Below are 57671 nucleotides of genomic sequence, written 5' to 3' on the forward strand. Positions count from 1 at the left end.
TTGGGTCTCGAAGGCGTGCTTCGTCGACTGAGTCAAGTAGTAGCCAGCCTTGCTCTCCCGTTTGCGCCCATGCTGAGAACTCCTCATGCGTGCCCACTTCAAAAGCGTCTTCGAAATTGTGCTGTACGTGTTCAATTCTGAGAAAGAACGCAGGCTTGCCTTCCCGGTGGAGCGTACGGGCGATGTTGCGAATTTCTGTCGTCTTACCGGAGCCCGCTTCGGAGAGAATGATCACGCGATGTTCGTGTAGAAGATCTGACCAGCGAAGCGCTGCGTCGCGGCGAAACAACTGCCTAAACTCAGCATCGTCATCTGCGCCGGGTTCGAGCTCAACCTCGCGGAAGGTTCTGCCTAGCGGGATATATTCATCAACGAACTCAGTCATAAAACTCCATTTCGATGCTGCAGTCGTTAAATTCCACCGGTAAGCTCCACTCCCACGAAGACCATAGGGGGAATGAAGTCGGCTTCGTAGTGAACTTAAGCATACCTTCGGCGCTATTTCGGTCTTTACATTTTTCACCAGAGGATTAGGTCGCGGTTTGCCGAATCCTCACCCCGGATTACCTTCGCTCGTACGACATCGCTGCGTCAGGCAACTGTGCCCGAAAGCGCTCAGGCAATGCTGAATTGAAAACTAGCCGGGTGATCTACGTTGACGTTCAAATAGGGCGCATGCTCGCCTCGAAATTTTCCAGCGTTCAACGATCACTCAACCCCCCTAGTTAATCTATGAAATCTGAGAGGGGCCGCTACTGTTGGCTAAGCTCCATACGCATGCCCGTAACACCGATAGCTGGTCTCGGGCGGGTGAGACTTCGAACTTTTCCAAATAAGTCAAATAGTCCTTGCAGTGCGCTAGGTCGAAGGCTTCGCCGTGTACAAGTGAGTTTCTAATGCTCAGTAGCAGCCGCGCTCGTTCTTCTGGGTCTCCAATACCAATCGCATGCGTCTTGATGCCCTCACGGATACTTTTTCCTACGCTACCTTGTTTACCAAACAGCCCGTCAATCGCAGAGCTGAGCTGCATGAAGCGGTCGCGTTCTGGCAGTGTCCATGCAGCGCCGCAACATTCCAGCATGACGGCGAGTCTGGAATCGGAAACCGCCGCTCTTGTGACTGTACGTACGAATTCTGTAGTAGAGGAGGTGACATTAACTGGTTGGAATAAGTAGGGAAGGGAAAAAGCTTTAGATTTCTGGGTGCAGTGACCGTCACTGAGATAGAAAAGACCCACAGGCTGCTTTGCAGCTGCAATAGCCAATGCCTTATTGGGATCTAAAGCCAAAAAAAGCGCGCCCGCAATCCGTCTTAGCGCCGACTCACCAGCGGCTTCGTTTTTGGCGTAGCAGCCTAGCCAAGAGTCATTAGCGCCCAACAGAACCCTTCCCGGAGCGTCTCTCAGCGGGGGAAATTGACCAGGTACTAACTCACTCCGAAGAAACCTGTACTGATCGGCTAGATAATCAAGGTTTTGCGTGGCAGGCCACCACACGCATGACGGATCGCTGATCACTTCAATGCATCGTAGTCCCTGCATCGGGATCATGAAGAAACGATCTTCAGATTGCGTCCGCAAAAACTCGGGGAGCTTTAGGGCGAGCAACTGAACCACCCCGTCGCCTACAAACTCCAAAACTGTCGTAAACCTAGGACGAACCGCCGCAAATAACAGGTCTCCTCCACCGGCCAATTCAATATGTTCGACGAAGAATTTTTGAAGGAGGCTGATAGATTGCTCCAAACTCCCGTCCAGCATGGATGCTTGGTCACTGCGAATTAACTGCAGAGCAGAGACTCGTTGCTTGTCGAAGTCTACATAGAATTGCAGCCCAAACCCGCCGATGCGGCCGGCTTTCTTGCCCGTACTAAATTGCCAAGAACCACCGGGCGGCATAAAGCGCAGGCTCTCCAAAAAAGTCTTGATCACTCTGGTTAGAGAGGGTTTTGGCTCTTCCATCGCGTAGTTGTACCTATCATTCGTGTCACTGGACAAGGCTGTCTAGGACGTTTGATTTTTACTACCCCCGTCCTAGGTTGTCACGGGTTAGCTGACCCATTGAGGTTATTTTTTATCGGGTAGTCTTATACGGGATGTTCCGATAACGAATCTTGCAAAAACGCCGTTTACACCCTTTTTTCAGCACTGACCACGCTGCAGCTACAACCCGGATGGTGATAGAGGTAACGACTGACTTACGGAAAGTAGTCGCCGTCAGTATTCCTTTTGATCATGCTGGCAATGCAACCGTCTGGTTCGGCTGGGAGTTCATATAAGCGGACTTGCTCAAGTCATTAATGACTCTGACTAAACCAAGCAATGTAAAAATACTGTTTTCACCGGCGTCTTGCCAATGTAGCAAGACGTCTGAACGCTGGTGTCGTTGATATTTCGGGTGATGCTGCTTGAACATGATCCAGCGCTTGCACTAAATCCATGGGAATCAGAGCACCTTCTGTGCTGGCGATTGTTGCATCGAGCAATCTGATCAAAGCCGCAGCGTCTTTTCGAGATTTCCCAAATGGAAAATCGAGAGTAACCTCCCCTCGCTCATAAAATCCGTAGTCATGCATCGACCAGCAGTTGAACGGGACAAGAAACCTTTCTACTGCCTCTACAGCTTCGGCAAAGGCATCGCCAACGAATGCGGGCAACCTCGCAAACGCCGCGCTGCTGCCTGGCGTGACCAATGATTGTTCTTGAGGCCACACGGTGCCGAGGAATGGCAGTACCGCTGCGCGAAAAAGCATTTCAACCGTAAACGGTGATTTTCCAGGCTCAGGATCGATAGAAAGATCCGTTACAAACTGCTCTAAAACCCTCGCGGCTTCAGCTCGAATCTCATCTTCAACTGATCGTATCGCCTGTTGAATCGAGGAGTATGGAACAGACGGTTCTCGCTTCTCCAGAAAAGCATACAGCGCTTCTACCACCAGGCTGGACAACAGCGATTTCCGGCTTTCACGTCCCAGTCGTAGATCTGTAACCCGACCGACAAGCTGTAAGCCAATAATTGCAAGCGTGTCTTTGAATTGAACGCGTCGAGCGATGGCCCGCCATAACGCAATAGCGGCAGAGTCGTTTTCTGCCAAAGGTGCAATTAGGTACTGTTCAGTCCAAACGTGATCAGCTTGTAAAAAGTAGGTAAGCCACTCGATGAGCCTGTGTTTGGCAATCAAGCCTGATCGACCGTTGGATTCGACTAGATTTCGGCGCATTTTTCTCAGGGCCGGGCTGCCGGAGAACGACTTTCCTTGCGGGGAATTCAGGTGGGGGCATGCCGCGAGAAAAACGTCAACGAGTCGCCCAGCAGGCGTGTTCAAGGTATCCAGGTCAGAGGGCTCTTCCTCATTGGAGGTTGCGATGAGATTTAGGTCAATCTCTTCTCTGTCATCGATCGTAGCATTGGTCGCCTCTACTGCGAGTGGCCAAAAAAGAGCCCAGATCTTTGAAAGCTTTTTGGACTTCACAACAATTTTTCGCCACTCCGAAAGCCAATTGGAAATGCCTTCAATGGCCTGCAGTGCCGATTCCCTTTCCAAGCTCAGCAACAGTGAAATTACACGCCGACCTTGTTTCAGTTTTTTATAGCTGATTGTGGTAGCCGTTCCTCGCATGCCTGACCCATGTCGCCATCCGAAGGCATCCCAAACACGCGGGAATTTACTAATTTCGCCTGGAATGGATTCGAAGTCGCTGATCAACTTTTCAACGTTTCCGTCCAATCGAATCCATTCGTTTGCACGCTCTGCTGGATCATCATCCCATCCACCACGAGTAGAGCTCAACGAAGCTTCTAAGGTACTAAGTCGTGCTTCTCCCGAGAGATGATCGAACTGGGCATCGGGTTCTGCCTGATGCCAGTAAGCCTCAGCGGACTTCCGGAAGTGATGGTCAACGCTATCCATTGCGATAAGATCTGGAAACTGATTTATGGTTGAGGCCATCCAGTTCTGAACGGCCTTTGATAGCTGACCCTTGGCCACCTCAATGCGTCTGAATTCCAGCAAGCTCCTATGTAAGCGGAACGCCGCGACCTTATCTGCCGGGATATTCTTTGACATAAGACGTTTCGGGAGGCCTTTACGAATTCGCACCGCCATTTCGGCCTGAGTTTCCTCTGAAAGGTCGCAAAACCGTATCGCCCGCAACTCGGCTATTTCTGGATATTCGGCAGCGTTCCAAAACTGCTCGTCAGCCAAAGCCAATAATCTTTCACCCACCTCGGCAGGCGTGGAAATCGAACCTACCTTTGACAGTGCCGCCCAGAGCCTCAGGTGGATTGGATCTGGCATCGATTTCCACGGTTGAACGACTCGTTTGGCTACGCTGGGATCAAGTTCTGCCAAGCGCTTGACCACTACATGAAGTAACTTAACGACTGGCCCAATACCGACGTGATATTGATCTTCGTCTCCGCCAATTCCATTTATGGACTTTTTTTCGGTGTACTCAACGCGGTAGAGCGATCCCAAGCGCCATAATTTGGATTGGCCATCCCAGCCGATTCTCTTAGCAATATCCATACCTTTTTGCACGCTTCCATCCAGCGCATTGATCAGTTGGGTTAGAAATCCAACCTCTTTCACTCTGTCGATGCGGAGCACCTTGAGGTCGATAAGACCGGGACTTGTAAGGCTTGCATGCAATAGCTCATCAACACGTCGTACGCTTTTTCTCTTACTTAAAAACGCTCCAGTTGACACCCGGCCTTCAACTTTTAATCGTGGTGCTACAAGACGATTTATCATCTCGATCACCCCGCCCGATCTGTCACCCGACTTTAGTCTTTCTTGCACGCGATAGATGTCAATTGGAAATCCAGATTGCTCCAGACCGGCCCAACTTTCTTCAATCAAACGCCATGTACTCAAGAAAGGCTCCTTCAAACGGGTACCTTCCTGAGCTGCAAGTAGATCTAGAATTGCTACACGCTTGACTGTGTCTTGAGGTAGAAATGTAAGCGCCCACTCGACCGTATCTGGACTACTCAATCTACCTTTAAGGAATTCAAACGCAGTTCGTGCTGCAAATTTTCCTGGTTCGTCAAGGTTCGTTAGGGGCTGTCTCAATGAAGGATCCTTCAGAGTTTCTCTGTGCCAATGGCAATGATGGCATCCAACCAACCTAGATCGGCACCCGCCTTACTGGCAAGGCGGGTTAGCCTTATTCGAGTCGTGTTGTCACTGCGGCGGATTAAATGATCGAAAAGGTCGCGGTCAGCATCGATCGCTTCATTCCTCTTGAGTTTCGTGATCCGCTTCACCTCTGAATCAACAACCTTAGGGTCACCGTTGACTGCAGACAGGGAGGCCCACCGATCTAGTGTTTTTCGTAGCGCGGCATGTTTATCCTTGCTGTCATAGCTAACGGGTGTAATACCGCGTCCTTTCCAATCCTCATCTGCTATAGGGTCTGGGACTGCTTGTCCGACGAAGGTGAAGCGTTCCTTCAGATCGTCAAATCGAGCTCCGTCAGCAGCCACCGCATTTAACAAATAACGCATGGGCGGGTCGTTTGCGCTGTACCCAATGAGTACCAAGTGGAAAAGCCTGGCAGCGTCGTAAATGAAGTCCGGCACCGTCCTTCGTCTGAGGTAGAACTCCCCGAAATCGTGATCAGTGACTACAAAATCTGAAAACTTCGTAGGGTCTCGATCAAGTGCGCCGTGTATGTGCAACACGCCGTTGAATTCAGCGTTTCGCCCTGGTCGGGGCATGCCTCCCAACGAGTAGGTCGGTAGCTTTGATCTTACTTTTTTCGGCGCTGCTGCCTGCAATAACAGATCGAAATTGGTCGTCACGATCGTTACCGCACCTCCACGATCGGCGAGCCGCATCAACGCGAGGTGCACATCAGCGGGTTTCGCTCCCGCTTTTCGAATTAACTCAGCAACGGTCTTACGTACCTGACTGGTACTACCCGGATGCCGATCCATTCGGCGCTCAAGCATGCCTAAGACCACATCGTAGTCACGTTCGATAAAGCGCTTTACCTCAGCTGCTTGCTGATAGCTGAGCGAGTGAATTGTGGAAGGCTCAGGATCACCATGTTTATAGGTGGAAATTAGGGCGTGGACAGCTCGATCTAGTACTTCATAAACGCCGATGACGAGCGTCCGAAAATCAGGAAGATTGGCAGGCATGGAAGCACCGGCGCCAGCGATAAATAGAACTTCACCTCTCGCATGAGCTAACAGCAGTCGCTCTGGGATTGCTGGTAACCCTTCACCAAGGGAAATGACTCTATCTATAGGGCTGTCTGTGCGTGGAGGCATTCGAGAGAGGGCCATGGTCTTCCTGAGGCATTAACATCCTAGAGGGGAATTAACCCTGAAAATCGATGAGTCCGTCAAGGTCGCAATGACGGGGTTGTTGTGGCTATTACGACTGAAACTCCGGCACTTATGGGGGAGACAAGCTTCCGAAGTCGCAGAGCCTTAATGTGAAGTTTATTCCACGCTCACCGACCTACCATAGCTCACAACGATGCCGAGTCTCGCGCTTTGAGAACCGCGCAGGATCATCAGTTGGCTAAATGCGCGAGCGATTGACTGGCAATGAGCCACCGCCGTAGGCTAAGGCTTAGGTTTCAATAACCAGGGAAGGCCATGATTGAGTTTGCATGCAAACACTGCCAACAAAGCATTCGCTTGAGCAACAACAAGGCCGGTATCTCTGGAAGGTGCCCCCATTGTACGGAGCCTGTGACGGTTCCCCCTGCGAGTGACCTGCCGCTGCATGACGATGTTTTCGTCGAGCATGAGCCTATGCAGACCATTGTTTTACGACCCGACGAGGATATCGGAAGTGCAGATTTAGGGGGACGATCAGTCACCCTCGCCAGAAGCGCCATTGCGTGGTTTTTTGGACTGCTTTTCCTGGGGTTGTTCCTCATAAGCGTCTGGCGGTATCCATTGGTGTCGCTGCCGGCTTTGGTGGGTGCGATATTGCTCATTCCGCCTTTTTACCAGCGTATTCGATCTGTTCTTGGGGTCGATGTGGGTGTCCAGTTGAAGGTCATCGGTTCTGGAGTGCTACTCATCTGCTACATGACGATGTTCGCCTCTGCCACGTCCAATGAATCTGCCGAGCGCAGCAAGCTTGCGCAACAACAAGCCGAGCAACAGCGTCAAACCGAGCGAGAGCAGACTGCTCAATATCTCAAGTCAAACAAAGCTGCGATTCAGGCCGAGGCGAACGCTTTTATTGAACAGGGCAAGGTTGCCGAGGCGCTGAACGTTGTTCGCAAGTACAAAGGTTTTGGAGACGCCGACATCGATGCAATCGCAGTGAAGGTGGAACTCAAGAATAAGACCATGGCTGCTGAGGCCAAAAAGACCAAACTCGTCGATAGCCTCGGCACTATCAAAGATGACGATCTCTCTGAGCGAACCAGGATTTACGAGCAACTGGTCGCTTTGGCTCCCGACAATGCCGGGTACAAAAAACAGCTGACGGAGCTCAATACCAAGATCACACAGGCAGCCGCCAAGAAAAAAGCAGGGGAAGAGGCGGCCGCACTCAAAGCCCAACAACGGCAGATGGGACTGGTGTGGCGCTACGGTACCCACAAGGATGAAATGACCCAGAAAGAGGTGCTTACAGCGGAGGTCGACTCGACCAATAAGCTGTCCTTCGGTTTTCCTTACGCTGGAGCACAACGGGCTACGCTTGAACTACGAAAGCATCCTCGGTGGGGATCGGACGTTATCCTTCAGGTTGAGCGCGGGCAGTTTCTATGCAACAACTACGATGGTTGCAGCGTGAGCGTTCGATTCGGAGATGGGAAGCCTCAACGGTTTTCTGCCAGTGAGCCGAGTGATAACAGCACGACGTACATCTTCATTTCCGACTACAATAAATTCGTAAGTCAGCTGCGTAAGGTCGACGAAGTGGTCATTGAGGCAAGCTTCTATCAGTCGGGTAACCAGGCGTTGAAATTTTCCACGGCAGACTTGGACTGGAAGTAAACCAGGTCTGACTAAGACTCCGCAATCCCGCCTAACCTCGCAATCCCTTGCTTGATGTGCCCGGCGTTCTCGCCAATCCTTTCAAGCGCGACGCGCGCATTCTCACAAGCCTCGGATGATCCGCGCTGCTCCTCCAGCAGGATGAGCTCCATCAATGCGGCTTCGATCGCCAGTTGGTTTTCGTACATTTTTGCCAGTACGTCGGGAAGGGAATATTGCTCAACCATAAGTCGACTCCGTTCGGATGGATTGCAAAGGATAGCAGTGGTTCGATGATGACCTGGATTGGTCGGTGGGTGAGGGCGCAAGCAAGAAAGTGTAAAAAGCTTAGTTCGAACGATGCCAATGACGCTGAACCGTGGTCTTTGCCATTCCCAGCGCTCTCGCGATTTCAGCCTGCGAAAGGCCTTGTTCTTTGAGCGCTTGAACTTCCTCTCGCATTTTTGCCGCAGCGGTAACGCGAGGGTGAGGAGTCTCTTCAATTTCCAGTGGAATCGAAGCCTGTAGTAGCGCCATATCCTGAAGGTCTTTTTCAGCGATCTTCAGTACATCGACGGCGCTCAGTTCGTCTTTCGCGCCACACACGAGCGCCATGAGGGCAACAGGGCTTAGCTCCAAAACTCTGGCGAGCTCAATGATGGCTTCGAGGCTGGGGGAGGTCTTTTCATTTTCGATGCGGCTTACATGCGATTGATCAACCTTTTCGCTCAGCTCATCCTGCGTGAGGCCACGCTTTGCTCGCAAAAGCTTCAGTGCTACGGCAAATGCAGTACGCACAGACATTTTTCCGTTCCGTCAAAACAGACCTGTATGCCGTGATTGTAATGATCCACTCAAATGTATATATTCATACGAGTGGATCATTCGGTTAGTTTGCGGCTTCAGACTCTGCGAGAGCTCAGTCCCGCCCCTGTGTTCGCTCTTTCAATTTAGCTGTAAATCGAGATCAGGCCATTGATCAAGCTTCATGTGCTCTCAGATCTGCATAACGAGTTTTCGTCCTATCAACCCATATCCAATGCCTTTGACGTGGTGATTTTGGGTGGGGACATCCATTCCTGCAGAGGTCGCTCTGGCGATGGAAAAGGATTTCGGTATGCCCATTACCGCGTTTTTGATCGCAGCCGTCGACAGTCCACCCGTATTGATGGGAACGATCTATGGCGACAGCACGGGGCTGTTTCGGGAGGGCGCGAGTATGCGGACGTCCTGGGTAACGAACGTCACCTTCGTTGACGGTTATTCATTGTTTCAAACCATGGCAGGCAGTTGCTACGTAGTGGTCAGTTGGGCGCCTGGCGGCGGCAACATCTACATGAACCGCATTTATCACTGAGCGATCTACGGATAAGGATACGCGGCGCGAAAAAGGCTTTCGGGGTATCCAGGTATCGACGGGGATCGGGAAAATGATTCCTGTTCTGGTACTCGCGGGAATAACAGGTTAAAGCGAGATTATGAATACAAGCGTTATGGATACAGACCTGTTAGGCGATCTGCTGTTTGGGCCAGCACAACCCCTAGGGGGGTCAACGCTTGGCGACAATGAGTTGGTCGAGCTGGCCGCTGATACATTCGGAGACAAGCCTTTTTGCATCGTCCGAGGTTGGATGTTGATGGATGTCATGCTCTCAGACTCTCAAGATCGTGAAATTAAAGCACAGGGCCTTGAGGCAACGCTCTTATATGCCCAAGCAGCGATATTCGACAGCCAGAGTAGACACGAGCTTGGCGACAGCATCCTCAGCGACTTTCAACGTGTTTTTGATGGCTGCATTTTTGAAAGCAAACATACGATCTTCATCTTGGCCGGCCGAGGCGCGCGCAAGCATGTGAGCTTGCCCGCTGTTGAGGCAATAGCCGCTGCCATAAAGCGAGTAGAGAAAACCTATGGTTGAAAATCTGTTGCCGATCTTGCGCGATCGCTATCCGGAGTTTTTTTCAAGCGCGCCTCTTCGCGAAATCGCGTGTTTGCCTGGCTGGTTGAATCTGATCGATGAGCTGTGTGGCTCGCTGAAAACTCACATGGATGCTCACCCTGAGCTGCCGCCGATTCAGGTACGTCAGGTCAAGGAAAAGTTCGGGGGGTTGCGGTTTTACTATTCTGGTGGTGATACGGCGTGCCGTGAGTTTGTCACTTGCTCAGAAGAGAGATCGATGTCGATCTGCGAGGTTTGCGGGCAAGCTGGGACTTTGGGAGGCGAGCGTTGGCTCAGTGTACGATGCGTCGATCATCTCAATTGGTCTCCCTCAGGAGGCTGAAAAAGCTAAATGGATGCAAGCTGATATGTATTTGCTGGGATTCATCGTCGGCAGTCGGATCGGAAGCCCCTGCTAGCGGTTAGCTCCTTTGTGCAGGTGTGCTCAAGCTATGTGCTTCGCAAGTAAGAGAGTGAGATTGTGAAAAAACGACGGCGCCGACTTGATCGTGCTTGTTTCACCGCTATGCTTCCATGTGCAGTCAGTTTTTTAAAGTGAATATTCTAGAGCGCATGCTTAATCGCAAAGGCTATGGATGTCTGATCAGGAGGCATTGAGACCTGATGTAGTCGATACCCATACATTTAATTTCCAGTAGTTTCAACTGGAGTGGGTATGAGACGAATTATTTTAATGGCGACGTGCTTGTGCGTTATTAGCAACGTAAGTGCTGCGATAGAGTGGAAGGTCGCACATCCGTTTCGCCTAATTGATTACAGAAGCGGAGGGCCAGAATTCAGTATAAAAAAAGGTAAAACTGCATTTGAGTTCGTGGTAGAACGATTCGGCCAGCGCGGTCGCGCAGTCCATCCGCCTATTTACAATCTAAGAGTAAAAAGAAACCTAGACTCAAGTTTTAATTTTTCCGCTGAATACATGTTTCCGCGCGAGGAAAATGTAATTGCTCGGTTGTCTAACCCTCCCGATGGTGATTGTAAGTGGGTATATCAGGGTGGCAGTGCAATAACTGATTGCAGTGAAGAATTCGGCTTCACTGCGATAACACAGTTTGGCACGGGTGATGCCCTTCTTTCCGTTAGTTCGCTGTCTACCGGTTACAAGGACGAGGCCTTGGTTGTTGTTCGTGATCGCTTGGTTCTAGGGCTTGGGGACTCGTTCGCATCAGGGGAGGGTAATCCGGATATTCCAACTGTTGTTAATCGGAGTGGCCTTGAATCGCTCTACGAAAACAATAAGCATGCATTTAGCTCCGGTCGTTGGATGCTATTCACGCACTATTGGGTTGCTGAAAAGGCGGAATGGTTTGATCGGCAGTGCCATAGGTCGATGCTCAGTCAACAAGTATTAGCGGCGCTTCGGCTTGCAGGGGATGATGAGCATGCTAGTGTGACTTTGATGCCATTGGCTTGCTCAGGGGCGGAAGTATTAGATGGTGTACTTACTCCTCAATTGAATCCGCCGGGAGGAGGAGAAAAAGTTATTGATTCTCAAATTAATATGGCTGTCGCTGGGCTATGTAGGGGTGGCGTATTAAAATCTGAAAGTATGACGTTTTATCGCGGACACACTGGTTCAGAAAAAATGTTTAAAACCGTTGCGCCGATAAAAAAGTGTGTGGGTCAGGTTCGAGTGCCAGATGCAATACTACTAAGTGTTGGTGGAAATGACGTAGCGTTCGCTCCGTCCATCGCATGGGCAACTATTCCGGGAGGGAGTAGAAATTTTGCTGGCGCAAGAGCAGTTAATATTACGAACAACAGTATAGATCCAGTATGTCCTAAGGAAACTGACCAATTAATCTGCGAGAAAAATAAACCTGTTGGAAGGGATAGGATTAAATATTGGTTGCCAACTTACTATAATTATCTGCAGCGGCAGCTTGTTTCATCTGGGCTGGTAGTGGAAGGGGAGCGAAACGTTTATCTAACCGCGTATCCAAATCCTACCTACCTTGAAGACGGTAAGACGCTTTGCGGCATAGACAGGAGCGCCGATGTCGTTGAGCAAGCGAGGTACAGTATTCCAGTATTCTTCAATCCTAAAGTATGGCAATTGCGTATTACCAAAGATGAGATGAAGGTTGTGAATGACGGGTTGATAGATCCGCTTTATTTAAAAATGAAGGACAGTTCGCAGAAGTATGGATGGGCATTTATCGATGGATACCTTGACACTATAAAATTTCACGGGATTTGTGCGGGGTTTGAGCGCAAAGATTTCTACAATAGCGACATTAAATCTCAACAAGTCCCGTTGTACCCCCATGTGGTTAATGGTAAGTGGTACCCGCTGGCTCCATGGGATGATTGGGCATATGACAGTTCAAAGACGCGCTGGTTTAGAAATACGAATGACTCGGTGCTGTACCAAAATGATGATACGGCTTCCATAATGAATGGTGCGTTCCACCCCGACTTTAGAGTGCATGCCACTATGGCCGATTCTATATATGAATCTGTGAGTGCAGCGTGGCGTTTGCGAGAGATAAAGTAGGAAGGTAAAAAGCTAAGTTTAGTGTTAGGTCGAAGGTTGTTTGGAATGTTCGAAAATTATTTTTTCGTTTAGAAGTACACTGGAGGCGACATGAAAAAGCTATTATTTGGTATCGCATTATTAACATCGGGTTGCGCTACTTCTGACGCGTACCTTGATATTCAAGGCGCCGCGTGGCGTAAAACTGAAGCGTTCTCTGCTACCCAGTTTGCAATAGGGGTTATTGAGACGTCCGGCCGCAATCGATTCGATCCAAAGGGGACGATAAAAGTTGTGGATTTCCCGGTTGTAGCACAAACAACTTATTACTCGGATGAAACTGCTAGGGCGGCAATTCAGGCGGAGGGCAAATTCAAACCTGGAGTTGTAGATGTTGGTGCCAATATAGAGTCAGAAGTTGAAAGACGTCAGAAATCGAGATATGTAATATTTAGGACGCTTGATCCGTTTAAATTGGTGGCTAAGATGAATGCGCCTGAAAATTTGGAGTCTTTGACATTGCTCAAGGGTCAAAAAAATCCTGTTATAGTTACGGGTACAGCTGTCTCATTCGACAATGAGCTGTACAAGAAGGTCGATTCTGGGGTGAAAGCCAACGCTTCGATAAGTTCGGGTGCTGCTTCCCCTCAGTTTAAATTAGGCGGGGACTACAGCACTGAGGTCAAAGCAAGCTTTAGTGATGGTACCGTTTTTGCATATGAGTATTCTGCTATTGAATGGGATAACAGTTCCTCAGTAGCAAAAGTCAAGAGCTTGTCAATTGATAGGCCTATGAATCCTTGGTACTGAGGATCTTAAATGTTGAGGCAAGGATGCTTCTAGCGCTGACATAGAGTTAGACGCGCAATGGGCTCGGGGTAGCGTAGTGCACCTAGCCACCAAGGGGACAGGGGACGCGATGAGCTGCCAAGTGCTGCATGTCACGATTCCAGCCCCTCAGAAAACGACGCCAGTCGTGGGCATAGCTTCCCTGCGGGAAACGCTCTGAGAGCGCATTCGCCGCTTCGAATCTCATGCGCCAGAGCTTCGGGATGTGCTGATCCTGGACGATTAGGAAATGGTGGCCATCGGAGCTAACGTAGGGCGTTTCCGGCACGGTATCCCTTAGCTCTTCAATCGTCATAGGCTGTGCGTCCCCAATAGGTTGCTCGATATCTTGCTGATCAAGCGCTTTAAGGATGCCTAGCTGAAGTTTGGCCCGTTCATCACCCGGTCTCAAGTCCTCCAATGCCCACAAAGCCATCCGCCTCGCGCGCTCACGTTGCCACAAAGTCTTCAATTCATCGGTCATCAATGTTCCTCTCGCGATCCCTTAGGTGGCAACTTCGGGGTAGTGGGGAAGAATTCACATGATCTATCGATCGCTTCCCTGTACGGCCGTTGTGTTTCAACCGGCGGATCAATTCTACGCGGGAAAGCGTTAAATTCTGAATGGCCTCGACTGCTTGTTCAGCATCAGCAACGAGCCTGGCGAAATTGATTGACCGGCGTGTCAACAAAAAATATTTTTTCAATCGACCCCTTGAAAAAAAATTTGTGCGACGGATCTTTATATTTGAGGACAACAAAAAAGCAGCGATCTTGGCGCCACACTTTCCGCCGATCCCGCTGAGAAAACGGTGTTGGTTTTTGCTTTTTGCAGTGCTTCTGCTTCTGGCCTTTTCTTGCGATTTATCCTGCTGGCGCTGATGTGTGACTGCTCTAATGGGCATAGCAAAATCGCCACTGCGCGGCGTAAGCCGCTGCTTTCCAGTTTGATTTCATATAACGATCCGATTTTTTAAAAAATACTCATGTCGGACAACTTCTTCGCGGGGGGTAGGTCGGGCGCTGGCGATGTTGGAGTCTTGATGGAGAGTGAGCATGAATCGAATGTGTGGAAAATGGTGCAGCAGACATGCGACGCCGCTACGTTCCTGAGACTGATTGAAGAGGCACTCGATTGCTTCAAGAGGTCGCCGGGGCTTGATCACGTGGTGCGGCTGCAAGCGTCCGACATCGGATCGTCGACTGTTCAGGTGTTGCGGGATGTGTTGCGGCGGCGTGGATTGAACGCTGGTGCCTCTGTTGACGCTTCAGACTACGTCGAGTTGAGGTCTCGTCTAAAAGCGCATCTGGGTTACCAGTTGCAGTGGCATCTCGTGAAAATGGGCATTGCATCGGACGAGATGAAAGAGGATCACCTCGGCAGAGATTTGGGGCTGTAGTCTGTGGGTATGGGGCAACCATCCGGGGACGAGGATTGATTGTCCTGCAGAATGATTTTTCCAGGGAAGAGGTGGTTTGATGGGATTCTTCGATTGGCTTTTCAACAAGCAGAAAACCGCTCGACCACAAGTGACCTCTCCTAAGGGGAATACGGTTGATGTGGATGATTTCTTACTTTTGGTCAGCTCGATTGGTTACTACGGTCGGTATTCACTCTCGAAATCAAAAAAGTGGGCAATCTCCTGGAGGGATTCTGCACCCGGAGCTAACGGAGGCGGGAGTCGGGAAAATGGGTTAGGGGAGTTTCTTCTGACAGACCTCGAACGCGACGTGGTCGCCTTTCAAGGACGGAGGCCACGGCCGAACAATGGCGCAGTTGCCGACAATGGATCGTTCAGTCTTGAGGACTGGCATTTTGGAAATACTCTGTCAGGTACGTTCAACGTATTCCACGCAGATGGACGCTCTATCATCACCAAGGAGTTGACGGCCAACATTCTGGAGAGTGGTATCTCCAAGAATGGACGGCTTGCGTTCTGCATCACGGCGAACAGCAGCACCGAAGACGGTCACAAACTCTTCCTGTTCGACCTCAGTGTAGGTCTGGAGCTTTTTTCGGTTACGCCCCAGCGTTTTCGCGTTGACGGATACACGTTTGATGAGAAGAAGATCGAGCTGATCGCAAAAATCTCGGGAGGCGGAGAATACCGTTACGGAGCTGCTGGAGGAATCATTGACGCGGAGAAAGTCGACGATGCATACCTGCATTCGTCCGACTATAGCGCGATCATTCTGACCGCTCAGAAGCTGCTTGCTGAGCAGACTTTGTCGTCGGGAAAAGCCTGTGAAGTGTTGGTAGCCGTCATCCGCGCTCGGGCGCTCGGGGCTGACACCAACCCCGCCTGGAGGCCCGCAGCGTTGAAGGTACAAGGATTGGCCCACGAGTTACAGGGCGAATACCGTGAGGCCATCGCCCTGTACGAAGAGGCGCTTTCTTTGAACCCAAAAATCGGAGTGAAACGTAAGCTCGACTCTCTGAGAAAGAAGCTCGATTAATCAAGAGATCTCGTTTTGAGGACAAAAGGGCCCTTCAGGGGCCCATTTTGTTGTGTCTGTAAATCGTATTCGCAACGCAACCAGCCCAAGGATGGGGGCTTGTCAACATGAAGGTACTCTTTGCTATTCCAATTAGCGTGAAGCTTTTCGCCGCGCCATGAACTCTATGAGTTCCTTAACAACTTTATCTGCCTCCTGATCACTCCCCAAATCTGCCGCTCGGATTCGTCGAACCTCCACGCCTTCATACGTTAATGGTATTAGACGTTTATCGGCTTCCGCTGGAAGCTCGCGGTGATAGGTGTCACCGTCGACTTCGACTACGAAGGTCAGACCTTTGTAGATAACGACAAAATCAGGTTCAATTCGATTGTAGGTCTTACCAATGCGAACAAAGACGGGGAGTGGTGCAACAGCAAGCTGTGCTCGTGTTAGTGCTGTGAATAGCGTAATTTCAGCTTTCGACCTGAACAGAAGCCCTAGGTGTTGCTGTGATGCAATATTGTCACTTCTTACCCGTCCTTGGTTTGTTACGCCTTCACCTTTGACGAAGCGAATCGCTTCCTCTCGCCATCCCTCAGCAGCTGGTGAAACCTGTGGCGAGATCCTTACAGCGGCCAACGTGTCACCGGGCTTCGAAGAGAAGAAGGGCGAAACTACAGCGCCAATAATCGCCTGAGTTGCTTTTCGTTCTTCATCCGACATTGCGTAGAAGAGTTGAATCGGCAGGGCAATATTCAAATGCCAATAATCCACTCCAAAGTCTGAGTTTGCCATGTCAAGCTTGCATTCTCCAGCGGCTGCTACGGTGATGGCGCGTGCTTCGCCGCGCGATTTCAATGCTTCGACCGCAGAAGCTACAAGATCTTCCACGTCAAATGGTGCACAACTCTGTTCCATGTTGGCCCTCGTGAGCCTCAGCGGCTCAGATGAATATTAGCTAGTCCAGCAAATAATAGGTCTGATTGAAATGTATGCTTAGGCAGGTAGCCGATTTGTACACTGGCGCTACAGAGCTTGATAGGTGACCTGCTGCTACCCCGCATGCAGATCTTCGGGTAACAGCAACTGTTTTGCCAGGATCTTGATATCGTGATAATGGCTCGCCACGAGCTGCAGAGATAGCTGTAGGCTATTAGGTCTTGTAATGTCGGCTTTACGTGCTGAATACCCTGCCTCCATTTTATAACGACGAGAAATCCTAAATGATCACAGAACTGAGTGAGGAGGAAATGCGCCAAGCACTATTCGGCTCCTCAAATCAACCCATATCAGAGGTACCACCAAAACAACTTGAGCCAGAGGCTCTCGCCAAGCAGCCTAGTCCAAAGCCCCGCTCGGTTGCTAAGCCGTTCTCGCCGAAGCTTAGGGTAGTGCTACACGTTACAAAGGAGTTCGAAGGCGACGTAGAAGTGTTCATTTATGAGGCAAACACGTTGAGCACACTTGTCGCGGAACAAGAGGCGAAGAATGAGGCTAAGAAGAAAAAATTCAGGTACTTCGACGTGGTGTCAATCAGACCTATTCTTTAGCCAAATTTTCATGGGCGCTCAACAGCCGTCCAGCAGCTATCTAGCACTAATCTGACGTCGGTTTGGCTGCTTGAGGCGGCAGTGTAGCTGGTTTTCGTAGGTATCCATTCAGAATGTGGGCGGATTCACTCTCCCTTGAAGTCCGGTAAACCCTGAGTCTTGCGCCATTGCCTCACTATCTGTGTAACACCCTCAGGGGAGTTATCTGCGTCATCTTCCGGGTAGTAGATCAAGTCTGATCCGGCAGGGTGTTGGCTGATTTTTTTGAAGTGCAATAGAAGCAAATCAGCACGTTTATCTGTTTCCGAATCTTCGTCTTCTTTGGCGAGTTCTTTTAGCAGCTCGATGAACTCGGCTTCGGTGTACTCCGAAAAGCTATTTTTCAGGGGGCTGTCTGTCATCGCAGTCATCTCCGGTGAGCTTTGGATTATCACGTTGACCACCACGGCTTGATAAATCGTGCCTAGCGTAGTCACGCTGAGATGGCCTGATGAGTTGTAGCGCGGTTCACTCTGTTGTCATAAGTACCGCAAGCGTCATCTTGATGAACTCCTCGTTCTTGCTGATTGTGCCCAAAGCGCCACGGACGTTGCCGGCAATCTCCGCTGATCCGCGCTGCTCAATGCCACAGCGTCAGCTCCATAATAGCGGCTTCGAGGGCAAGCTGGTTTTGATTGATTTTGAGCAGTAGGGAAGGGAGTAGATCTGAATTTGATATTGCGATTCCTCGGTGGATGAGGACGGCGTAGCAGCATGAGATTAGATAAATTGGACAGACGCTGGATGGTGTTTTCAAGGGCAGTCTCTTGCTCGCCGTTCCTGTAAGTAACGGGATGGACAAGATCAACGCGTTTTTTAATCGGTTCTGCGATAGCGCCGGGGTTCAATGGTACTACGCGAACATCTATCAAAATCTGGATGATGATGACGAGACGCTTTTGGATTATTGGCTCGAAGACTGAAGCAACTGAACCATCAATCGAATTGGCATCCACGGGCTGCTGTGAACGAAGTTGATTTGGTTTTTCCGGATGCGATGCAAAAGATCATCTATGAAAAGTATGAGATGACTGTGCTTCCCCCTGAGGAAATAGTCGCCATTACGGTACAGACGCTTGGTCAAGCTCCAATCTACGGCAGCAGAGTCGAGCTGTCGGAAGGGGAAAATGTCAGCTGGTTCATTCACTGCGGCAAGCATTCAGCAACGATTGATTTTTACCAGCCGGTTTGCGTTCATCATTTGAGTGAAATGCTACCGACAGTCATGAATTATCTATGCCTGCCAACAGGCTCGAAATTCATCATCGATACCTATGGATACGAAGACGTTTGGATGGCTGAGTAACATTGAAAAAGGGGGGACTCTTGGTTTTCAGGTGCTCGCCCAACTTCAGATCGGTGCGGCCAACCAGCTCTCTACTTAACGGAGTGACAACATGAAAGACGCAATTCGCTTGGGCGACTCCACCACGCATGGCGGCAAGGTACTCGAAGCTTTCTCCCAAACCAACCTCAACGGCAAACCGATTGCAGGTGTCGGTCACAAGGTAAGCTGCCCATTGTGCAAAGGGGTTTTCCCGATTGCCGAGGGCAGCAGCATCTACACCGTTGATGGAACCCCCATCGCTTTGGACGGGATGAAAACCGCCTGCGGGGCAGCACTGATTGCCAGCGGCCCTAAAGGCGCCGTTATCAGCTGAATCTCTGACTTATATTTGGCTTTCTTGCTCCCGAGCGCAGCTTTCAGTCGTGCCCTTGGTGGGGAGCATGTGCCTTCGTCTATTGCAGACGGGGAAAACATTGCCGGTGAAGATGCCTGTCTGCAGCACACTCATATTACGCCGTCTCGTCTATTTGGACTGGATCGACGAGTCGGCCCAGGTGATTGGCGCGGTCAACACCATCAGCAACGTCGACGGCGTTAGGTCTGTGTTCGGCTCATGCATGAATCGATTCCATCTATGGCCATCTGAAGTTTTTGTCTGAGTAGAGGCAGTTCAGAAGTGGTCAATGCATTAGGCCTTTCTGCCATGCCAAGGAAGGCAGCAAGAGCAAAATCGGAGTGCTTAATCAAAGCCACCAAGTGCTCACCTCGTGGGCCGTTGCTCCCTGCCATCCAGTTTTTCACTGTCCTTTCGTCTGCATTTGTCCAGCGCATCAATGTCTTGGTCGCCTGATGCGTTTCTCCAAGCTCCCTATGCAGGGCATTGGCGATCTCAGCGGCGTACTGTTTTTGTGCCAGAAAAGAATTGCCCGTTTTAGTGAACATTTTTCGCTCCCCGGTCTTCTACCTTCTTAAGGGCTATTTCGAAGAAACGCAGTGACTGTTCGCGGCCTGTGACGTGTTACGTCGACCGTGGATCAGGACGAGGGTAATGCCAGTGCGGACGCTTATTGGTGAGGGTGTGGATCACATTGAATCGACTGTAGCCTTGGCTGCCGCATACGTCCGTATGTCTACGGAGCATCAGCAGTACTCGACTGAAAATCAGCTGGACACCATTCGGCTGTACGCGGTCACGCACAGCTTGGAGATTATCAAGGTTTATACGGACGCCGGAAAAAGCGGCCTGCGTCTGGAAGGACGTGATGCACTCAAACAGCTTTTTTCCGATGTCGAGACTGGTTTTGCGCAGTACTCCACGGTGCTGGTCTATGACGTGAGCCGTTGGGGGCGGTTCCAGGATCCTGATGTCAGCGCAAGCTATGAGGTTCGATGTCGCCAAGCGGGCGTTTCCGTCCAATATTGCGCAGAACAATTCACCAACGATGGCTCCCCCGTCTCGAATATCGTCAAAAGCGTTAAGCGCATGATGGCTGGTGAATACAGTCGAGAGTTGTCGGTGAAGGTCTTTGCTGGGCAATCTCGATTGATCGAGATGGGCTATCGCCAGGGAGGGCCGGCGGGTTTTGGGCTTAGACGTCAATTGGTGGATGCAACCGGACAACCCAAAAATGAATTGAGTCTGGGCGAGCATAAAAGTATTCAGACAGACAGGGTCATCCTGATACCTGGCCCTGCAAGTGAAATCGCGACAGTGCAGCACATTTACCAGTTGTTCGTGGAAGAGGGCAGGAGCGAACGCGAAATAGCTGATTGGCTCAACACTCAGGGCGTACTTAATGACCGATCCGCATTGTGGTCGCGAGGTGCGGTTCACCAGGTACTGATCAATGAAAAATACATTGGCAACAACGTCTGGAACCACAGTTCCTTTAAGTTGAAGCAGACGCGCAAGCGCAACCGTCCAGAGGAGTGGGTGAGGGCCGACGGAGTCTTTCAGCCAATAGTCAGCGTGATCCTTTTTCAAGCCGCTCAGGCAATCATCCAGACGCGTTCCTACCGCATGCCTGACGACGAGATGCTTAACGTGCTGAAGGTGATCTACAAAAACAGAGGCTATCTGTCGGGGCTGGTGATTGATGAGTCCGAAGGATGTCCTTCCAGCAGCGCCTACCAACACCGCTTTGGAAGCCTCCTTCGCTGTTACTCGTTGATTGGGTACACCCCTGAACGGGACTACCAGTACATCGAGGCCAACAGACGTCTTCGGCAGATGCACCCGACGTTGCTCGGTCAGACGACTGACAAAATTGCCGAGGTCGGCGGTCACGTACTGATCGACCCCACAACAGACCTGATGCTGGTGAATCAGGAATTGACCGTTTCACTCGTGCTGTGTCGCTGCCAGGTATCGTTGGTCGGCTATAGGCGTTGGAAAATTCGATTCGACTTGGGCCTGAACCCAGACATAACCGTCGCTGTGCGTATGAAAGAGCAGGAAGAAGCCGCGCTGGACTATTACATTTTGCCAACGGTAGAAATGGAAACACCCCAACTGCGCCTAGCGGAGAGCAACCAGTCCAATCTCGAAATTTACAGGTTCGACTCTTTGGATATTCTTGCAGAGCTGTCACGGCGCTCTACTTATCGGAGGGTGGCATGACGGCGATTCAAACTCATCGCAAGGCCCTGATGCACGTGGCTGAGGAATCGCTCATCCGGCTGATTCCGCTAGACAACATTCGAGTACTCAACCCCCGAATGCGAAATCGGCAGGTGTTCGCGAAGCTGGTCGAAAACATTTCGGCTTTGGGGTTGAAGCGTCCCATTACGGTCACTCCTACAGCCACAGGTACTGAGACCTTTGAAATCGTCTGCGGACAGGGCCGTTTTGAGGCATACCAGGCATTAGGCGAGAAGAAGATCCCCTGCATCGTTGTGAGTGCCAGCGAAGCTGATCGTTACCTCATCAGCCTGGTCGAGAATCTGGCACGCCGGAAACACTCGAATCGGGAGCTCTTGCTATCAATCCAGATCCTGTCCGAGCGAGGTTACACCCCTCGCCAGATCGCCAGTAAAACTTGCCTCGATGTGACCTACATAAACGGAATTCTCCTGCTTTTACGACAGGGTGAGGAACGGCTGATCGCCGCTGTAGAAAAGGGTTGGGTCTCCATTTCGTTAGCAACCGAGATCGCGCGTTCCGATGACGGTGAAGTCCAGCATGCGATGATGGAAGCGTATGAAACCGGTGTGCTCAAGGGCGAGCAACTGATGAAGGTTCGACGCTTGGTCGACAGGCGAAAAACGCTCGGTAAGCGCTACGGTCAGCAACCCCATACCGACAAACTGACGACCCCGCAAAAGCTTTTGAATGTGTATCAAGCGGAAGTCCGTCGTCAGAAAGTGATGATCAAAAAAGCGGACATAAACGAACAACGCCTACTTATTATCATCACGGCCATGCGCAAATTGCTGGCAGATGAGTACTTCGTTACGTTGCTGCGTACCGAGGAAATCTCCGACATGCCCAAACCGCTGGCAGACAGGATATTTGGGGAGGCGCCGTGATGGCCGAGGTCAAGCAGGCTTTCGAGCAACGGATCATCGCTGTCCCACTTGAGCGAATTCTCCCAACCCGCAAGGTCGAGAAGGTCATCCGGGGCAGTAAGAAATACGCTAGCATCCTGAGCTCTATCAAAGAGCTCGGCATCATCGAACCGTTGGCTGTTCACCCCAAGGCCGTTGTAACAGGCGGGGTGTCGATGTACATGCTTTTGGACGGGCACCTTCGCCTTGAAGCGCTGAAAGCGTTAGGGGGCACCGAGGCTCTTTGCCTGATCTCGACTGATGACGAAGGATTTACCTACAACCGGCAGATCAATCGGCTGACACCCATCCAAGAACATAAAATGATTATTGCGGCCTTGAAGAAAGGGATCGAGGCCACGCGCATTGCCCAGGTGCTCGGCATCAACGTCGATCGAATTCATGAGCGGGAGAACCTGCTAAACGGTATCGCACCGGAAGTGGTGGAGATGCTCAAGGTTCGAATGGTCGCGCAGGATGTGTTCCGTGCACTCAGGCAGATGAAACCCATTCGGCAAATAGAGACCGTCGAAATGATGATCTCGGCAAATTGTTTTACGCAAAATTATGCACGGATGGTGTTGGCCGCGACCCGCCCAGAGATGCTGATTGAGAAGAAGAAAAAACAAGGCACAGATGTCAGCTCGGTCGACATCGCTCGTATGGAGCGTGAGATGGAAAACCTGCAGCATGATTACAAGCAGGTCGAAGACACGCTGGGTGAAACCATGCTGGTTTTAGTCGTCGCAAAAGGGTATCTCTCACGCCTGCTCCGGGATGAAGCCATTTCGGCTTATCTGAAGCGTCACTACGCGGAGCTGCTTGAGGAATTGCAATCCATTATGGATGCGGTCACCTCAGATGCCCGTCATCTTGAGCGGGAGTGACGTAAGGAATACCAATCAGCATCCGCATGTTGATATTCAATTGGAGCGACGCGTTTTAGAAATACGAAAGACGACGTCTTTTCGACTTATCGACCACTCCTGAGCCTTTACTTGCATTCTCTGTTTGGAGCTCTCGTTTTTGGATGAAATTGAGGCGGCAGTTTGGTCGCTGGTCCAGGAGCATTGCGAGCCTGACGACCTCCGTATTTTGGTGAGTAGTGCGCTGGATAACTTCAGGTGTAAACCCGGATTGGATCCCCGGTACGCTGCACGCATCGAGCATCGGCACGCAGGCGACGCAGATGCTGTGGGCGCTACTGCACAGCAGAACGTGGGTACTCAGTTCCCAAGAGGATGCGTCACGATTTGTTAGTTTGCGCCAGGGACTGAGAGTTCATCTGCTGCGCGCAATACAATCCAGACTGCTGCAGGATGGGTTCGCGGATGGCGCCGTCAAAGAGGACTTTCTGGGCTGGGAGCTTGGGTTGTGAGGGACAGACTTGATGCCACCTTCTTCCCCCTGACAGACCTCACGCAGCCTGAGAAATGAATGCAGTGGCGCCTGTCCGAGAGTGCCACGAAGCCCTGTTAGCCAACATATCCCTGATCGATTCTATCGAGCGCGTCCCTAACCTGCGCATAGCCGGCCGCACTTAGAGCTAGCTCGAACGCTGAGCTGCCACCGAAAGCTGTCTTGGGTTCATTCAACCAAGCTTCAGCCTTTGCTTTGTTGCCAAATACCGCCTCTGCCTGGTGTTGAACCAACTCGATGTAATTCATTTTCTGCTCTCGGGAGACTTCACCGACTTTCGTTCGGTATCAGTTGGCGGTCGACGTTGATGCTGGGGCCTTGGCACAATATTCGCGAAACACCTTGATGCCCCGCGTGATGATCAATATTGGCTTAATCATGTAGCGGTAGCTGACGAACAAATTGAGCGCGAGCCAGCCCAACTGATAGGTCGATCCGTGAAAGCTTCGGTGGTTGGGGCTGGCTTCCCAGAATCCGTAGGCGACGAAGATGGTAAAGATCGCGACCATCAGAGGAAAGATGCCAAGTCGACCCAGGGAAACAGCAATGAAAGGGATGGTGACAACTGAACGAACAGGTTCTCCTGCAACTTGAATGGCCCAGATTCTGTTGACCTTGTCTTTGCCCAGTTGCGCCGTCACTCGAACCCGATCCCCCGCCTTCACATGGGCGTCCAGCACATCCGGGATTTCGATCGGTTCGAGTTTCTTACCGTCAATTTTCCAAAAGTGGTAGCTCACCATGTCGCCGCCGAACCCTCGCGATTTTTCGTCGAGCCGGCCGTCTACGATCTGCATTTCCTTCATCTTGAGTCCCTGTCCGTGCGGTTGAAGTGATGGCAAAAGGATATTTCTGCGGAATACTAAGGAATACTTAGTATGTCGTCAAAGCGAATCTAAGACTCTCTTGTCTTTTGCGGCAAGAGAAATGACAACGATAAGCAAGCGCCTCAAAGAGGCACGCAAAGCGAGAGGTTTTTCTCAGGAGCGACTTGGTATAGAAGCCGGAATTGAACCAGCCTCAGCCTCCGCGAGATTAAATCAGTATGAGAAGGGGGTTCATCAACCAGGGGAGAGCATCGTGCAGCAGATTGCTGCCGTCCTGAATTACCCAGCGGCGTACTTTTATTGTGAGGACGACGATGAGGCGCACCTGCTGCAGTGCTTTCATTGCCTGAAAAAAGATGATCGAAAGCTGGTGGTCGATTTGGCTGAGAGTCTTGCTTTCAACCACTGAGGTTGGGTCGGAGATAAGTTCTGAATTGGCGTTACCTCCAGACGCGGACGCAAGCAAATTGCCTTACTTTTTGTCTGACATTCCCCGCTAGAGAAGACCTATTTGAGGTCGTGGTGCTCTCAATCGAGGCAGCGTTTCCTTCAACGCTTAAGAAGATCTGGCGCTGCTTTGTGCCAACTGCCACCGTATCGCTCACTCGAATGAGTTGTTGCACGGCATCGTTGCACTGAAAGAATACGTTCAAGAAATGAGCGCTGCAGGTCGATGATCCTTTGATTTTCAAAACGCTTCACGAGTGTCCGTGAGGACAGGAGCTTTTATCGTCTCGGGTCATACTGTGTCTGCGCGGATGAATCTGAAGTGCTTTGGGCCCGCTGCGATTGCAGGCCCATGAAATTCACTGCAAACGGCTCCTTACCTCCTGCTCGGGTAACCATTGGCGTGAGATAGAGGGCAAGGCCCAATCACGCCAGACCATGAGGCTTGCCCTAAACAAGCGGATGGTGAACGCGCCTCAATCGGCTCCCTTGGAGATGGGAGAGGGAGGTAGCGCAGCAGTATCTGTGGGGATACTAAACCCTGCTTTGCTTTTCCTGGCAGCTGCGGCGTTAAGTTCTATAGGACTAAGGTGAGCCAGGCTTATTTTAAGACCGAATTTCTTGAATACAGCGTCCAAGGTCGCAAGAGTTGGATTGCCACTATCGACCTCAAGCTGCGACAGAGTCCGCTTTGAAATTTTGCAGGCGATTGCGAACCTTTCTTGGTTTACGCCCAGAAGATTTTCACGCAGTTGCTTGGTGGCGCCTCCGAGCGACAATTTTCCCTGGGCTACCTCCTCGGCCACTGCTTGAATGTAGGCCTTACGCTCTTCTAGAGTCATCTCTTTCACGTCAACCCTCATTTGTTCAGCGTATCCAGGCTGAGCGGAATGCTTTCGCTTGGCGCATTATAATGCACTGAAACATCCTGAGTACCTGGTTGTGGCGCATTAAAATGCGCTGAACGAATGCACGTGATCTTCTCAGTGCTTATAAAAATGAACGGCTTACCAGTAGGCACCTATCCACGCTCTAGGTTGCTGATGACGTTGGAGTAGGCTGTCCCGGAGCTTGAGATCATGTTGGATCTGGTGTCTGGTGTCCTTAGAGGTCGTAAATGTTTCGGACGATTACTTGGTTCGTCGCCAGCCTGGAGGCGACAGGTTGGCTGCTTTTCTGAAGATACCAATGAAGAGGGCCTTCAAAAAATATCTGGGCGGGTAGCAGTACCTCAGCGAGTAGCTAACGGCTGCGTGAGGACACAACAGTTGAAAGGCAACGTATCTATACCAGCGCCTAGACCACGTAGTTTGAATCAAATCGTTAAAATCTCGCTCAGTCCTCAAGTCTTTTGAGAGAGAGCTGGGACAAGGTCAGGACGCCATTGAAGCCTATGAGGAGGAAGCCGCTCTGAACCCTAAGATAGGAATCAAGCGATGCCTGGATGCTCTAAAGAAGAGGATTTTATGAGAGTGGTCTTCAGTGGGAGGATAGCAATTCTAAAAGCGCCTGAATGGAAACGGGCGGCTACTAGCGCCGCCCTACGGCGTATTGCTACCAAATTAGTGAGGAATCATCCTGCGAAAGGTTTCTAGTTCTCACCTTGAAAGCTGATGGAAGCCACGAGCAGCATCTCAGTCGTGCGATGGTGGGCCATAAATGTGCACCAGAGCGCCGAGCGCCACAGTACTTGCCAAAATGGCCATGAATAAAGGCAGTTGAGCCGCCTGCGGCCCTTCAACCAAGGCATAGACCAAAAAGGCTATCAATACTGTCAACGCTACCGCAATTTTACCCATGTCCAATGTCCTGAGGGGTTACTACCAAGGTTGAGGTGCTACTACGCGTCCGAGTCTAATTGAACAATGTGACCATTTTGTACTTCGAGAATAATAAAATCCTTACAGACCTGACTTTCCTTATGCATTAGCACGAACGAAGCTTCGGGCAGGGCAATATGGATCCAATGCTATCATATTGCCTTCATAGGGCCGTTAGGTCTGCTGGCGCTTGCGCGAAGGCTACTTTTTTGGCAGAGTTGTCACTTGACAACTTATGGGCACCTTTCCATACTGGAGATAAGCTGATGGGGCGTACTAAGCACCCGAAGAAGGACATCGAAGAGGCCTTGAAGCACGCAGAATCTCAGGGTTGGGTTGTGAAGGAAGGTGGTGCTCATGCTTGGGGTAAGATCTACTGCCCCTTCAACGACAACGAATGCCGTTGCGGTGAGTTCTGCATCGCATCAGTGTGGAGCACGCCTCGAAGCTCGACCAACCATGCTTCTCAGCTCTGCCGAGTCGTTGATAACTGCGCCCGGCAACGAGAAAAGCTAGAGGCTGAAAAAGAGCAAGCCCAGCAAGCCCAGTAAGTCGTAAGCGTCACGTAAGTCACGTAAGTCACGTAAGCCCAGAGATCTTGCATCATAAGTCGCGAGATCCCGTAAGAGACGGAGTAATAGAGATGGAATTTACCTTCACTCTCAAGTACCAGTTGCCAACCAACGATACCGATACTGATGCTCTAATTGAGAGATTGGCAGAGGAGGGTTGTGACGATGCATTGGTGGGCGTAGGCCAGCCTGGGCGCCTCGGTCTCGAATTTATCCGCGTAGCTTCCACTGCAAGAGAAGCAATGGAGACGGCTCTGGCAGATGTCCGTCGTGCGGTGCCAGGAGCAAAGTTAATAGAAGCGACTCCCGATCTTGTAGGCCTTACGGATGTGGCTGAAGTCATGGGAGTTACTCGACAAAACATGCGTAAATTGATGACTAACTATCCGAGCTTCCCTTTGCCAGTGCATGAAGGAAGCTCCGCCATTTGGCATCTAGCCGAGGTGCTTGGTTGGATGGAGAATAGAGGAACCTATCAAGTGCCTCGCGTTACCTTAGATGTGGCACGGGTGGCTATGCATGTGAACATCAAGAAAGAAAATGATCGTGTGGCGAATGATCCATCCATCCACGCCATGGCTTACTGAGCCGGATGCTGAGTAACACTTGCTGATCTAGAGCGAGCTTAGGGGAGTGGCGACTCTGATTCATTTTCGGCATTGCAGCTGTATAGGCCATCCTAAGCGATAGTCGCGACACCCTAGCCATCGCTGTATCCGTTACCCTGATTTTTTCCCCTGGTCAGCCTGGTTTTCGGAGGATCACGACGAACTCGAACATCCCTGGATTGTATCCGACGAAATGTAGAGTTAAGAACGCGAATACTGTTTTCGCCCTGGGAAAACGGAGTCTCCTTTGCTCTTCTTTGAACGCGTACTGTCGAGTGTGAGGATGAGTAGCCGGGGCAATTCAAATTCGAAGCTCGTTAAAGAGGGGAGAGCAACGAATCCTATCGCCAGCTTTCGATTCAAAATCACACGCCTAAAGTGTTTGCTAAAGAAGCTGTGGCTAAGCCAAGGAGAGAAATTTATGGAAAGTGAAGAAAGAGCTCCGATCAAATTGAATATCTCGACAGGAATTATTGGGGTTACTACCTGCACGACGTCCGTGGGTGACAACTCCAAAACGACAAATATACAGCGCTCCGGCAGCATGGTTCATAATGTTATACCGTCCGTCATCGTTGTCTGTGAGGACGCTTTGGCTAAGATGGCTATTGAAAAAATAGCTGGGGACTTAAAAGGTTCGTTTAAGATTATCACGGCTGGTGCATGGGATAACATGCCCGTCTTGTTGTATGGTATCTACTTCTACCGGGAGCAGCTTATAGCGTCCGGTGATAAAAGACACTTGGAAGTTGTATGTGTGTTGGATGGAGATATTCGGGAGAGGGATTTTAAGGAAGGGCTTGATAGGGTTCACCGTGGGATTCATGTTCCGGATGATGTGAAAAAGGCGCTATCCCAGATAAATGAGAATTTGGTCGGATTTAAATTAATAGAAATTAAGCCGATCGGGGGGCTTCCGGAATATCATCATAAGATGTGGTTGGAGGAAATATCGGACGAAATAATTGATAATCATCATGAGGTAGAGCTTTCTAAGCATGAAATGTATTTTAACTGTGCAAGGAAAGAAGATAAGCCTGGCGTTGGTGTACTGCTAGCATTGCTAAGGTCAGAGATTGCAGAAGTCAAAAGGATAGTCGGCTGCTCCAGACAGGTTCCATTTCATACTCTTCGTGATGGAAAAAATAAGATAGATTGCCACGCTTTTTATGATGAGCTTGAGGGCCAGCTGCGAAAGGGTGATAGTTTGTTGAAGTACCCTTTACATGACCTGAATTATACTGTGCTGACTCTTATCAAGAAGTACAATCCCGAACGCTGGGAGATGTATATCGCTCCCGTCAAAAAAGCTATGCAGGAAGCCTTTGATCGACATGTAAAAATGTTCAGGTCGGATAGGTTTAATCTGACCGAGCTTGGTGAGGAAAGCTGATAAGGCTCTTTCTCCAATCTCTTACGGCTTCCTGGCTGGATCTCACGCGACCATAAGCAAGCGCTCCATGGATTCCGTCAGAGACTTTTCCCGTTCAATGTATATTTCCTTACTGATTTTTTCTTTCTCGAAATCATCTAGTAACCGTTTTCTCCGCTTCTGATATGTTTCGTAGGTTTTGGCCACTTCAACATTATGAATGACCTGCTCGTACTTGGATTTGACCTTGAATGCTGTGTCCACGTAGTCCAACAGGCTCTCCAGTGTGGCGTGACCGCTCTTGGCCATCGCTCGCTCGGCCAGCATCTTGTTAGTCATCAACGTCTGTCTAAACGAGTCTGGGCTCAGTGCCTGTGTTTCGCCAATTAACCGGGCGACAATGTTCGTACAGAATGCATGCCTGAAGAGGTGCGCGCAGGCTTGTTCTTCGACTCCGGCAGCGCGTCGGATCAAAGAAAATTCAGTTGTGAAAGTGTCTATCCCAAGGGGGCGACCACCACGCTCGGTGACAAACAGGAATCCGTGATCCGGGATGCCTTTGAATCGCTTCATGATGATGAAGCGGTCGCCGCGAATATAGTTCATGAGCTCGTCAATCATGGGAGGGCTAAGCTCAAGTGCTCGTGTCAGCCCCATCCCGCCTCGTTTTAGAGTGGTGACTGAAATAGTGGGTTGTTTTACTTTGGCGGCGGCAAGCACTTCGGCAACTGTAATGGGTTGAATCTCGCCGCGCCGTGCGCCTAATTCTTCGAATAATGAAATCATCAGGTGTCGACGATTATTTAAAAACTCCGACGTCGACATCTCATCAATAGCATTACGCAATTTTTCGATCGTGGCTTCTCCAATCGGCAAGCGAGTCTTCCTGGCCTCAGGCGTCCTGAACGACCTGTGGTGAACGCTGGAGCGTGTGAGGGCCTTTCCATTTCGATAGAAAACTGAATCCACCATGTAGATTGAGATAGTTCCATCTATACCGACGAAGTTGTGTAAGCCGCTCATTTCTCCCACGTAAGCGAGAAAGTTCAAGCACCTTCTGCCAATGCCAATAATCGTACGTTCAGTTCTTTTGCGCTGGTTTGGTTTATTACGCTTCATTTCAATGCGAAGTCCGTCGATGAAGGCGCAGAAGTCGTCGTCGGATAGAGCTATAAAACTGAGATTATTGTAATAGCAGAATCTGATCAGGTGGCTGATCTTCCCAGCGTACTCGCCAAAGGTACCCCCTTTGGTTCCGGCTCTGGATGGGCCATTGCCACCTCGGCCAGGCTTCATACGTGTCTTGATCATATAAGCATTGGCCTGAAGGCAGGGCATGCCATTTGGCCACGTCATAAAAGGCATGTTGCTGCCATCAAGCGTATGGAGTTTATCCTGCGATAGGTAGTCGTAAAGTCGCAGTTTCGGGATCAGTGTAAATAATTGCGCGGCTTCGGGGTACTCAACGCGTCGTTTGATCATGGGGCACCAGCTGCAAATGCTTCTTCATGGAGAGGATGGTCACGTCATCAAAAGGTGCAGGGTTCAATCCCAGAATTTTGATGATCCTGTTGATGGCGTCTTTAATCCGCTTTTGCCGCAATCCTGTATTGGCTGTGTCAGCAATCGTGATCAAATCCCTCCTGTTAACCTCCAGTGCCTGTATAAGCACCATATTAACGGCTTGCAGGGAGGAGATAGTGTTCTTCAGCTCGTCGACCTGTTCCTCTAGCCCGGTTCGAGATCGCTTCTTTGGCGCAACCTGTTGCTCTTCAAATTTGTATATCATTTGCTGCGCATGCGACCGCAGCCGGTCTAAATGTTGAAAATCTCTCTCCGCATCTGGCTGCGTGAGTCTTTTCTTCAGAGTGTTCAGGCTGATAGGCCGGATCGAGAACGGTTCATCTCGTATTGAGAACTCCATATCCAAGGAGCATAGGCCCCCCTGGCTTTTGAGTGCATTCAAAACCTGTTCGTTTTGCGAGTAACTGTCTGGGGAACGTGCGATATCAACCAGCAATCTGAAAATGCTATCGATGGACTGATCAATTTCCTCGCGCTTGGATACTGTGCTCATCTTTGTTCAGCTCACAATGAATAGAATTTTCATAGATGTACCATTTTCATCTTTGAAGAACTGCGGTTCGAATCTGGCTTTCCCTTCTTCCAGCATTGCCGCAAGGTAGGTTTCAATTTTCCGCTCATCGACAAGCGCAAATGACGTAGTGCCGAATTGTGCAGACAGCAGATCCCGCAAGTTTTGGTAGTTTTCCAGCCGGTCTTTTTTGGCCAAGTCTGCAAAATAACGTGCGCCAGCACGTCGAATTTCTTTAGGCTCCATGCATTCGGTCAGATAGCGCCAAATGTGTTCGATGTCGCGATGGCCAAACATCCAGCGCAAGGTATCCAATTCTCCAAAGCTGTTCGTGTAGAAAAACATGATGGCGAAGAAACGCCGTAACTGGTGTTGGCGCACGTAATAGCGCTCGCCGCCTTCAGTGACATCGCTTTCAAAATAGTCACAGGCGAAGTCCAGGTGACGGTTGTAAAGGTATAGTGAACAATCCTGAAGTACTTTATGCCCCATAGTGGGTGGAGTAGCGAACAGGTCGGTCTGATCCTGGGTAACCCCGAGACGTTTGAGCAGCTTTTGGAACCGGCGCAGTTCCTCGATCATTTCGACGGCAATGGCGTCGATGGGGCGAGACTCGCGCTGTCGAATGCCCAAGGCGTTACGAGTGGACTTGGCCAGCTTGAAGATAAGCCATGACTTTGTACTGTCCAGGCACTTTTGAGTCTCCAAAGTCACCAGCTCATCAACGCGTCGCGCCATGATCATCCCGACGGTCAATTGGATGCTGCCCAGATAGACGTACACCAACTCAAGCAGTCCGTGATTCGCACGCATCCGTCGGAAGTATTGCTCCCTGTCTCCTTTTCGCCGAGTTCTGTATCGGGTTCGGCGATGACTGGAGAGCCCAAGTTTTTGCACACCAAAGCTGACGAGTTCAGGGCCAATGACTTTTTTGAACTCCGCATCAGGCAGTTGGGTCATTGGAATGCCGTGCGCGTGACAGTGGCTTGCAACCCTGACGAAGCCATTCAGAATCTTCCTTCCATGCTCGACATGGAACTCCATACTGCGTCGGAACAGCTTCAACAAATTGGCGGACGGTACGCTTCTGAATCGAGATGAGTCGTTAAGCGCTGGAAAGTACTCCTTGATCGTTTCCGTATCCGTGTCAGCGGGGGCGGGGAGCCCTAACGTACTGAGCGATGCGCTATTTACTAATGTATATCGGTAGTAAAAGTACAACGAGAACTGGAGGATCTCGGATTCTCCAGTGGTCACCTTGACTCCGGGGTACTCTCGTCTGTAGCTCTTTTCGTTGGGATAAAAACTCAGCTCCATCAGCGCTGATTTTGCATTCTGCCGTCCTCGGATCGTGTCCGGATAAAGGCGCTCAGACAGCGCTTTTGTGCTGACCTTGTAGCCGTGGTGACTGTTCCCGTAATACAGATTGGCCCTCATCATCGCCGCACGAATCTTGGGAATGTCAGAGGCGTTGATGTCGAGTCCCTGACCTTCAAGGATGTCGTCGCTGACCTCCAGCATACTGGGGTGTTCGGTGAAGATTTTCTCTGCCTCGGCATCACTGAGGCTGATTAGCAGCTGCTTGCAGTACGCAGAAGCGCGCTCATGCCATGCATAAATGGAGTCTTCTGAGTGTGTCTGGGAGGCGAGCTGATTGAGGATTCCCTTCAAATCATCGGCGTTCAACGCGCCTAAACCGAACTGGATGAGGTCGTAGCTTTGAGCGTTGATCAGCAGGTAGTCGATAAGCCTCGATGCACAGGACACGCGCATGTTTTGAGACGCCAGGCCGAGCGTAGCAAACTCCTCATTGACGCCGTTTGCACTGATGATGAGCAGATGCTTCAGCGAGCGCAGCAGGATCTCATTCTTGGCGTCGGTCAAGAAGCTGTCATCCCAGAGCTGAGCCCCCCAATCGAGTTCAACGGGTTTTTTCTGGTTGGTCTGAATTACCCAGACATTCTCAGCAAACTCGCTGAGTAACCAAGGTGCTGATGTGTGAGGGGATACTTCGACCAGGTCAAAGTCATCAAGAAACTCGTATCCGGATTCACGACCAGTGAGCAGGGACATAGATCAGCGCCTCCATCTTCTTTGCATCGACCAGTTTCAAAGCCGCGACCAGGTGTTTCTTCAGCAGCCGGTCATAACCACTGGAAATCTCGGTTTTGATTTTTCCTGCAAATGACGCCCAGTACTCAGCCTTGCCGCATACCCGCTCGCGACTGCTGGATGCGGTGACTGCTGCCTCCAGCGAGAGCAAGGAGGAGAGGAACGGCACTCCGATGGAAAGCACGGCTTCACTGGTTTCAATGGGTTTGCGCTGCTCTTTGCGTTCAGGATCGGAAGCTTCAGGCGGAATCTCTTTGATCCGGTGGTTATCCAGGAAGGTATCGAGCTCATCCATGTTATTGAACTTCGTCACGCGAAGCAGGTGCGGGCTGTCCTTCATGGCCTCGCAGACCATTGCCTTTTGAAAGATCCTGATCCATCGAGCCTTGATGAAAGCCAACAGAGCCTCCGGGAGGTAGTGGCTGAGCAGTCCTGGATAGTAGTTCTGGTGGCCAAGAGCTCTGGACATGGCCTCCGTGCTTTTGCTCGTAATGAAAACAGCAACCGCTGCAGAGGCTCTGATTCTGCCCAGCCGCACACGCTGGATGAACTTGATCAGTTCGTTTTCCGGAAGATCACTGTGTGGTTTGAACTGAGCAATCAAGTCCTGTCGCAGATTGCGATTGTTGACGAATTTACTCTCGTTCCACAGGATCTGGGCGTCGGCCCCGAAGGTGCTCGTGCCCTTGCTCGAACTGATAAACAGCAACCGCCAAGCGTCATTGCCATGACTCTTCAGCTTTCGGCGGCCAAGAGCCGTGATCTCGATGATGTCTTTCACGAGGGCAAATGAGGTGTCGTTTAGCTCGATGATTTGCTCTCGAACATCCGGTTGTTTCCGGTTTTTGTAACCAATCAGCAGACGCTTTTCTTCGTCAAACCCTGAGAGCTGGCCCGCCTGGTTATAGAGCTCAAACCCCCTCAAGAAGTCCGGTGTGATCTCTGGGTGCTCAAGCACCAGAAGGCACTGGAAGGGGTACAGGCTGCCTTTGAATGGGAAGCCGTAAGTGTGAGCGAGGCTTGCGGCGCTGCAGTCTTCGCCCGTGATTTGCTTGTGAATCTTGCACAGGAAGGCCTGTGGCACTTTGGAGTCGAGAGTTTCCAAGGTAGCGCAGATGTCCGCGAGCGTGTGCTGCTTGGACAGCCCACGGCCCTGATGCACTGTGATTGGCGTGCCCTGCTGCGCCAGGGAGACCCGGTGGGCATGACGCAATTTCAGCGCGGCCGCCTCGTGGTTAGCCCACTTACGCACTGTCGCGAGATCGTTCTTGATGTGGAAGAACAACACGTCGATCGCCTCTGCATCAGTGACATGCAGTGGGATGGTCGTGAGTAGCTTCTCCTGTACCAGCAGGCCGTCCTCGTTCTCGCGCAGCCTGGTCTCAGAGCCATACTTGGTGGACGGAGGAGGGCGTCGGATCGGTGAAGTGAGGCTCGCCCAGACACCCGTTTTGCAAAGGCACGCTTCAACACCATTTATGAATCGATTCCAGGCTTTGATTCTGCTTTTGCCGTCATTCCCTGCTTTTTTGGCCCTCATGAAGTGATGGCGGGTGAAAGCGTGCATAAAACGTTTCACTCCGTCCTCCGTTTTAAACGTACTGATGGGCCATTGGGGAGAATGCTCCTTGAGATAATCAAACATGTTGCTCCATTCGGAGAGAGGGCTACCTGCTCGTCCGCGGTAGTACCTCTCAATCTGGGCAAACATGTCCTCGACGAAAGTTCTTCCATAAGGCTTTACCAGTGGGGCAAGCCTGAAATGAGTGCTGTAAATATTCTGGCGATGCAATGACCAGCCCGCCCAATACCATCTCTTGTACTCGTCCGCCGATTTCACCGTCGCACAAACGGCTGTATCAGGTTTGAAGAGAGCAAAGTCCCAACTGAAGTCGTGGAGGTCAGGGCGCGCGATTCGTGCTGTGGCCAGCGTCTGATAGAGGCGGCGGCTGAACTTGACTGCTTCTTTATGTGGCAAGTCAATCAGCTCATTTCCAGCCATGGCTGACGTGAAGCTTCTCAGGATCGCCTCGATCGCAGGGCTCCTGAGTGTCTCCATCGTGATCCGCTGCTCGGTGATATCGCAGTAGGCTTCAAGGAGCTGAATCTGGGGACGAATAGTATTGTTTCTCAAGTTCTCGGACTCTCGGTGAGCCTCAGCAGCCTGAACGATGAGATCTGCAACTTCTTGGTCGATCCTTGTGAAAGGATGGTAAGCAATGGCAAGGGTGTTTTTGACAATTGTCATTTTTTATTGATGTCCATAAATGCTTGTAGGCGCCGTGGTAGAGCCGTTTAAGAGATAATGACATCAATGCCTAAATAGTCAAAAAAAAGAGCTGGGTTTCGAACTGAACCTGGATTTCAAAGAAGATTTGGCTGATGAAGCCATTGATGCTTTCCTCGACGCGTTCCTGAAAGAAGCCATGGAAGCCAACGGTCTGGGTTATGTTGGCGGCGACGACTTCGGTCTGGTTTGCCTGCAGAAGCGTGGCTCGGTGTCCGAAGAGCAGCGCGCTGCTGTTGAAGCCTGGCTCAAAGGCCGCAGCGAACTGACCGAAGCAACCGTCAGCCCGCTGATCGACGTCTGGTACCCGGAAAAGCCGATCAATCCGGTAGCTTGATGTCATAGCTTGATGTCATAAAAGAAGCGGCGGCCCAAGGGTCGCCGTTTTTTTATGTCCGGAAGATCAAGAGCATGCAGCCTCGTTTCACTCGACAGCTGCTAAATGGATTCCATGCCCTGTAGCAGCTGTCGAGTGAAACGAGGCTGCGTGCTTTTGCTTTTCAGGCTTTACGCCAATTCAGAATCACCAGCGTCAACACCCCCGCCACAATCCCCCAGAACGCCGACCCAATGGAAAACAGCGTCAGCCCCGACGCCGTGACCATAAAGGTAATCAATGCCGCCTCACGTTCTTTCACTTCGGTCATGGCAATGCTCAGGCCATTGATGATCGAACCGAACAGCGCCAGCGCCGCAATCGACAGCACCAACTCTTTTGGCAGCGCCGCAAACAAGGCCGCCAGCGTTGCGCCGAACACCCCGGCAATCCCGTAGAAAATCCCGCACCAGACCGCTGCCGTGTAGCGCTTGTTGCGATCTTCATGGGCATGCGGCCCGGTGCAGATCGCCGCGCTGATGGCCGCCAGGTTGATCCCGTGGGAGCCGAATGGCGCCAGCAGCAGCGAGGCGATGCCGGTGGTGGTGATCAGCGGCGAGGCCGGCACGGTGTAGCCGTCGGCGCGCAATACGGCGATGCCGGGCATGTTCTGCGAGGTCATTGCCACCACAAACAACGGAATACCGATGCTGATGGTCGCGGCCAGGGAGAGGTGCGGCGTGGTCCAGACCGGCGTTGCCACTTCCAGATGGAAACCGCTGAAGTCCAGCAGCCCCATGAACCCGGACAGCGCCGTGCCAATCAGTAACGCTGCGAGCACCGCGTAGCGCGGCGACACGCGCTTGACCAACAGATAAGTGAAGAACATCCCCAGCACCAGCCCGGTGCGATGCTGCGCGGCGACGAAGATTTCACTGCCGATCTTGAACAGAATCCCCGCCAGCAACGCCGCGGCCAATGACGCCGGAATCTTTTTCACCAATCGTTCGAAGCTGCCAGTCAAACCACAAATGGTCACCAGCACTGCGCAAGTGATGTAGGCACCGATGGCTTCGCCGTAGCTCACGCCGCCGAGACTGGTGATCAGCAACGCCGCGCCGGGGGTCGACCAGGCGATGGTAATCGGCGTGCGATACCGCAGGGACAGTCCGATCGAGCACACCGCCATGCCAATCGAGATCGCCCAGATCCACGACGAAATCTGCCCACTGGTCAGGCCCGCCGCTTGTCCCGCCTGAAACATCAGGACCAGGGAGCTGGTGTAACCGGTCATCATGGCGATGAAGCCAGCGACGATCGCCGACGGTGACGTATCGGCCAAGGGGCGGAGCTGCGTGTGCGTGGCGTCGTTCATGACAGCGGTGTTCCTTATGGCTAGCGGTAAATTCAGCGTGGCGTTTGTGGCGAGGGGGCTTGCCCCCGTTGGGCTGCGAAGCAGCCCCAAAACCAGGCAAAGCGGTGAATCAGCTAGAACGCGTGCACAGCATTTACGACGGCTTCACCGCCGAACGGGGGCAAGCCCCCTCGCCACAAAAGCTTTACTGACCACATATTTGCTTGTTCAAGCCTAAACTCAAAAGTAACCAACCGTTGCGATACAGCAGAAGCGACAAACAGCCATACAGTCGTGTTGCCACCATCCATTGTGTACAATCGTGGTGTTTTTTACGCGATACTTGCCAGCGACCCACTGTGCCGTATTACAGTCACGGTCAATTCGCCGCAGTTCTCCCGACTCGAGTGCCCATGAACGAACAGTTGCAGCCCCTCAAGAAACAACCGCGAGCAGGCAAAGCCGGCCGCAGCGGTACCCAGGACGATATTGTCTACGCACATATCTTCGAGGCCATCCTCGAACAGCGTCTGGCGCCCGGCACCAAGTTGAGCGAAGAAGCGCTGGGGGAAATTTTCGGGGTCAGTCGCACCATCATTCGCCGCGCGCTGTCGCGCCTGGCCCATGAAGGCGTAGTGCTGCTGCGTCCGAACCGTGGCGCTGTGGTCGCTAGCCCGAGTGTCGAGGAGGCCCGTCAGGTATTCCTGGCCCGGCGTCTGGTGGAGCGGGCGATCACTGAACTGGCGGTTCAGCACGCGACCGCCGAGCAGATTGCCGAGTTGCGGCAGATGGTCAACGACGAGCGCGACAGCTTCTCCCGTGGCGATCGCGGCGCCGGTATCCGTCTGTCGGGCGAATTCCACCTGAAACTGGCCGAAGCGGCGAAGAATGCGCCGTTGATCAGCTTCCAGCGCAGCCTGGTGTCCCAGACTTCGCTGATCATCGCCCAGTACGAAAGCGGCAACCGTTCCCACTGTTCCTACGACGAGCACACCCAATTGATCGACGCCATCGAAGCGCGTGATGGTGCGTTGGCGGTGAACCTGATGATGCATCACATGGATCACATCGACAGCAAGCTCAACCTCGACGAGGAAAGCGCGTCGGATGATTTGCATGCGGTGTTCTCGCATTTATTGCAGACCAAGAAACCTGGGCGGCCTGCGGTCAAACTCTAAGGTAGAACGAGGCGCGCCCATCGCGGGCAAGCCACGCTCCCACTGGATGGATGTCGGTTGCACGCTCACCGCGATCCTGTGGGAGCGGGCTTGCACGCGATAGCAATCTGATAGGCAACAAAAATCCCCCGGTGCGGTAAAGCAACGGGGGATTTTTTATGCCCGAAATATCTTAACGCTGATGCACCTGATTCCCCGCCGCATACGTCTGCAGCACCGTCCGGTCATCCCCCAGCGTCATCAACACAAACAACGTCTCGGCAATGTTATTGGCCTGCTTCAAGCGATAGCTCAGCAGCGGCGTGGCGTTGTAGTCCAGCACCAGGAAGTCGGCGTCGGTGCCCGGTTTCAGCGTGCCGATCTTGTCTTCCAGACGCAGCGCACGCGCACCGCCCAGGGTCGCCAGGTACAGCGATTTGAACGGGCTCAGGCGCGCCCCTTGCAGTTGCATGACCTTGTACGCTTCGTTCAACGTTTGCAGCAGCGAAAAACTGGTACCACCGCCCACGTCCGTGCCCAAACCAACATTGAGTTTGTGCTTCTCGGCCATCGGCAAATTGAACAGGCCGCTGCCGAGGAAGAAGTTTGAGGTCGGGCAGAAAGCAATCGCCGAACCCGTCTCCGCCAGCCGCGCGCACTCGTCGTCGCACAGGTGCACGCCGTGGGCGAACACCGAGCGCTCGCCCAGCAACTGGTAGTGATCGTAAACGTCGAGGTATCCCTTGCGCTCGGGGAACAGTTCCTTGACCCACTCGACTTCCTTCAGGTTTTCGCTGATGTGGGTCTGCATGTACAGGTCGGGGTATTCGCTGAGCAACTGGCCGGCAAGGGTCAGTTGTTCCGGGGTGCTGGTGGGGGCGAAGCGCGGGGTCACCGCGTAATGCAGGCGGCCCTTGCCGTGCCAGCGCTCGATCAGCGCCTTGCTTTCCACGTAGCTGGATTCGGCGGTGTCGGTCAGGTAGTCCGGAGCGTTGCGGTCCATCATCACCTTGCCGGCGATCATCCGCAGGTCCAGTTGCTCGGCGACTTCGAAGAATGAGTTCACCGATTGCGGGTGCACGCTGCCGAACACCAGCGCGGTGGTGGTGCCGTTACGCAGCAATTCCTTGATGAAAATGTCCGCGACTTCGTCGGCATGAGCCTTGTCGGCGAATTGGCTTTCGCACGGAAAAGTGTAGGTGTTGAGCCAGTCCAGCAACTGCTCGCCGTAAGCGCCGACCATACCGGTTTGCGGCAAGTGAATGTGGGTATCGATGAAGCCCGGGGTGATCAGGGCGTCCTGATAATGAGTGATCTCGATATCGGCGGGCAGGGTCGGCAGCAAGTCGCTGGCGTGGCCGAGGGCGCTGATCTGGCCGTTATCGACCACCAGCAGGCCGTCTTCGAAATACTCATACGAGGCTTCGATGCCCACTTCGGCGGGGTCGGCGATGCTGTGCAGGATGGCGGCGCGGTAGGCTTTGCGAGTCAGAGGCATAAAATTTCTCAATTCGTGGCTTGGCTGCGGCGTGAAGCAGGCAGCAGTTTGGCGATCGATGATCCGGCGCTGGCAGTTTGCTGGCCGAAACTGGCGTTATAGGTGGCGATGATTTCGCCGGCGATGGAGATGGCGATTTCCACAGGCAACTTGCCTTTGACTTCGCCGATGCCCATCGGGCAGCGCATGCGTTGCAGCACGGCGCTGTCGAAACCACGGTCGCGCAAGCGGTGTTCGAACTTCACCCGTTTGGTCTTCGAACCGATCAGGCCGAAGTAGGCGAAGTCGTTGCGCTTGAGGATCGCGGCGGTGAGTTCAAGGTCGAGCTGGTGGTTGTGGGTCATGACGATGCAGTAGCTGCCGGCGGGCAGGTTGTCGATTTCATCCACTGGTTCTTCGGCGACGATTTTGCGCACGCCGTGGGGGATCTGTTCGGGGAATTCCGCTTCCCTCGAATCGATCCAGCGCACCCGGCAGGGCAGGCTGGCGAGCAGCGGCACCAGCGCCCGGCCGACATGGCCGGCGCCGAACACGGCGATCTGCGCCTGGACCTGGCCCATCGGTTCGAACAGCAACACGGTCACGCCGCCGCAGCACTGGCCGAGGCTGGCGCCCAGGCTGAAGCGCTCCAGATGGGTGTCCTGCTTGCCGCTGGCCAGCATCTCGCGACCGATCTGCATGGCCTTGTATTCCAGGTGCCCGCCACCGATGGTGTCGAAGGCCTGGGTGGCGCTGATGACCATTTTCGAACCGGCATTGCGCGGCGTCGAGCCGAGCTCTTCGATGATGGTCACCAACACGCAGGGTTCACCCTGGGATTGCAGGTCGGCGAGGGCGTCGATCCAGTTGTACATGTTTCACCTCAACATCTCTGTTGTCTGTTCGGGCCTCTTCGCTAGCAGGCTAGCTCCCACATTGTTTTGTGGTGTCCACACATTTTGGATTCCTCACGAATCCCGTGGGAGCTAGCCTGCTAGCGATTGGCCGCGCCTCGGTATCAGAGCGAAGCCAACTCGGCTTCAGCCTCAACAGCCTTCGCCGCCTTCAATTGCCGCATCTGCTCACACCCCCACAACACCCGCTCCGGGGTCGCCGGTGCGTCGATTTTCGGTTGATGCTTGTAGTCACCCAGGCTTGCTACCGCATCCTTGATCGCACACCACGACGCGATGCCCAGCATGAACGGCGGCTCGCCGACTGCCTTGGAATGGAACACCGTGTCTTCCGGGTTCTTGCGGTTTTCCACCAGCTTCACCCGCAGGTCCAGCGGCATGTCGGCAACGGCCGGGATCTTGTAGCTGGCCGGGCCGTTGGTCATCAGTTTGCCTTTGTTGTTCCACACCAGTTCTTCCATGGTCAGCCAGCCCATGCCCTGGATGAAACCGCCCTCGACCTGACCGATGTCGATGGCCGGGTTCAACGAGTCGCCGACGTCGTGGAGGATGTCGGTACGCAGCATTTTGTACTCGCCGGTCAGGGTGTCGATGATCACCTCGCAACAGGCTGCACCAAAGGCGTAGTAATAGAACGGCCGACCACGGGCCTGACTCCGGTCGTAGAAGATTTTCGGGGTCTTGTAGAAGCCGGTACTCGACAGCGACACCTGGGCGAAATACGCCTGCTGGATCAGCGCTTCGAAGGTCAGGATGTGATCGCGAACCCGCACGTGGCCGTTATGGAATTCCACGTCTTCTTCACTGACCTTGTACTGCCGGGCGGCGAATTCCACCAGGCGTTTCTTGATGATTTCAGCCGCGTTCTGTGCGGCTTTACCATTGAGGTCGGCACCGCTGGATGCGGCGGTCGGCGAGGTGTTCGGCACCTTGTCGGTGTTGGTCGCGGTGATCTGCACGCGGTCCATTTCCACCTGGAACACTTCAGCCACGACTTGCGCGACTTTGGTGTTCAGACCCTGACCCATTTCGGTGCCGCCATGGTTCAGGTGGATGCTGCCGTCGGTGTAGATGTGGATCAGTGCGCCGGCCTGGTTGAGGAAGCTGGCGGTGAAGGAAATACCGAATTTTACCGGGGTCAGCGCCAGGCCTTTTTTCAGGATCGGGTTGTTGGCGTTGTAGCGACGGATCGCTTCGCGGCGCTCGGCGTACTGGCTGCTTTCTTCCAGTTCGGCGGTCATTTCCTCGAGCATGTTGTGCTCGACGGTCTGGTAGTAATGGGTGACGTTGCGCTCGGTCTTGCCGTAGTAGTTGGCTTTGCGCACCGCCAGCGGATCGAGGGCCAGATGACGGGCGATGGCGTCCATCACTTCTTCGATGGCGACCATCCCTTGCGGGCCGCCGAAGCCACGGTAAGCGGTGTTCGACGCGGTATTGGTTTTGCAGCGGTGACCGTTGATAGTCGCATCGCCCAGGTAGTACGAGTTGTCGGCGTGGAACATCGCGCGGTCGACAATTGACGCCGACAGGTCCGGCGAGCAGCCGCAGTTGCCGGCCAGTTCCAAGGCGATGCCGTGCAGGCGACCGGTGCTGTCGAAGCCGACGTCGTATTCGACGTAGAAGGGGTGACGCTTGCCGGTCATCAACATGTCTTCAACGCGCGGCAGGCGCATCTTGGTCGGCTGGCCGGTGAGGTGGGCGACGACTGCGCACAGGCACGCCGGGCTCGCAGCCTGGGTTTCCTTGCCGCCAAAACCACCGCCCATGCGGCGCATGTCGACGACGATTTTGTTCATCGACACGTCCAGAACCTCGGCCACCAGTTTCTGCACTTCAGTGGGGTTCTGCGTCGAGCAGTAGACGATCATCCCGCCGTCTTCGGTCGGCATCACCGACGAGATCTGGGTTTCGAGGTAGAAGTGTTCCTGGCCGCCGATGTGCAGCGTGCCTTGAATACGATGTTCGGCAGTCGCCAATGCGCCGGCCGAATCGCCGCGCTGATGGGTGTGGCTGTCGAGTACGAAGTGGCGTTTGCGCAGCGCTTCGACCACGTCCAGCACCGGCTCGAGATCTTCGTATTCGATGATCGCGGCCATGGCGGCTTTGCGTGCGGTTTCCAGGTCTTTTGCGGCAACGGCCAGTACGGGTTGACCGACGAATTGCACGTCGTCGATGGCCAGCAATGGATCGCCCGGCAGCAAGGGGCCGATGTCTTTCAGGCCCGGCACGTCTTCGTGGGTGATGGCGATGCGCACGCCTTCGAAGGCGTAGCAGGGCTTGGTGTCGATGCTGATGATTTTCGCGTGGGCGCGGTCCGACAGGCGTGCGTAAAGGTGCAGCTGATTCGGAAACTCCAGCCGGTCGTCGATGTACTGCGCTTCACCGGACACGTGCTTGGCGGCGCTGTCGTGCTTGACGCTGCGGCCGACCCCGGTGGTCAGGTCCTTGGCGAACAGTTCAGCCAGTTCGGCCTGGGTCTTCTCTACGGCGTGATGATTAGACATAAGCGGTCACCCGAGTCTCGATGTGCGGCGTTTGCAGTTCGATGAAGTATTTGCGCAGCAGGTTTTGCGCGCTGAGCAGGCGATATTCCTTGCTGGCGCGGAAGTCCGAGAGCGGTGTGAAATCTTCGGCCAGCGCGGCGCAGGCGCGTTCGACGGTGGCGTGATTGAATGGCGCGCCGAGCAACACGGTTTCGCAGTTATTCGCACGTTTTGGGATCGCGGCCATGCCGCCGAAGGCGACGCGGGCGTCAGCGATCACACCGTTTTCAATGCGCAGGTTGAACGCGGCGCAGACGGCGGAAATATCATCGTCCAGGCGCTTGGAAACCTTGTACGCACGGAACAGCTGTTCGGCGCTGGCACGCGGCACGATGATTTTCTCGATGAACTCGCTTTCCTGGCGCGCGGTGACCCGGTAATCGATGAAGTAATCTTCCAGGGCCAGGGTGCGACGGGTTTCGCCCTTGCACAAAACGATCTGCGCGCCCAGCGCGATCAGTAGCGGTGGGGAGTCACCGATCGGCGAGGCGTTGCCGATGTTGCCGCCGAGGGTGCCCTGGTTGCGGATCTGCAAAGAAGCGAAGCGTTGCAGCAATTCACCAAAATCCGGGTATTCGGCTTTCAAGGCTTCGTAGCAATCGGAGAGGGCGGTGGCAGCGCCGATTTCCAGGCGGTCGTCGAAGCGTTCGATGCGCTTCATTTCGGCGACGTTGCCGACGTAGATCATCACCGGCAGGGCGCGATGGAACTGCGTGACTTCCAGCGCCAGATCCGTGCCGCCGGCCAGCAGCCGGGCCTGTGGATAAGCGTCGTAGAGGTCAGCCAGATCGGCCACGGTCAGTGGCACCAGGCAGCGCTTGTCGCCACTGTTGAGTTCGCCGATGTCGGTAGGCGCGATGGCTTTCAGGCGGGCGATGGTGTCGGCTTCGCGTGCATCGAATTGGTCCGGTTGTTTACCACAGCAAGATTGCTCGGCGGCTTCCAGAATCGGTCGATAGCCCGTGCAACGGCAGAGATTGCCGGCCAGTGCTTCGTGGGCTTTATGAGCATCCGGTTGATCGCTGTTCTTTTGCAGCGCGAACAGCGACATCACGAAGCCCGGGGTGCAGAAGCCGCATTGCGAACCGTGGCACTCGACCATGGCTTTCTGCACGCTGTGCAGTTCGCCCTGGTGCTTGAGGTCTTCGACGCTGATCAGTTGTTTGCCGTGCAATGACGACACGAACGTCAGGCACGAGTTGAGGCTGCGATAGCGAATGTGTTCGCGGCCATCGTCATCCGTTTGCAGCTCGCCGACCACCACGGTGCAGGCGCCGCAGTCACCGCTGGCGCAGCCTTCTTTGGTGCCGGGTTTGCCCACATGGTCGCGCAGATAATTGAGCACGGTCAGGTTTGGGTCCAGGGCGTGCTCGCTACGGAGTTCCTGGTTAAGTAAAAACTGGATCACGGAAGGCCTCGCAGACTCATTATTGTTGTTAACCGACTTGGACCGAATTTATCAGGTCTGACTTTGCGGTCAATGATTTTCTGACTTAAAGGTCAGGAAAAGCCATTTTGTCGATCAACGACTCGTTCCTTCATTATTGACCCTCGCGGGTTAGCCTGCTTTTTGCTTGATTCGTGCCAAAAACCGCTGAGTGGGCACTCCGCCATGACCCTTCATGTGCGCTACACTGCGCCGCTTGTGCAGATCGAAGAGTTTGAAGGACAACCATGACGTTCAAGGCGCCGGACAGCCTCGCCGAGCAAATTGCTCACCACCTCGCCGAACGCATCATTCGTGGCGAAATGAAGCCCGGGGAGCGCATCCAGGAACAGAAGGTCACGCTGGCCCTCAATGTCAGCCGCGGTTCGGTCCGTGAAGCCTTGTTGATCCTCGAGCGCCGCCACCTGATCGCGATCCTGCCGCGACGCGGTGCCCACGTCACCGAGCTCACTGCCCATAAGGTGCAGAGCCTGTGCACGTTGATGAGCGAACTCTATATTCTGCTGGGCAATGCCGTGGCCAAAGGCTGGCAGGTCCAGGCCGACATGGCGCCGTTCGTGCAGATCCAGCAGCGCCTGGCCGCCAGCTACGAGCGTCAGGATATCCGCACCTTCGTCGACGACAGCTTCAATGTGATGCGCGCCGCGTACCCGTTTGCCAACAACCCGTACTTGCAGGAAACCGTCGAGAACCTGCAACCGGCGATGAGCCGTGCGTATTTCCTCGCCCTGGACCAGCGCAAGGCCTCGATGAGCGAGTTCCTGGAGTTGTTCGAACGCTTGCTCGCCGCCGTGCTGGCCCGTGACTTTCCGCAGATCCGCGAAGTGCTGACGGCCTATGCCCAGCGCAGCAGCGATCTGGTGGTTTCTGCCCTGACGGACGCTTAAGCGTGCGGCTCAAGTGCATAAAACTGGCAGGGTTCAAATCCTTCGTCGATCCGACCACCGTGAACTTCCCCAGCAACATGGCGGCCGTGGTCGGGCCCAATGGCTGCGGCAAGTCGAACATCATCGACGCCGTTCGTTGGGTGATGGGCGAAAGTTCGGCCAAGAACCTCCGTGGCGAGTCGATGACCGACGTCATCTTCAACGGTTCGACCAGCCGTAAGCCGGTGAGCCAGGCGAGTATCGAGCTGGTGTTCGATAACTCCGACGGCACGCTGCTTGGCGAATACGCCGCCTATGCAGAAATTTCCATTCGCCGCAAAGTGACCCGCGACAGCCAGACCACCTATTACCTCAACGGCACCAAATGCCGTCGTCGCGATATCACCGACATCTTCCTGGGCACAGGCCTGGGCCCGCGCAGCTATTCGATCATCGAGCAGGGGATGATCTCCAAGCTGATCGAGTCCAAGCCTGAAGACCTGCGCAACTTTATCGAAGAAGCGGCGGGTATCTCCAAGTACAAGGAGCGTCGGCGCGAGACCGAAAACCGCATTCGTCGCACCCATGAAAACCTGGCCCGCCTGACCGATTTGCGTGAAGAACTCGAGCGCCAGCTTGAGCGTTTGCATCGCCAGGCCGAGGCCGCCAAGAAGTATCAGGAATACAAAGGCGAGGAGCGTCAGCTCAAGGCCCAACTGTCGGCGCTGCGCTGGCAGGCGTTGAACGAACAGGTCGGGCAGCGCGAAGCAGTCATTGGCAATCAGGAAGTCACCTTCGAAGCGTTGGTCGCTGAACAGCGCAACGCCGATGCGGCCATCGAACGCTTGCGTGACGGGCACCATGACCTGTCAGAGCGCTTCAATCTGGTGCAGGGGCGCTTCTATTCGGTGGGCGGCGACATTGCCCGGGTCGAGCAGAGCATTCAGCACGGTCAGCAGCGTTTGCGGCAGTTGCAGGATGATCTGAAAGAAGCCGAGCGCGCGCGCCTGGAAACCGAATCGCACCTGGGTCACGACCGCACCTTGCTGCTGACCCTCGGTGAAGAGCTGGACATGCTCACGCCGGAGCAGGAAGTCACCAGCGCCGCCGCCGAAGAAGCCGCCGCCGCGCTGGAAGAATCCGAAACCACCATGCACGGCTGGCAGGAGCAGTGGGACACCTTCAACCTCACGGCCGCCGAGCCGCGCCGCCAGTCCGAGGTCCAGCAGTCACGCATTCAGCAACTCGAAACCAGCATGGAGCGTTTGGCCGATCGCCAGAAGCGCCTTGGCGAAGAGCGCGCGTTGCTCTCGGCGGACCCGGAAGACGCGGCGATCATGGAGCTCAGCGAGCAGCTCGCTGAATCCGAAGCGACGCTTGAGGATTTGCAGACCAGTGAACAAGCTCAGGTCGAAAAGCTTGAACAACTGCGTCAGGAATTGCAGCACGCGCTGACCGCGCAGCAGCAAGCCCAAGGCGATTTGCAGCGCCTCAACGGTCGCCTCGCCTCCCTCGAAGCCTTGCAGCAGGCCGCGCTCGATCCGGGCACCGGCACCGCTGAATGGCTGCGCGAACAGCATCTGGCGGACCGTCCGCGTCTGGCCGAAGGTTTGAACGTTGAAGCGGGTTGGGAGCTGGCGGTGGAAACCGTGCTCGGTGCCGACCTGCAAGCGGTGCTGGTGGACGACTTCGGCGATTTCGATCTTGCCGGTTTTGCCCAGGGCGATTTGCGTTTGCTCAGCCCGGCCAGCGATGGTGTGCGTGTGCCCGGCAGCTTGCTCGACAAGGTTGAAGCGCAGATCGATCTGTCGCCGTGGCTGGGGCAGGTCAAACCGGTTGAGAATCTTGAACAGGCGTTGGCCCTGCGCAGTCAGCTGACCGTCGGCCAGAGCTTGATCAGCCGCGACGGCTATTGGGTTGGCCGACACTTTCTACGTGTTCGCCGGGCCAGCGAAGCGGAAAGCGGCGTGCTTGCCCGTGGTCACGAGATCCAGCGACTGAGCATCGAGCGCGAAGAGCGCGAAGCCACGGTCGAAACCCTCGAAACCCAACTTCAGACGCTCAGGGCGCAGCAGCGTCAGCAGGAAAACGGTCGCGAACATTTGCGTCGTTTGCTGCAAGACGAAGCGCGTCAGCAAGGCGAGTTGAAAGCCCAGTTGTCGGCCGGCAAGGCCAAGGCCGAACAACTGACCCTGCGTCGTACACGCCTGGACGAAGAGCTCACCGAATTGGCTGAGCAACGCGCGCTGGAGCACGAAAACATCGGTGAAGCGCGCCTGCAATTGCAGGAAGCCCTCGACGCCATGGCGTTGGACACCGAGCAACGCGAGTTGCTGCTGGCCCAGCGCGACAGCCTGCGCGAGCGACTTGATCGGGTGCGTCAGGAAGCCCGGCAACACAAGGATCACGCCCATCAACTGGCGGTGCGTCTGGGGTCGCTCAAGGCGCAACACGACTCCACGCGTCACGCGTTGGAGCGGCTGGAGATGCAGTCCGAGCGCCTGACCGAGAAACGTGAACAGCTGAGCCTTAATCTGGAAGAGGGCGAAGCACCGCTGGAAGAGTTGCGCCTGAAACTCGAAGAGTTGCTCGACAAACGCATGACCGTCGATGAAGAACTGAAAACGGCGCAGATCGCTCTGGAAGACGCTGACCGTGAATTGCGTGATGCGGAAAAACGTCGCAATCAGGCAGAGCAGCAATCGCAGTTGATTCGCGGGCAAATGGAAACCCAGCGCATGGAATGGCAAGCCCTGACCGTGCGCCGCAAGACGCTGGAAGATCAGTTGCTGGAAGACGGTTACGACCTGCACGGCGTACTCGCCACGCTGACCGCCGAGGCTAACGAGAAGGACGCCGAAGAAGAACTCGAACGCATTGCGGCGCGGATTCAGCGCCTCGGTGCGATCAACCTGGCGGCCATCGACGAATACCAGCAACAATCCGAGCGTAAACGTTATCTGGATGCGCAGAACGACGATCTGGTGGAAGCGCTGGACACCCTCGAGAACGTGATTCGCAAGATCGACAAGGAAACCCGAAACCGCTTCAAGGATACCTTTGATCAGATCAATGGCGGTTTACAGGCGCTTTTCCCAAAAGTTTTCGGTGGAGGACGCGCGTATTTGGAACTGACGGGCGAAGATCTACTCGATACAGGGGTAACGATCATGGCGCAGCCGCCAGGAAAGAAGAACAGCACCATCCATTTGCTCTCCGGTGGCGAAAAAGCCCTGACCGCATTGGCCCTGGTTTTTGCAATCTTCAAGTTGAATCCGGCGCCGTTCTGCATGCTCGATGAAGTTGATGCACCCTTGGATGACGCTAACGTTGGACGCTACGCACGGCTGGTCAAAGAGATGTCGCAGACGGTGCAGTTCATCTATATCACCCACAATAAGATCGCCATGGAAATGGCCGAGCAACTGATGGGTGTGACGATGCACGAACCGGGTTGTTCGCGTCTGGTGGCAGTGGATGTCGAGGAGGCGATGGCGATGGTGGAGGCCTGAGTCGGCGTTTGTAGGGCAGGTATTTTCTGTCTGTAGGACTTTTTTTACTGTCTCGACTTGCTGGCCAATCGACATATTCGCGCTAGCCATTGTGACAGACGGTGTAAAGTTACCTTTGGTCGTGCTAGTTTAATGTCAATTTTTCGTATACGTGGGCAAAACGCCTGTCAGAACATAGAGTTGGCGCCACGTTTTAAAGCGGTTTGCGAGTTGTAAACCCCTTATTTTTCAGCATTTTTTATAGAGGCACGGGATTACATGGAAATCGGTCTGCGCGAGTGGCTGATCGTCATCGGCATTATTGTCATTGCCGGTATTCTTTTCGATGGCTGGCGTCGCATGCGCGGCGGCAAGGGAAAACTAAAATTCCGTCTTGACCGAAGTTTGTCCAACCTGCCGGACGAGGACACCAGCGCCGAGCTGTTGGGCCCGCCCCGCGTGCTGGACACGCATAAAGAACCGCAACTGGACGAGCACGATCTGCCGTCGGTGAGCATGCCTGCCCGTGAACCGCGTGAGTCGGGTTCCAAGCGCGGCAAGCGTGGCCATGGCGAGCCTTCCCAGGGCGACATGAACCTCAGCCTGGATCTGGACGGCGGCCCGAGCTTCAGCAGCCGTGACGACGATTTCCCGGATGACACCAAGGCTTCGCCGTCGATCAGTGACAAGGAACAACCGCAAGCCGAAGAAGTGCTGGTGATCAGCGTGATCTGCCGTGACGCTGCCGGCTTCAAAGGCCCGGCGCTGTTGCAGAATATTCTGGAAAGCGGTCTGCGTTTCGGCGAGATGGATATTTTCCACCGCCACGAAAGCATGGCCGGCAACGGTGAAGTCCTGTTCTCCATGGCCAATGCGGTCAAGCCGGGCATCTTCGATCTGGACGACATCGACCACTTCAGCACCCCGGCGGTGAGCTTCTTCCTCGGCCTGCCAGGCCCGCGTCACCCGAAGCAAGCCTTCGACGTGATGGTGGCCGCGGCGCGCAAACTGTCCCAGGAGCTGAACGGCGAACTGAAAGACGACCAGCGCAGCGTGCTGACCGCCCAGACGATCGAGCATTACCGTCAGCGCATCGTCGAATTCGAACGCCGCGCCCTGACCCAGAAGCGCTGATCCAAAACGAAGCTCTCTATGTCAGGAGAGCTTTTTATGGCGAGGGAGCTTGCTGTGGCGAGGGAGCTTGCTCCCGCTGGGCTGCGAAGCAGCCCCCTTCATTCAGACACACCGCAATCGCTGGTTTTACGACGGCTTCGCCGCCGAGCGGGAGCAAGCTCCCTCGCCACAGAACATGCGTCGTTACGCTATTGTTTAGAAGATTGAGCAGCCTCGGCTGCTCTTTTGCTTTATGAGAGAACACCCATGACCGCCGCCAAAACCCGCATTCTAGAGCTGCGCGCTGAGCTGGATCAGCACAACTACCGTTATCACGTGCTGGACGAGCCGAGCATCCCGGACGTCGAATACGACCGGTTGTTCCATGAGCTCAAGGCCCTCGAAGCGGCCCATCCCGACCTGATCACCAGCGACTCGCCGACCCAGCGCGTCGGCAGCGCAGCGCTGTCGGCGTTCACTCAGGTGCGCCACGAAGTGCCGATGCTCAGCCTCGGTAACGCCTTCGAAGAAACCGACATGCGCGAGTTCGATCGCCGAGTGACGGAAGGCCTCGACCTGCCGGTCGGCGATTTGTTTGGCGGCGGCGCGGCGGTTGAATACAGCTGCGAACCGAAGCTCGATGGCCTGGCGGTCAGCCTGCTTTATCAGGACGGCGTGTTGGTGCGCGGCGCGACGCGCGGCGACGGCACCACCGGCGAAGACATCAGCGTCAACGTGCGCACCGTGCGCAATATCCCGCTGAAATTGCAGGGAACGGGCTGGCCAGCGACCCTGGAAGTGCGCGGCGAAGTGTTCATGTCCAAGGCCGGTTTCGAGCGCCTGAACGCCACGCAACTGGAAGTCGGCGGCAAGACCTTCGCGAACCCGCGCAACGCGGCGGCCGGCAGCTTGCGCCAGCTGGATTCGAAGATCACCGCCAACCGCCCGCTGGAGTTCTGCTGCTACGGCATCGGCCAGATTTCGGCGGACATTGCCGACACGCACATTGGCAATCTCAAACAGCTCCAGGCCTGGGGCATGCCGATCAGTCGCGAGTTGAAACTGGCGCACGGCATTGATGAATGCCTGGATTACTACCGCGACATCGGCGAGCGCCGTAACGGGCTGGCCTATGAAATCGACGGCGTGGTGTTCAAGGTCAACAGCATCGCGTCCCAGCGTGAGCTGGGTTTCCGCGCTCGCGAGCCGCGCTGGGCGATTGCCCATAAATTCCCGGCCATGGAAGAACTCACCGAACTGCTCGACGTGGAATTCCAGGTCGGCCGCACCGGCGCTGTGACGCCTGTGGCGCGCTTGAAACCGGTCAAGGTCGCCGGTGTCACCGTGGCCAATGCGACCTTGCACAACATGGACGAAGTGGCGCGTCTGGGCCTGATGATCGGCGATACCGTGATCATTCGCCGTGCGGGCGATGTGATTCCGCAAGTGGTGCAAGTGGTCATGGAGCGTCGCCCGGACGACGCGCGTCCAGTGCAGATTCCAGAGAAGTGCCCGGTCTGCGGCTCGCATGTCGAGCGCACGCAACTGGTCAAGCGCAGCAAGGGTCGCGAGACCGTCAGCGAAGGCGCGGTCTACCGCTGCGTCGGTCGTCTGGCCTGCGGTGCGCAACTCAAGCAGGCGATTATTCACTTCGTCTCCCGTCGTGCGATGGACATTGAAGGCCTCGGCGACAAGAGCGTTGAACAATTGGTGGATGAAGGTTTGGTGAGTTCCCCAGCCGATCTGTATGCCTTGAAGTTCGAGGACATCGTCGATCTGGAAGGCTTTGCCGAGCTGTCGAGCAATAAACTGCTCGCTGCGATCAAGGACAGCAAGACACCGAGCCTGGCACGGTTCATCTACGCCCTCGGGATTCCTGATGTCGGCGAAGAGACGGCCAAGGTCCTGGCGCGCTCTCTCGGCTCGCTGGAGCGGGTTCAGCAGGCATTGCCGCAAGTGCTCACGTACTTGCCGGACGTCGGCCTGGAAGTGGCTCACGAGATTCACAGCTTCTTTGAAGATGCACATAACCAGCAGGTCATTTCGCAACTGCTCAAGCACGGTCTGCAGATTCAGGATCAGGGCGAACTGGGTGCCGAGTTTGCCGCCAGTACCACGCTGGGTGGTTTCCTCGACAAGCTGCACATTCCGTCGGTCGGGCCGGGCGGGGCGCAGAAGCTGGCGGACAAGTTTGGTTCGCTGGAAGGTGTGTTCGGCGCTGACTGGCTGGACATGCGCCAGGCATTGCCGGAGAAACAGGCTAATTCGGTTAGAGAGTTTTTCGCGATTGAAGAAAATCGCCAGATTGCTGAGTCCGCCGAGAAACAGCTGCGCGATTTCGGCATGCACTGGCAGAGCGAGAAGAAAGTCGTCGAAGGCCTGCCGCTGGCTGGCCAGACCTGGGTGCTGACCGGTTCGCTGGAATTGATGAGCCGCGACATCGCCAAGGACAAACTCGAAAGCCTCGGCGCCAAGGTGGCGGGTTCGGTGTCAGCCAAGACCCATTGCGTGGTAGCTGGGCCGGGTGCCGGTTCGAAGCTGGCCAAGGCCAATGAATTGGGATTGAAGGTGCTCGACGAAGAAGCGTTTGTCGATTTCCTGAAAAAACACGGCATCTCTGTCTGACGCTAGACCTGTGGCGAGGGGATTTATCCCCGTTCGACGACGAAGTCGTCGCAAGGCCGTTGCCCGCAATCTGTCTGTGATAAAGCGGTTGCCGGATCTGGGGTTGCTTCGCAACCCAACGGGGATAAATCCCCTCGCCACAAACGCAATGCATGCAGGGGTGTATATCGTGGGAACGATCTTCGCGCAGCAATGATCTAGTCTTGGCAGGCCCCAGGGAGAGATCGCCATGTACCGCTTCTTCGAACAGCTCAGCTCACGCATTGCCGCGCCCTTCATCGGCGAAAGTTCGCGCAACAGCAAGGTCTGGCAGTGCCGCTGCGGGCAGTCGCTGTTCTTTCGCAACAGCCAGTGCCTGGCCTGTTCGGCGGCGTTGGGCTATCAGCCGGAGCAGAGCCGACTGTCCTCGCTGCAACCGGGGGTACTGGCGGACACTTGGTCACTCGACGCCGACCCCGGGGCCGGTCTGTTCCGGCGCTGCGCCAACCTCGATTCCCCGGCCGCGTGTAATTGGCTACTGCCGGCCAATGACCACGATGCGCTGTGCATCGCCTGCAGCCTGAATCGCACCATCCCTGACCTGTCGATTGCCGAAAACCACGAACGTTGGCGCCAGGTCGAAACCGCCAAGCGTCGTCTGGTCGCGCAGTTGATCAGCCTTGGATTGCAGGTGATTCCCAAAACTGTCGATGAGCAAACTGGCCTGGCCTTCGATTTCATCGGTGTCGACCTAGAAGGCAAGCCGCCGACCACGGGTCACGCCAATGGCCTGATCACCCTTGATATCAAGGAAGCCGACGACGCCCACCGCGAAAAGGTCCGGGTGCAAATGCACGAGCCTTATCGCACGCTGCTCGGGCATTTTCGTCATGAGGTCGGGCATTATTACTGGGACCGGCTGATCGCCAACAGTCATTGGCTGGAACCGTTTCGCAACCTGTTCGGCGACGAGCGTCTCAGCTACGCCGACGCCCTCGAGCGCCATTACCAGCAAGGCGCGCCGCTGGACTGGCAGCAACATTGCGTCAGCGCCTACGCGACCATGCATCCGTGGGAAGACTGGGCGGAAACCTGGGCGCATTACCTGCACATGATGGACGCGGTGGATACGGCGCTGGGGTTTGGCATGAGCGCGCGCGAGATGGATTTCGACTACCAGCCATTCCCGCTCGACACGCTCTACGATCCACAGCATCCCGGCGGCGCGGCGTTCCTGTCGTTCGTCAACGCATGGATCGAACTGGCCGGCATGCTCAATGAATTATCACGCAGCATGGGCCAGCCGGATTTCTACCCGTTCGTCCTGCCGCCGGCAGTGATTGCCAAGCTGCACTTCATCCATCTGGTGATCCAGCAAGAGGGCGGCAGGGCGGATGAAGTGCTGCAAGACCTCTAGCCAACTCCGTCCGCTTGTAGCAGCCTCGCAGCCTCGACAGCTGCTACAGGGCTACAGGGCTGCGGTGTTCTGCAGATTTTGCATGTCCTTGAACCAGCACATATTTTTTAATCCCCCCGAACGGTTGTAACTTCGTCTCAGATAGGTACAATGGCGCGGCTCGCCGTCAGGTGAGCGTCGTTATGGTGACCCCATCGGTCCCCCCGCAACGATTACCCGTGAACCTGGTCAGATCCGGAAGGAAGCAGCCACAGCGGGAACATTGTGTGCCGGGGTGTGGCTGGTGGGGTTGCCTCCATAACGCACCGCGAGTCCTCTCTCGCGTTATCTGCCTGAAAATACTTATTTTGTGTGTGCTGCCATGGCCCTTGATCCAGGCGGTTTTTTGTCGTTCCCGATTTCTGGAATGAACGTAAAAAAGGAGGCCGACGTGTCGTATCAGACACGTCGGCCTCCTTTTTCATTTCCGCCACTAAGGCTTGGACAAGGCCTGGTCAACCGCTGCGATCAGCTTTCCCAGATCCTTCGGGGTGGCTTTGTGGATGACACCGAACAGATACGCCCGCTGTTCATCTTCATCGCCCAGATCTGCGAAAAAGGCTTTCAGCTTTACGTCCAGCACGTCGGCAAGCAGGAACAAGGCTTCGACGCTGGGGGTATAGGTTCCGGTTTCAAAGCGGCTGATGGTTTTGGGGTCAAAACCGGTTTTTTCGCCGAGTTCAGCCTGAGTAAGCCCCGCGACCTTACGGTAGCGTCGGATGGCTGGACCCAAACTTGAAATTTGCATCGCTCAATTCCCATTTAGAATCAAGAACTTAACGATAGATTTTTGCATTAGGCAACTGCATGATCCATCACCTTGCTTTGCAAAATGTGATGCGTTTCGTAGAATCGCCGCCAATAAGGGGGGAATGGTGATCTATTTCCCGAAAATGGGCGATGCGAAACCGCCAGCATTGCGCTCCTTTGCCAGCCTTGCACGAGGTTTTTGAGACTAGCCGATCTCCGGTTCTGCGCGGTCATCAAATGCGGGTCATGGAGTGAAAACGTGTTTGCGCAGTCCCACCGCTAGCGACAGCGAGCCTGATTCATGGATGAGAAATACCGCAGGGCCGTGGATGCCGCCGCCATTTTTTCCGAGACCGACCTGAGCGGCCGGATCACCCACGTCAATGATCAGTTCTGCGCCGTGTCCGGCTACAGCCGCGACGAGTTGCTCGGGCAGAACCATCGTCTTCTCAATTCCGGCGTGCACAGCGCGGATTTCTTCGCCGGCATGTGGCGCACCATCGCGCTGGGCAACGTCTGGAAGGGCGATATCTGCAATCGCGCCAAGGACGGCAGCCTGTACTGGGTTGAAAGCACCATGGTGCCGGTACTCAATGACGCGACCGGACGGGTCGATCGATACCTGTCGATTCGTTTCGACATCAGCGAAAAACGCCAGTTGTTGCATTCCCTGCAATGGCGGGTCGGGCACGACGTGCTGACCGGGCTGCCCAATCGTGCGTTTCTCTCGGATCTGCTGGACCAGGCGCTGGAGTTCTCCCGGCAGGAAAACATCCCGCTCGCCGTCTGCATGCTCGACCTTGACGGGTTCAAGGCGGTCAACGACGGCTACGGTCACGCCAGTGGCGATCAATTGCTGGTGGAAGTGGCCAAGCGTTTGCGCCACATCGTGCGTGGCGAAGATGTCGTGGCGCGGTTGGCCGGCGACGAGTTTGTGCTGGTGTTGCGTTACGTGCGGGATCTGCCGGAATTGCGCGCGGCGCTGAACCGGGTGCTGGGAGCGATTTCGGCGCCGTATACGTTGCACGGCAAGGACATCAATGTGTTCGCCAGCATCGGCGTCACGCTGTTTCCGCTCGACCATGAAGATGCCGAAACCCTGTTGCGTCACGCCGATCAGGCCATGTACGTGGCCAAGCAGCGCGGGCGCAACCGATTCCATCTGTTCGACGTGTCCAGGGATCAGGAGGTCAAGGCCACTCACCAGACGGTCGAGCGCGTGCGCCAGGCGCTGGCCGCCGATGAGTTGCGTCTGCATTTCCAGCCCAAGGTCAACATGCGCCTTGGCGTGGTGGTCGGCTTCGAGGCGCTGTTGCGCTGGGAACATCCGCAAAACGGCATGGTGCCGGCTCGGGAGTTTTTGCCGTTTGTGGAAGAGACGGACCTGATCGTCGACATCGGCGAATGGGTGATGGATCAGGTGCTGACGCAATTGCACCGCTGGCAGCAGGCGGGGCAGGGCTGGCCGATCAGCATTAATATCGCGGCACGGCATTTCCAGCGCGCGGATTTCGTCGACCGGCTCAGGCACGTCCTCGCCCGGCATGTCGATGTTGCGCCGCAGATGCTCGACCTGGAAATCGTCGAGTCGGTGGCGGTCGAGAATATCCAGCACGTCAGCGACTGTTTGCAGGCCTGTCAGGCGCTGGGGGTGCAGTTTTCATTGGGCGACTTCGGCACTGGCTATTCGTCGCTGAGCTACCTCAAGCGATTGCGCACCCAAACCATCAAGATCGATAAGTCGTTTGTGCGCGACATTCTGGATGATCGCGATGACCTGGCGCTGACCACCGCGGTGATCGGCCTGGCCCGGGCGTTTGGCCGGCAGGTGATCGCTGAAGGGCTGCAAAGTATCGAGCACGGTGAGTTGCTGTTGCGACTGGGGTGTGAAGTGGCTCAAGGCTATTTCATCGCCCGGCCAATGCCCCCCGCCGACGTGCCGGGTTGGGTCGCCGGGTTTGTCGCGCCGCCGCAATGGCAATCGCTGGACCAGGTTGGCTGAAGTCCGGTAATCCACACTGATCTCCTATGGGAGCGAGCTTGCTCGCGATAGCGGTCTGCAATTCAACATTGATGGTGACTGACATATCGCTATCGCGAGCAAGCTCGCTCCCACATGGCTCGGTGTTGATCAGAAGATTTGCTTTAGGGGGGGCCAGGCTCCGAACCTATATAAAGCCGGATAATGTCATCAATCTCCCCCGACATTTTCATCCGCAGCAACGTGCGCAGTATGCGTTGCACTGGCACCTTGGGGTCGTTGCGCACGTAGCAACCGACGCTCTGTTCCTGCAACACCGCCACGCCTTTGAGTTGCTTGTCGGGTAACAGGCGCTGATTGAACCAGTCCAGTGTCCATTGATTGCTCACGGCATAGCGATAGCGCCCGGCGTGGAGTTTTTCCAGCACTTGTTCCTGGTTGCGCGCGTCTTCGCGGTGCAGTCGGTCGGCGTCGAACAGCGGTTGCAAGGTGGGGTAGGAGTAGCCGAGCACGGTGCCGATGGCTTGTCGCGACAGGTTTGCAGGCACTACCGAAGGCAGCGGATCT

The 57671-nt window shown here is 54.2% G+C and carries 51 protein-coding genes, 1 other RNA gene and 2 pseudogenes (2 of these 54 cut by a window edge); 28 read left to right on the plus strand and 26 right to left on the minus strand.

Going from position 1 to position 57671, the window contains the following annotated elements:
• From hyoA to ACA075_RS10080, 4 genes are all read right to left on the minus strand, one after another.
• A protein-coding gene (gene hyoA, locus ACA075_RS10065) for an NACHT domain-containing antiphage protein HyoA (protein ID WP_497298322.1) crosses the window boundary here: on the minus strand, positions 1-385 show its 5' portion. It extends 3479 nt beyond the left edge of the window; only the first 385 of its 3864 coding nucleotides appear in the window; the start codon lies at positions 383-385; the stop codon falls past the left edge of the window.
• 345 nt (positions 386-730) lie between these two features.
• Positions 731-1960 (minus strand): hypothetical protein, encoded by a 1230-nt coding sequence (locus ACA075_RS10070; RefSeq protein WP_497298323.1) that lies wholly within the window; start codon positions 1958-1960, stop codon positions 731-733.
• Between the two features lie 377 nt (positions 1961-2337).
• Complete coding sequence (locus tag ACA075_RS10075) at positions 2338-4875, minus strand: hypothetical protein (protein ID WP_497298324.1); 2538 nt, start codon at positions 4873-4875, stop codon at positions 2338-2340.
• 209 nt (positions 4876-5084) lie between these two features.
• Positions 5085-6146 carry an SIR2 family protein gene (locus ACA075_RS10080; RefSeq protein WP_497298325.1) on the minus strand — a complete coding sequence of 354 codons (1062 nt, stop codon included), beginning with the start codon at positions 6144-6146 and terminating at the stop codon, positions 5085-5087.
• Positions 6147-6611: 465 nt separating this feature from the next.
• On the opposite strand from ACA075_RS10080, the gene ACA075_RS10085 reads away from it, so the two are divergent.
• A complete protein-coding gene (locus tag ACA075_RS10085) occupies positions 6612-7973 on the plus strand; it encodes a hypothetical protein (protein ID WP_497298327.1) in 1362 nt (453 codons plus the stop codon).
• Positions 7974-7984: 11 nt separating this feature from the next.
• Here ACA075_RS10085 and ACA075_RS10090 read toward each other — a convergent pair whose 3' ends face one another.
• Both ACA075_RS10090 and ACA075_RS10095 read right to left on the minus strand, forming a co-directional pair.
• Entirely contained in the window at positions 7985-8200 is a 216-nt protein-coding gene (locus ACA075_RS10090; RefSeq protein ID WP_497298328.1) for a hypothetical protein, read from the minus strand.
• Positions 8201-8300: 100 nt separating this feature from the next.
• Positions 8301-8756 carry a helix-turn-helix domain-containing protein gene (locus tag ACA075_RS10095; protein WP_497298329.1) on the minus strand — a complete coding sequence of 152 codons (456 nt, stop codon included), beginning with the start codon at positions 8754-8756 and terminating at the stop codon, positions 8301-8303.
• A 313-nt stretch (positions 8757-9069) separates the two neighbouring features.
• Here ACA075_RS10095 and ACA075_RS10100 point away from each other — a divergent pair, with 313 nt between their 5' ends.
• The 5 genes from ACA075_RS10100 to ACA075_RS10120 all read left to right on the plus strand — a co-directional run bounded on the left by ACA075_RS10100 (position 9070) and on the right by ACA075_RS10120 (position 13196).
• Positions 9070-9309 (plus strand): hypothetical protein, encoded by a 240-nt coding sequence (locus ACA075_RS10100; protein WP_497298330.1) that lies wholly within the window; start codon positions 9070-9072, stop codon positions 9307-9309.
• 136 nt (positions 9310-9445) lie between these two features.
• On the plus strand, positions 9446-9871 hold the full coding sequence (locus ACA075_RS10105) for a DUF6957 family protein (protein WP_497298331.1): 426 nt from the start codon (positions 9446-9448) through the stop codon (positions 9869-9871).
• On the plus strand, positions 9864-10235 hold the full coding sequence (locus ACA075_RS10110; RefSeq protein WP_497298332.1) for a hypothetical protein: 372 nt from the start codon (positions 9864-9866) through the stop codon (positions 10233-10235). The genes ACA075_RS10105 and ACA075_RS10110 overlap by 8 nt, the downstream gene beginning before the upstream one ends.
• 333 nt (positions 10236-10568) lie before the next feature.
• Entirely contained in the window at positions 10569-12407 is a 1839-nt protein-coding gene (locus ACA075_RS10115; protein WP_497298333.1) for a hypothetical protein, read from the plus strand.
• Between the two features lie 90 nt (positions 12408-12497).
• Positions 12498-13196: a hypothetical protein gene (locus ACA075_RS10120; protein WP_497298334.1), complete on the plus strand. Its 699-nt coding sequence runs from the start codon at positions 12498-12500 to the stop codon at positions 13194-13196.
• An 82-nt stretch (positions 13197-13278) separates the two neighbouring features.
• Here ACA075_RS10120 and ACA075_RS10125 read toward each other — a convergent pair whose 3' ends face one another.
• Entirely contained in the window at positions 13279-13698 is a 420-nt protein-coding gene (locus tag ACA075_RS10125; protein ID WP_497298335.1) for a hypothetical protein, read from the minus strand.
• A 559-nt stretch (positions 13699-14257) separates the two neighbouring features.
• Between ACA075_RS10125 and ACA075_RS10130 the strand changes: the two genes are divergently transcribed.
• Together ACA075_RS10130 and ACA075_RS10135 are read left to right on the plus strand one after the other, a co-directional pair.
• Positions 14258-14614, plus strand: coding sequence for a hypothetical protein (locus ACA075_RS10130; RefSeq protein WP_497298336.1), 357 nt, complete (start codon positions 14258-14260; stop codon positions 14612-14614).
• A gap of 79 nt (positions 14615-14693) precedes the next feature.
• On the plus strand, positions 14694-15671 hold the full coding sequence (locus ACA075_RS10135; protein WP_497298337.1) for a tetratricopeptide repeat protein: 978 nt from the start codon (positions 14694-14696) through the stop codon (positions 15669-15671).
• 132 nt (positions 15672-15803) lie between these two features.
• On the opposite strand, the gene ACA075_RS10140 is transcribed toward ACA075_RS10135, so the two are convergent.
• Complete coding sequence (locus tag ACA075_RS10140; protein ID WP_497298338.1) at positions 15804-16571, minus strand: hypothetical protein; 768 nt, start codon at positions 16569-16571, stop codon at positions 15804-15806.
• 305 nt (positions 16572-16876) lie between these two features.
• Between ACA075_RS10140 and ACA075_RS10145 the strand changes: the two genes are divergently transcribed.
• Complete coding sequence (locus ACA075_RS10145; RefSeq protein ID WP_497298339.1) at positions 16877-17203, plus strand: hypothetical protein; 327 nt, start codon at positions 16877-16879, stop codon at positions 17201-17203.
• A gap of 125 nt (positions 17204-17328) precedes the next feature.
• On the opposite strand, the gene ACA075_RS10150 is transcribed toward ACA075_RS10145, so the two are convergent.
• The gene (locus ACA075_RS10150; RefSeq protein ID WP_497299222.1) at positions 17329-17604 is read right to left on the minus strand and encodes a bacteriocin immunity protein; all 276 of its coding nucleotides are present in this window, start codon (positions 17602-17604) and stop codon (positions 17329-17331) included.
• Positions 17605-17710: 106 nt separating this feature from the next.
• Positions 17711-17921 (minus strand): annotated as a pseudogene (locus ACA075_RS10155) (hypothetical protein).
• A 49-nt stretch (positions 17922-17970) separates the two neighbouring features.
• Here ACA075_RS10155 and ACA075_RS10160 point away from each other — a divergent pair.
• The 3 genes and pseudogenes from ACA075_RS10160 to ACA075_RS10170 form a co-directional block, all read left to right on the plus strand.
• Positions 17971-18165 (plus strand): annotated as a pseudogene (locus ACA075_RS10160) (DUF4265 domain-containing protein); the annotation flags it as partial.
• 41 nt (positions 18166-18206) lie between these two features.
• The gene (locus ACA075_RS10165; RefSeq protein WP_497298340.1) at positions 18207-18548 is read left to right on the plus strand and encodes an immunity protein Imm33 domain-containing protein; all 342 of its coding nucleotides are present in this window, start codon (positions 18207-18209) and stop codon (positions 18546-18548) included.
• A gap of 91 nt (positions 18549-18639) precedes the next feature.
• Entirely contained in the window at positions 18640-18903 is a 264-nt protein-coding gene (locus ACA075_RS10170; protein WP_497298341.1) for a PAAR domain-containing protein, read from the plus strand.
• Positions 18904-19124: 221 nt separating this feature from the next.
• Here the strand turns inward: ACA075_RS10170 and ACA075_RS10175 are convergent, their stop codons facing one another.
• A complete protein-coding gene (locus ACA075_RS10175; RefSeq protein ID WP_497298342.1) occupies positions 19125-19472 on the minus strand; it encodes a hypothetical protein in 348 nt (115 codons plus the stop codon).
• 106 nt (positions 19473-19578) lie between these two features.
• On the opposite strand from ACA075_RS10175, the gene ACA075_RS10180 reads away from it, so the two are divergent.
• The 3 genes from ACA075_RS10180 to ACA075_RS10190 are packed head-to-tail and all read left to right on the plus strand — an operon-like array spanning position 19579 to position 22963.
• Entirely contained in the window at positions 19579-21150 is a 1572-nt protein-coding gene (locus ACA075_RS10180) for a recombinase family protein (protein WP_497298343.1), read from the plus strand.
• Between the two features lie 29 nt (positions 21151-21179).
• Entirely contained in the window at positions 21180-22058 is an 879-nt protein-coding gene (locus ACA075_RS10185; RefSeq protein WP_497299223.1) for a ParB/RepB/Spo0J family partition protein, read from the plus strand.
• Entirely contained in the window at positions 22058-22963 is a 906-nt protein-coding gene (locus tag ACA075_RS10190; RefSeq protein WP_497298344.1) for a plasmid partitioning protein RepB C-terminal domain-containing protein, read from the plus strand. The genes ACA075_RS10185 and ACA075_RS10190 overlap by 1 nt, the downstream gene beginning before the upstream one ends.
• 588 nt (positions 22964-23551) lie before the next feature.
• Here ACA075_RS10190 and ACA075_RS10195 read toward each other — a convergent pair.
• Positions 23552-23743: an MbcA/ParS/Xre antitoxin family protein gene (locus ACA075_RS10195; RefSeq protein ID WP_497298345.1), complete on the minus strand. Its 192-nt coding sequence runs from the start codon at positions 23741-23743 to the stop codon at positions 23552-23554.
• 39 nt (positions 23744-23782) lie between these two features.
• Complete coding sequence (locus ACA075_RS10200) at positions 23783-24301, minus strand: hypothetical protein (protein WP_497298346.1); 519 nt, start codon at positions 24299-24301, stop codon at positions 23783-23785.
• Positions 24302-24422: 121 nt separating this feature from the next.
• Here ACA075_RS10200 and ACA075_RS10205 point away from each other — a divergent pair, with 121 nt between their 5' ends.
• Positions 24423-24731 (plus strand): helix-turn-helix domain-containing protein, encoded by a 309-nt coding sequence (locus ACA075_RS10205; protein ID WP_497298347.1) that lies wholly within the window; start codon positions 24423-24425, stop codon positions 24729-24731.
• A gap of 514 nt (positions 24732-25245) precedes the next feature.
• On the opposite strand, the gene ACA075_RS10210 is transcribed toward ACA075_RS10205, so the two are convergent.
• Both ACA075_RS10210 and ACA075_RS10215 read right to left on the minus strand, forming a co-directional pair.
• Positions 25246-25611 carry a helix-turn-helix domain-containing protein gene (locus ACA075_RS10210; RefSeq protein ID WP_497299224.1) on the minus strand — a complete coding sequence of 122 codons (366 nt, stop codon included), beginning with the start codon at positions 25609-25611 and terminating at the stop codon, positions 25246-25248.
• A 792-nt stretch (positions 25612-26403) separates the two neighbouring features.
• Positions 26404-26568 (minus strand): hypothetical protein, encoded by a 165-nt coding sequence (locus tag ACA075_RS10215; RefSeq protein WP_497298348.1) that lies wholly within the window; start codon positions 26566-26568, stop codon positions 26404-26406.
• A gap of 287 nt (positions 26569-26855) precedes the next feature.
• Between ACA075_RS10215 and ACA075_RS10220 the strand changes: the two genes are divergently transcribed.
• The 3 genes from ACA075_RS10220 to ACA075_RS10230 all read left to right on the plus strand — a co-directional run bounded on the left by ACA075_RS10220 (position 26856) and on the right by ACA075_RS10230 (position 29162).
• On the plus strand, positions 26856-27140 hold the full coding sequence (locus ACA075_RS10220; RefSeq protein ID WP_497298349.1) for a hypothetical protein: 285 nt from the start codon (positions 26856-26858) through the stop codon (positions 27138-27140).
• Between the two features lie 92 nt (positions 27141-27232).
• A complete protein-coding gene (locus ACA075_RS10225) occupies positions 27233-27748 on the plus strand; it encodes a helix-turn-helix transcriptional regulator (RefSeq protein ID WP_497298350.1) in 516 nt (171 codons plus the stop codon).
• Positions 27749-28190: 442 nt separating this feature from the next.
• Positions 28191-29162, plus strand: coding sequence for a hypothetical protein (locus ACA075_RS10230; protein WP_497298351.1), 972 nt, complete (start codon positions 28191-28193; stop codon positions 29160-29162).
• 42 nt (positions 29163-29204) lie between these two features.
• Here ACA075_RS10230 and ACA075_RS10235 read toward each other — a convergent pair whose 3' ends face one another.
• From ACA075_RS10235 to ACA075_RS10250, 4 genes are read right to left on the minus strand one after another with little or no spacing between them, the layout of a single operon-like run.
• A complete protein-coding gene (locus ACA075_RS10235) occupies positions 29205-30623 on the minus strand; it encodes a tyrosine-type recombinase/integrase (protein ID WP_497298352.1) in 1419 nt (472 codons plus the stop codon).
• A complete protein-coding gene (locus ACA075_RS10240) occupies positions 30604-31218 on the minus strand; it encodes a hypothetical protein (protein ID WP_497298353.1) in 615 nt (204 codons plus the stop codon). Before ACA075_RS10240 ends, ACA075_RS10235 begins: the two co-directional genes overlap by 20 nt.
• 6 nt (positions 31219-31224) lie before the next feature.
• Positions 31225-33309: an integrase gene (locus ACA075_RS10245; protein ID WP_497298354.1), complete on the minus strand. Its 2085-nt coding sequence runs from the start codon at positions 33307-33309 to the stop codon at positions 31225-31227.
• Entirely contained in the window at positions 33287-35596 is a 2310-nt protein-coding gene (locus ACA075_RS10250; RefSeq protein ID WP_497298355.1) for a hypothetical protein, read from the minus strand. Before ACA075_RS10250 ends, ACA075_RS10245 begins: the two co-directional genes overlap by 23 nt.
• Before the next feature lie 91 nt (positions 35597-35687).
• Between ACA075_RS10250 and ACA075_RS10255 the strand changes: the two genes are divergently transcribed.
• Positions 35688-35972 (plus strand): 50S ribosome-binding protein YggL, encoded by a 285-nt coding sequence (locus ACA075_RS10255; RefSeq protein WP_027921750.1) that lies wholly within the window; start codon positions 35688-35690, stop codon positions 35970-35972.
• Between the two features lie 163 nt (positions 35973-36135).
• Here the strand turns inward: ACA075_RS10255 and ACA075_RS10260 are convergent, their stop codons facing one another.
• The gene (locus ACA075_RS10260; protein WP_497298356.1) at positions 36136-37326 is read right to left on the minus strand and encodes a benzoate/H(+) symporter BenE family transporter; all 1191 of its coding nucleotides are present in this window, start codon (positions 37324-37326) and stop codon (positions 36136-36138) included.
• 392 nt (positions 37327-37718) lie between these two features.
• Between ACA075_RS10260 and ACA075_RS10265 the strand changes: the two genes are divergently transcribed.
• Positions 37719-38483, plus strand: a complete 765-nt coding sequence (locus tag ACA075_RS10265) for a GntR family transcriptional regulator (RefSeq protein ID WP_219096386.1) — start codon at positions 37719-37721, stop codon at positions 38481-38483.
• Positions 38484-38655: 172 nt separating this feature from the next.
• On the opposite strand, the gene guaD is transcribed toward ACA075_RS10265, so the two are convergent.
• The 4 genes from guaD to xdhA form a co-directional block, all read right to left on the minus strand.
• Positions 38656-39960: a guanine deaminase gene (gene guaD / locus ACA075_RS10270; protein WP_497298357.1), complete on the minus strand. Its 1305-nt coding sequence runs from the start codon at positions 39958-39960 to the stop codon at positions 38656-38658.
• Positions 39961-39968: 8 nt separating this feature from the next.
• Positions 39969-40814 (minus strand): xanthine dehydrogenase accessory protein XdhC, encoded by an 846-nt coding sequence (gene xdhC / locus ACA075_RS10275; RefSeq protein WP_462026352.1) that lies wholly within the window; start codon positions 40812-40814, stop codon positions 39969-39971.
• A 143-nt stretch (positions 40815-40957) separates the two neighbouring features.
• Positions 40958-43357 (minus strand): xanthine dehydrogenase molybdopterin binding subunit, encoded by a 2400-nt coding sequence (gene xdhB / locus ACA075_RS10280; protein ID WP_497298358.1) that lies wholly within the window; start codon positions 43355-43357, stop codon positions 40958-40960.
• Positions 43350-44804, minus strand: coding sequence for a xanthine dehydrogenase small subunit (xdhA, locus tag ACA075_RS10285; RefSeq protein ID WP_497298359.1), 1455 nt, complete (start codon positions 44802-44804; stop codon positions 43350-43352). The genes xdhB and xdhA overlap by 8 nt, the downstream gene beginning before the upstream one ends.
• Positions 44805-45070: 266 nt before the next feature.
• Between xdhA and ACA075_RS10290 the strand changes: the two genes are divergently transcribed.
• The 6 genes from ACA075_RS10290 (at position 45071) to ffs (ending at position 54623) form a co-directional block, all read left to right on the plus strand.
• Complete coding sequence (locus ACA075_RS10290; protein ID WP_109628876.1) at positions 45071-45730, plus strand: GntR family transcriptional regulator; 660 nt, start codon at positions 45071-45073, stop codon at positions 45728-45730.
• 2 nt (positions 45731-45732) lie between these two features.
• Positions 45733-49221 carry a chromosome segregation protein SMC gene (gene smc / locus ACA075_RS10295; protein ID WP_497298360.1) on the plus strand — a complete coding sequence of 1163 codons (3489 nt, stop codon included), beginning with the start codon at positions 45733-45735 and terminating at the stop codon, positions 49219-49221.
• A gap of 258 nt (positions 49222-49479) precedes the next feature.
• A complete protein-coding gene (gene zipA / locus ACA075_RS10300) occupies positions 49480-50334 on the plus strand; it encodes a cell division protein ZipA (protein WP_094471477.1) in 855 nt (284 codons plus the stop codon).
• A 246-nt stretch (positions 50335-50580) separates the two neighbouring features.
• The gene (gene ligA, locus ACA075_RS10305) at positions 50581-52938 is read left to right on the plus strand and encodes an NAD-dependent DNA ligase LigA (protein WP_497298361.1); all 2358 of its coding nucleotides are present in this window, start codon (positions 50581-50583) and stop codon (positions 52936-52938) included.
• A gap of 229 nt (positions 52939-53167) precedes the next feature.
• Positions 53168-54334 carry a zinc-binding metallopeptidase family protein gene (locus tag ACA075_RS10310; RefSeq protein ID WP_497298362.1) on the plus strand — a complete coding sequence of 389 codons (1167 nt, stop codon included), beginning with the start codon at positions 53168-53170 and terminating at the stop codon, positions 54332-54334.
• A 192-nt stretch (positions 54335-54526) separates the two neighbouring features.
• An RNA gene (gene ffs, locus ACA075_RS10315) (signal recognition particle sRNA small type) lies at positions 54527-54623 on the plus strand.
• A gap of 183 nt (positions 54624-54806) precedes the next feature.
• On the opposite strand, the gene ACA075_RS10320 is transcribed toward ffs, so the two are convergent.
• The gene (locus ACA075_RS10320) at positions 54807-55121 is read right to left on the minus strand and encodes a helix-turn-helix domain-containing protein (protein ID WP_094471480.1); all 315 of its coding nucleotides are present in this window, start codon (positions 55119-55121) and stop codon (positions 54807-54809) included.
• A gap of 303 nt (positions 55122-55424) precedes the next feature.
• Here ACA075_RS10320 and ACA075_RS10325 point away from each other — a divergent pair, with 303 nt between their 5' ends.
• The gene (locus ACA075_RS10325; RefSeq protein WP_497298363.1) at positions 55425-57125 is read left to right on the plus strand and encodes a putative bifunctional diguanylate cyclase/phosphodiesterase; all 1701 of its coding nucleotides are present in this window, start codon (positions 55425-55427) and stop codon (positions 57123-57125) included.
• Positions 57126-57268: 143 nt separating this feature from the next.
• Here the strand turns inward: ACA075_RS10325 and ACA075_RS10330 are convergent, their stop codons facing one another.
• On the minus strand, positions 57269-57671 hold the 3' portion of the coding sequence (locus tag ACA075_RS10330) for a substrate-binding periplasmic protein (RefSeq protein WP_497298364.1). 347 nt of this gene lie beyond the right edge of the window; 403 of the gene's 750 nt are visible here — the last part of the coding sequence; its start codon lies beyond the right edge, outside the window; the stop codon is at positions 57269-57271.

The organism is Pseudomonas sp. LBUM1663 (genome assembly GCF_059695905.1).

Bases quoted from the DNA above. Each gene is read 5' to 3' on its own strand.
- ACA075_RS10085 (WP_497298327.1), top strand. From the start codon at position 6,612: ATGATTGAGTTTGCATGCAAACACTGCCAACAAAGCATTCGCTTGAGC.
- ACA075_RS10265 (WP_219096386.1), top strand. From the start codon at position 37,719: ATGAACGAACAGTTGCAGCCCCTCAAGAAACAACCGCGAGCAGGCAAA.
- ACA075_RS10100 (WP_497298330.1), top strand. From the start codon at position 9,070: ATGCCCATTACCGCGTTTTTGATCGCAGCCGTCGACAGTCCACCCGTA.
- ACA075_RS10200 (WP_497298346.1), bottom strand. From the start codon at position 24,301: ATGAAGGAAATGCAGATCGTAGACGGCCGGCTCGACGAAAAATCGCGA.
- ACA075_RS10105 (WP_497298331.1), top strand. From the start codon at position 9,446: ATGGATACAGACCTGTTAGGCGATCTGCTGTTTGGGCCAGCACAACCC.
- ligA (WP_497298361.1), top strand. From the start codon at position 50,581: ATGACCGCCGCCAAAACCCGCATTCTAGAGCTGCGCGCTGAGCTGGAT.
- ACA075_RS10325 (WP_497298363.1), top strand. From the start codon at position 55,425: ATGGATGAGAAATACCGCAGGGCCGTGGATGCCGCCGCCATTTTTTCC.
- ACA075_RS10090 (WP_497298328.1), bottom strand. From the start codon at position 8,200: ATGGTTGAGCAATATTCCCTTCCCGACGTACTGGCAAAAATGTACGAA.
- ACA075_RS10185 (WP_497299223.1), top strand. From the start codon at position 21,180: ATGCACGTGGCTGAGGAATCGCTCATCCGGCTGATTCCGCTAGACAAC.
- ACA075_RS10120 (WP_497298334.1), top strand. From the start codon at position 12,498: ATGAAAAAGCTATTATTTGGTATCGCATTATTAACATCGGGTTGCGCT.
- zipA (WP_094471477.1), top strand. From the start codon at position 49,480: ATGGAAATCGGTCTGCGCGAGTGGCTGATCGTCATCGGCATTATTGTC.
- ACA075_RS10205 (WP_497298347.1), top strand. From the start codon at position 24,423: ATGACAACGATAAGCAAGCGCCTCAAAGAGGCACGCAAAGCGAGAGGT.
- ACA075_RS10095 (WP_497298329.1), bottom strand. From the start codon at position 8,756: ATGTCTGTGCGTACTGCATTTGCCGTAGCACTGAAGCTTTTGCGAGCA.
- ACA075_RS10195 (WP_497298345.1), bottom strand. From the start codon at position 23,743: ATGAATTACATCGAGTTGGTTCAACACCAGGCAGAGGCGGTATTTGGC.
- ACA075_RS10245 (WP_497298354.1), bottom strand. From the start codon at position 33,309: ATGTCCCTGCTCACTGGTCGTGAATCCGGATACGAGTTTCTTGATGAC.
- ACA075_RS10210 (WP_497299224.1), bottom strand. From the start codon at position 25,611: ATGACTCTAGAAGAGCGTAAGGCCTACATTCAAGCAGTGGCCGAGGAG.
- xdhC (WP_462026352.1), bottom strand. From the start codon at position 40,814: ATGTACAACTGGATCGACGCCCTCGCCGACCTGCAATCCCAGGGTGAA.
- ACA075_RS10080 (WP_497298325.1), bottom strand. From the start codon at position 6,146: ATGCCTGCCAATCTTCCTGATTTTCGGACGCTCGTCATCGGCGTTTAT.
- ACA075_RS10225 (WP_497298350.1), top strand. From the start codon at position 27,233: ATGGAATTTACCTTCACTCTCAAGTACCAGTTGCCAACCAACGATACC.
- ACA075_RS10235 (WP_497298352.1), bottom strand. From the start codon at position 30,623: ATGATCAAACGACGCGTTGAGTACCCCGAAGCCGCGCAATTATTTACA.
- ACA075_RS10145 (WP_497298339.1), top strand. From the start codon at position 16,877: ATGATCACAGAACTGAGTGAGGAGGAAATGCGCCAAGCACTATTCGGC.
- ACA075_RS10230 (WP_497298351.1), top strand. From the start codon at position 28,191: ATGGAAAGTGAAGAAAGAGCTCCGATCAAATTGAATATCTCGACAGGA.
- ACA075_RS10135 (WP_497298337.1), top strand. From the start codon at position 14,694: ATGGGATTCTTCGATTGGCTTTTCAACAAGCAGAAAACCGCTCGACCA.
- ACA075_RS10170 (WP_497298341.1), top strand. From the start codon at position 18,640: ATGAAAGACGCAATTCGCTTGGGCGACTCCACCACGCATGGCGGCAAG.
- ACA075_RS10320 (WP_094471480.1), bottom strand. From the start codon at position 55,121: ATGCAAATTTCAAGTTTGGGTCCAGCCATCCGACGCTACCGTAAGGTC.
- ACA075_RS10310 (WP_497298362.1), top strand. From the start codon at position 53,168: ATGTACCGCTTCTTCGAACAGCTCAGCTCACGCATTGCCGCGCCCTTC.
- ACA075_RS10190 (WP_497298344.1), top strand. From the start codon at position 22,058: ATGGCCGAGGTCAAGCAGGCTTTCGAGCAACGGATCATCGCTGTCCCA.
- ACA075_RS10240 (WP_497298353.1), bottom strand. From the start codon at position 31,218: ATGAGCACAGTATCCAAGCGCGAGGAAATTGATCAGTCCATCGATAGC.
- ACA075_RS10070 (WP_497298323.1), bottom strand. From the start codon at position 1,960: ATGGAAGAGCCAAAACCCTCTCTAACCAGAGTGATCAAGACTTTTTTG.
- ACA075_RS10290 (WP_109628876.1), top strand. From the start codon at position 45,071: ATGACGTTCAAGGCGCCGGACAGCCTCGCCGAGCAAATTGCTCACCAC.
- ACA075_RS10250 (WP_497298355.1), bottom strand. From the start codon at position 35,596: ATGACAATTGTCAAAAACACCCTTGCCATTGCTTACCATCCTTTCACA.
- ACA075_RS10150 (WP_497299222.1), bottom strand. From the start codon at position 17,604: ATGACAGACAGCCCCCTGAAAAATAGCTTTTCGGAGTACACCGAAGCC.
- ACA075_RS10115 (WP_497298333.1), top strand. From the start codon at position 10,569: ATGAGACGAATTATTTTAATGGCGACGTGCTTGTGCGTTATTAGCAAC.
- ACA075_RS10125 (WP_497298335.1), bottom strand. From the start codon at position 13,698: ATGACCGATGAATTGAAGACTTTGTGGCAACGTGAGCGCGCGAGGCGG.
- ACA075_RS10130 (WP_497298336.1), top strand. From the start codon at position 14,258: ATGGAGAGTGAGCATGAATCGAATGTGTGGAAAATGGTGCAGCAGACA.
- ACA075_RS10220 (WP_497298349.1), top strand. From the start codon at position 26,856: ATGGGGCGTACTAAGCACCCGAAGAAGGACATCGAAGAGGCCTTGAAG.
- guaD (WP_497298357.1), bottom strand. From the start codon at position 39,960: ATGCCTCTGACTCGCAAAGCCTACCGCGCCGCCATCCTGCACAGCATC.
- ACA075_RS10180 (WP_497298343.1), top strand. From the start codon at position 19,579: ATGCCAGTGCGGACGCTTATTGGTGAGGGTGTGGATCACATTGAATCG.
- ACA075_RS10110 (WP_497298332.1), top strand. From the start codon at position 9,864: ATGGTTGAAAATCTGTTGCCGATCTTGCGCGATCGCTATCCGGAGTTT.
- ACA075_RS10260 (WP_497298356.1), bottom strand. From the start codon at position 37,326: ATGAACGACGCCACGCACACGCAGCTCCGCCCCTTGGCCGATACGTCA.
- ACA075_RS10175 (WP_497298342.1), bottom strand. From the start codon at position 19,472: ATGTTCACTAAAACGGGCAATTCTTTTCTGGCACAAAAACAGTACGCC.
- xdhB (WP_497298358.1), bottom strand. From the start codon at position 43,357: ATGTCTAATCATCACGCCGTAGAGAAGACCCAGGCCGAACTGGCTGAA.
- ACA075_RS10140 (WP_497298338.1), bottom strand. From the start codon at position 16,571: ATGGAACAGAGTTGTGCACCATTTGACGTGGAAGATCTTGTAGCTTCT.
- ACA075_RS10215 (WP_497298348.1), bottom strand. From the start codon at position 26,568: ATGGGTAAAATTGCGGTAGCGTTGACAGTATTGATAGCCTTTTTGGTC.